Here is a 55154-nt window from a genome sequence, read left to right as displayed (position 1 = left end):
TCGGTGGATTCCACACCCGAACTACGTTGCAGTGGTCGTGGAGGGCTTCGCCCTGCCGCTGGTGCACACCGCGTGGGTCACTGCGCTGGTATTCACCGCGCTCAACGCGTGGCTGTTGCGCACGCGGCTACGGGTCGAGAACACCGCGCTGGCGAGCCTGAGGTGATCGACCTGCTGGTCGGTGGTGGTGGACCGGCGGGACTGGCCACCGCGCTGTACGGCGCAAGGGCGGGGCTCGAGGTGACCGTCATCGAACGTCGCGATGGCACGATCGACAAGGCCTGCGGTGAGGGCATGATGCCCCACACCCTCGAGCATCTGCACCTTCTCGGAATCACTCCAACGGGCATGGTGATCAAGGGAATTCGTTATCTCGACGGGCACCGGCAGGTGGAGGCGAGATTCCGCGCCGGACCGGGCCTCGGGGTGCGCAGGACGGTGCTGCACGCGACATTGCGGGCAGCGGCCGAGGAGGCCGGCGTGCAGTTCGTCCACGACGACGTCGGTACGGTGGTCCAGGACGCGACCTCGGTTGGCGCCGCCGGCCTGCGGGCGCGGTACTTGGCCGCGGCCGACGGCTTGCACTCGCCCATCCGTCGCGCACTGGGCCTGGAGCGGCCCAGCCCGGGTCCCCGCCGGTGGGGCATCCGTCGGCACGTTCAGATCGCCCCGTGGAGCGATTCGGTCGAGGTCCACTGGGCGCCGGGCGGTGAGGCCTATGTGACACCCGTGGCCGAGGACTGCGTGGGTGTTGCGATCCTGAGCTCGCGGCGCGGCGGATTCGGCGATCACCTCGACGACTTCCCGGCGCTGCGCGCGCGAGTGAGTGGCTTCGACCACGGCCCCGACCGGGCCGCCGGACCACTTCGGCAGACGGCGCACAGCCGAACCGCCGGGCGGGTCATGCTCGTCGGCGACGCCGCGGGGTACGTCGACGCGTTGACCGGTGAGGGCATGGGGCTGGCCTTCGGTGCGGCCCGGCACCTGGTCGAGTGCGTACGCGCCGACCGGCCCGGCGACTACGACCGCCGATGGCGTCGCTCCACCCGGCGGTACCGCATGCTGACCGCCGCCCTGGTGCGGGCCGGGGTGCACGCCGAGGTTCGCACGCGCATCGTGCCCGCGGCAGCGGCCCTGCCGGGGGTCTTCGCCGCGGCCGTCCACCAGCTGGCCTACTGATTGCTGCGTACCCCGAACCCACGCGCTTGCGGCGGGCTTGGCAGACTGGTCCGCATGGCACAGATAACGTTGCGCGGAAACCCCATCAACACCGTTGGCGAACTCCCCGCCGTCGGAGCCCCGGCTCCGGCATTCACCCTCACCGGCACCGACCTCGGCGCCGTCACCAGCGAGGACTTCCGCGGTAAGGCCCTGCTGCTCAACATCTTTCCGTCGGTGGACACACCGGTGTGCGCGACCAGCGTGCGGACGTTCAACGAGCGGGCCGCCGAGAAGGGCGTCACCGTGCTCTGCGTCTCGAACGACCTGCCGTTCGCCCAGAAGCGCTTCTGCGGCGCCGAGGACATCGAGAACGTGACGACTGCGTCGGCGTTCCGCGACACGTTCGGAGCGGACTACGGCATCACCATCACCGACGGCCCCATGGCCGGCCTGCTGGGACGCGCCGTCGTCGTGGTCGGCGCGGACGGCAATGTGACCTACTCCGAGCTGGTCCCCGAGATCGGCCAGGAGCCGGACTACGACGCCGCGCTGGCAGCACTGAGCTAGCCTGCGACGCCTCGCCGCGCGAGGTCAGGCCGACGCGCCGGCGAGGGCCCTGCGGTCCTCGTCGGCGAACGTGTCCTCCAACTGCAGCGGCGAGTAGTCGAGGTCGATCTCCGCGACCGGGCGTCCTCTGGCGCTGCTGATGGTGCCGAATCGCCGCATGCCCTTGTCGCTGGCGTATTGCATGAACTCGTCCATCTCGAGGCCGAACGGGATCTCGTCGTAGAGGGCGAACGCCTCCTGGGTATTGCTCAGGGCCAGCGGGATGAGCTCGTTCATCCGGGTCTCGAACACCGACCAGTTCGCGTCGTCGGCGGCCACGTGGCGCCGGCACGTGAACGTCCCCCATGCCATGTGGCGGCGCTCGTCGTCACCGATGCGCCGAACCAGCTCCTGCATGCCGGGCAGGATGTTGCGGCTCACGCAAATCTTGTGCCACGCATAGTATCCCGTCAACGCCATCATGCCCTCGATGACGTGGTTGTAGGTGACCGACGCCTTCACCTGAGCCGCGGGCGACGGGTCGGTGGTCAGCGTGTCGAGCGACTCCGGCAGCTCCTCGTAGAAGATCTTGCGGTACGCCGGCAGGTCGTCGAGGTAGTGGTGGAGGTCCTCGGTGAGTCCGACGGCGTCCAGCCATAGCCGGAACACCTGAGTGTGCTTGGCCTCTTCGAACGCGAACTGGGTCAGGTACATCTCGTCGCCGAGGCGTCCCTCGGCGCGCATCGCCGCCATGAACGGCTGGATGTCCTCGGTGACGGCCTCCTCCCCGGCGATGAACTCCGCGCACAATCGCGCGGCCCAGTCGCGTTCCAGGTCGGTCAGCGCCTGCCAGTCCTCCCGGTCGCGGGAGAAGTCGATGTCGGCGGGATCCCAGAACTTGGCATTCCCGCCGGCGAACAGCTTCATCGGAAGACTGTTCCAGTTCAGGCCGCCCTGTCGGAGCGACCCCAGTCCCGTGCGTGTCATCGAACGATCTCCTCGGCTCAGGTCGGTGCCGGCTGATGCACCTCTGCACATGGTGCTCCGCGTCACATCCCGCCCGGGCAGAAACCGCCGATCCGAGCTCACACGGGCCAGTCCTCCAGGCGGTACGCCGCGTCGAAGAACATCCACTCGTAGCGCGCCGTGGTGACGAAGTGTGCCCGCGCCACGGCCTCTTCGGCCGGGTCGAGGTTCAGCCCGACCCGATCGGTGAGCGCGATGACCTGGGCGACGGTCGCGGCGAAGTCGTCACCGCCATAGCTGTCGATCCACCTGCGGAATCGCGGATCCGGCGATCCGCGTTCCAGCAGCGCCGTTCCGACGCGGGCGTAGATCCAGTAGCAGGGCAGGATCGCGGCCAGTCCGTCGGCGAAGCTCCCGCCGTACGTCGTGGCGATCAGGTAGCTGGTGTAGGCCTGGGTGGTCGGTGCGACGCGCGCCCCACCCACGGTGGCGGCGTCGAGACCGAGCGCGGGCAGCAACTCGTCGTGCAGCGCCAGTTCGACGTCGTGCACCTCGGCGGCGTGCCTGGCGAACATCGCGGTGTCGGTCAGACTGGGTGCCTTGGCCGCCACGATCGCCAGTGCCCGCGCGTAGTCCCGCAGATAGTGCACGTCCTGGGCGACGTAGTGGGAGAACACGTCGGGGTCGAGGGTGCCGTCGGTCAGCCCCGTCACGAACGGATGAGCGAGGATCGCCTGGAACGTCGGTTCGACGTCGGCCCAGAGCCGTTCCGACCAGGTCGGTGATCGAGGTGTCATGGGTCGGCAACCTACCCGCAGAGGGTGGCCAGCGGGTCCGCTCGTCACCGTTGGGTCACGGTATGGCGGCTCATTGGCGTTGGGCCACTCGACAATTGGAAAGTCCAGGTCGCGGGGGAGTAGAAGTGATCTTGTCGAGTGGTGACGGCAGAGGAAGGCACGAGGACGTGCCCCCGAGAGCCGCAGAGAGATGGAAGTTCGATGAGACGCATTTACGCCCTGGTGATCAGCTTGGCGATGCTGGCGGTGACGCCGGGTCTGGCGAGCGCCGATCCCTACACGCGGCCAGCCCGCAACCAGCAGGCCGTGGACTTCGTCATCGCGCGGGCGCTCTCGCAGCGTGGCGTCGCGTTCTCCTACGGCGGTGGCGATGCGACCGGCCCCACGCTCGGCAGCGACTCGCGGACCGACGTCCTGGCCACCGAGCAGCGGGCCAACACTCCCGCCGCCTCGCCGACCACCGGCATCTACCGCGCGCTGCCCGGCTCCATCGACGACACCACCCCGGCGCCCAGCGTCGTGGGCTTCGACGCGTCGGGCATCATCGTCTACGCCTTTGCCGGCGCCGGGATCAAGCTGCCGCGTTCCTCGGGTGAGCAGTACAAGGTCGCCCAGAAGGTGGATCCGAGCCAGGCCCTGCCCGGCGATCTGATCTTCTATGGTCCCGACGGCACCCAGAGTGTGGCGCTGTTCCTCGGCAACGGTCAGATGCTGGAGGCCAGCGACCCGGTGGTCAAGGTGTCGCCGGTGCGCACCAACGGCATGACGCCGTATCTGGGCCGCATCATCGCCTGACCGTCCGCGGGCGGACCGGCCCGGATCGCCGATATCGCCCGAAGGGGCGGTGAGGTTCGGCTACCTTCACCATCGTGGCCGACCCGATGAATCGCCAGATCGTGTTGCGCCGGCGGCCAACGGGCCTCGTCGAGCCCGCCGACACCGAGCTCGTCGTCTCGCCTGCGCCGTGTCCCGCCGACGGTGAGGCGCTGGTCCGGATGACCTACGTCGGCATCGACGCCGCTGCGCGGACGTGGCTGGACGATCAGCCCGGATATCTCCCGCCGGTCGGGCTTGGTGAGGTCATCCGGGCCGCCGGCATCGGGGAGGTCGTCGAATCGCGGTGTCCTGCTTACGCGGTGGGCGACGTGGTCACCACGCTGTCCGGCTTCCAGGAGTACGTCATCGTTCGCGACGACCTGTTCTGTACGCCGGTGACCGGTATGGAGCACATCGATCAGCCCGCGGTGATGTCGATCTACGGACCGACGGGGGCCACGGCCTACTTCGGCATGAACGACATCGGCCGCCCCCGGGATGGTGACACGGTCGTGGTCTCCGCGGCCGCGGGCGCCACGGGTTCGGTGGCGGGGCAGATCGCGCGGATCGCCGGGGCGCGCGTAGTTGGCATCGCGGGCGGGCCGCAGAAGTGCCGCGCCGTGGTCGACGACTTCGGCTTCGACGCCTGCATCGACTACCGTGCCGGCGATCTGGCCGCCGCGCTCAAGCATCACTGCCCGCGCGGGGTCGACGTGTACTTCGACAACGTGGGCGGGCCCATCCTCGACGCGGTGCTCGGGCGCCTGGCACCCAAGGCCAGGGTCGTGCTGTGCGGGGTCATCTCCAGCTACCTGACCGGGGAGCATCCCGGGCCTGCGAACTACGTCAACATCCTGGCCAAGACCGCGACGATGCAGGGGTTCAACGCGCTCGACGAATGGGGCCGCTTCGACGAGGCGTTCGCCGCGCTCCGCGGCTGGGAGGCCCGTGGACTGCTGGTGCACCGCGAGACCATCTACGACGGCATCGAGTCGTGCGTCGATGCGCTCAACGGTCTGTTCACGGGGGCAAACATCGGCAAGATGCTCGTGAAGGTGGGCGAGCCCACCCGAGCCTGAGGTGGGCTCGCCCACCCGAGCCCGAGGTGGGCACCAAGGACGGAGCCGGCCCGCATTCCGTTGCGCCGCATAGACTGCCGGTATGACGGTCGGTTCCGGGCAAGGGTTCGTCGTCCCCACCGGGCTGCTGCGGATCGAGGATTGCCTCGACGCCGATGGTGGAGTGCGGTTGCCGCCGGGCGTCACGCTGTCCTCGCTGATCGACCGCAACGTCACGTTCGTGCCCGACGAGGTGGCCTACCGCTACCTCGACTTCACCCGCAACGACGCGGGCCACGCGGTCGAGATGACCTGGGCCCAGCTCGGCGTCCGGATCCGCGCCATCGGGGCGCAGGTGCAACGGCTGGCCGCTCGCGACGACCGGGTGGCGATCCTCGCGCCGCAGGGTCTGGACTACGTCGCCGGGTTCTTCGCGGCGATCAAGGCGGGCACCATTGCGGTGCCGCTCTTCGCACCGGAGCTCCCCGGGCACGCCGAACGGCTCGACACCGCGCTTCGCGACTCCCGACCCACCGTCGTCCTGGTCACCGACTCGGTGATCGACTCCGTCGAGGCGTTCCTCGCGACGCTGCCGCAGGCGCTGCGCCCGCGGGTCGCGGTCATCGACCGCATCCCCGACGCGATGGCCGGTGAGTTCACCCCCGTCGAGGTCGGCGTCGAGGACGTATCGCACCTGCAGTACACCTCGGGGTCGACGCGGCCGCCGGTCGGCGTGGAGGTCACCCACCTGGCCGTCGGCACCAATCTGATCCAGATGATCCTGTCGATCGACCTACTCGATCGAAACACCCACGGCGTCAGCTGGTTACCGCTCTACCACGACATGGGGTTGTCGATGATCGGCTTCCCCGCGGTGTACGGCGGGCACTCCACGCTGCTGTCGCCGACGGCGTTCGTCCGCCGGCCGCAGCGCTGGATCCAGGCTCTGTCCGACGGTTCGAGCCGCGGGCGGGTGGTGACGGCCGCCCCCAACTTCGCCTACGAGTGGACCGCGCAGCGGGGGCTGCCCGCCGAAGGTGACGACGTCGACCTGCGCAACGTCGTGATGATCATCGGCTCCGAGCCGGTCAGCATCGACGCGATCGAGGCGTTCAACGCGGCCTTCGCCCCCTTCGGGCTGCCGGCGACGGCGATCAAGCCTTCCTACGGCATCGCCGAGGCCACGTTGCTCGTCGCGACCACCGCGCCCACCGCGCAGGCGACGGTGGCGTACTTCGACCGTGATCAGCTCGCCGCGGGTCGCGCGGTGCGGGTCGAGGCGGATGCGCCGTACGCCGTGGCGCAGGTGTCGTCCGGTCAGGTCGCACGGAGTCTGTGGGCTGTCGTCGTCGACCCCGCCACCGGTGCCGAGTTGCCGGACGGTCAGGTCGGTGAAATGTGGTTGCACGGCGACAACGTGGGTCGCGGTTACTGGGGCCTGCCCGAGGAGACCCGGCACACGTTCGGGGCGAGGCTCGCGTCGCGGTTGGATACCGGCAGTCACGCCGCGGGGTTGCCGAGCTCGGCCAGGTGGCTGCGCACCGGTGATCTCGGGTTCCATTTCGACGGCGAGCTGTACGTCACCGGCCGGATCGCCGATCGCATCGTGATCGACGGGCTCGACTTCTATCCGCAGGACATCGAGGCCACCGTCGCCGACGCGTCCCCGACGGTGCGGCGCGGCTACGCGACGGCCTTCACGGTGCCGGGTGACGATGGCGAGCGCCTCGTCGTCGTCGCCGAACGTGCGCCGCGTACCAATCGGGCCGATCCGACCGCGGCGGTCGAGGCCATCGGTTCGCTGGTCGCGCACCGACACGGGCTGGTGGTGCACGACGTCCGGGTCCTGCCGGCCGGGTCGATCCCCCGCACCACCAGCGGCAAGCTGGCCCGGCGCGCCTGTCGGGCGCAATACCTCGAGGGCGCCTGGGGCTGAACGCGGTTGGAGCTAGGGGAGGCGGATCAGCTTCATCTCCGTCAGGCGCTGAGGGAGGGTGTCGACCTGTGCGGCCAGCGCGGCTGGATCATCGTCCAGACCCGCAACCAACGCAGCCAGCAGGGCATCCTGGTCGCGGGTGCCGTCCAGCAGGGGGACCAGCAGCGCGTCCGCAGGCGTCAGCTCGTGGGTCTCGTGCCAGGCGTTGAACGTGCGGGCGGTGCCGTCTGGCGTGCGGGTGATCTCGGCCATCCGCCTGGCGGCCGGATCCAGCCGAAGCAGCCTTGGATCACCTTCCTCCGGAACGATCGGGTCGAGCCGGAAGCTGGCCGCACCCTGCATGATCAGCACGCCCACCAGGTCGTCGAGGTGCTCGGCGAGCCGATCGCCGGGAGTCAGTCCCGCCGACACCAGCCGGGTGTGCACCGCGTCGTACAGCTCCGCCCGTGACGATGTCCACGGCCACCGCGCACTGAGCGCATCCATCGCGGCCTTGACGCCGGGGTCGTTGGTGAAGAGCGTGGCGTCCGACACCACGTACTCCTGGCGGGCGTGGTCGATCGAGGTCGGCTCCGCGGCGGGCGGCACCCAGGCGGCGACGTGCACACCACCGAAGCGGCCGCGGTCTGGCTGATGTCGAATGCGCGCCGCCGCCTCGGCGTGCACCAGCAGCGATTCGCGGAACATGCGGTTGAGCGCGAAGTCCAGGTACTGCTCCACGAGTACCTGGACACCCCCGCACTTCGCGTCGAGGTAGTCGGCGACCGTGGGACCGAAGTTGGCCGGGAACATCGTCTCGACATGCGCCTCCCCGAGGTACGAAAGACCATGTGCGCCAGCGTGACCCACCATCTCGTAGAAGTAGCAGGGAGCGTTGAAGGTGGCGAGCTCGTCGTGCAGCAGATAGGAGTCGGCGAAGCCGAGGGCGTGCTCCCTGGCCACGGACACCACCGCGGCCAGGACGCTGTCGGTCGGAGCGGCCGTGGCCAGGAAGTCGACCATCTCGCGGGCGTCGCGAGCCTTCTCCTGCGGGGTGGTGCTCGCGCCGCTGGCGAGCAGCATCGCGTCGCGCAGCGTCTCCTTGGCCTTCCAGCCCGGATAGGTGTTGTAGCTGACGTAGGCGATGCCGTCGGGTACCAGCACGGCGCGGATGGTTGCCAGCAGGGCGTCGCGAACCTCTGGCGGAACCCAGCTGTAGAGCCCATGGGCGATCACGAAGTCGAACTCGCCCAACGCTCGGAGATCCAGCTGGGCCAGGTCGGCTGCGATCAGCTCGAGGTTGTCCAGGCCGAGCTGGTGGACGTGCGCGCGTCCCTGATCGATCTGGACCTGGGAGAGGTCGACGCCGACGGCGCGAGCGGCCGGATGCGCGGCTGCGAAGGGGATGAGGTTCCCGCCGGCCGCGCAGCCGAGCTCCAGTACGCGGGCGCGCGAGACCTCCGGAGCCGACAGTCCGAACAGGTGCGCGATGGCCGCTAGTCGTCCCGGTGCCGACTGTGAGAATGAATTCGAGGTGTACGGCGTGTTGTCGTAGTCCGAACGCAAGGCATCCGTTGCCTCGCTACTGGTCCGGCTCGGGCCGTCCTGTTGAATCAACGTCCGTCCCTTGATCGTTCGCATCGTCCACGGTGGTCGTCATCATTCGACCACAGCCTGCGAAGGCCACCGCGGATGGGCGCTCAGATCTGTCCGTGGCGCGGCGGTGGGGTGCCCGACAGGATGTACCGGCCGATGTGCTGCAACTTCCAGCGGGTGGGATCGTGCAGCGTGTGGGTGCGCGCATCGCGCCAGAACCGCGACAGGTTGCCGCTGGCCGAGGCACTGCGGGTGCCGCCGAGGTCGAACAGCACGCTGGCGGCCTCGAGCGCGGCACGGACCGCGGCGACCTTGGCGACGGCGACGGCTATGGATGCCGCCGCAGCCGTGTCGGCGGTCAGGTCGGACCGTGCCGCGTCCAGCCGGCGGGCGGCCTCGACGAGCAGTGCCTGAGCGCCGCGCACCGTGACCACCAACTCGCCGGCGGCCTGGATCAGCGTGGAATCGTCGGCGGCGGAGACGACGCCGGCCTCGAAGTGCGGGCGTGCCCGGCCGGCCTGCCGGACGCCCTCCTCGAGTGCGCCGGTCGCGATGCCGACGTCGAGGGCGGTGTGCAGCAGCTGGGCGTGGGCGCCATAGACCGTCGGCCCGCTGAAGATGGGGGAGAACGGCACGACGTGTGCCGACGGCACGCGCACGCCATCGAGGGCAACGGTGCCCGACGCCGTCGTGCGCTGGCCCATGCCGTCCCAGTCGTCCACGATCTCCAGACCGTTGGCGTTCCGCGGGACGAAGGCCAGTGCCTTGGGGGTGGCCGAGGTGGGTGGGGAGCCCGACCCGTCCGCGAGGGAGGCGCGCACGATCACCCAGTCGGCGAACAGGGCTCCGGTGGAATAGAACTTGCGGCCGTCGAGCACGTAGTCGCCGGCGTCGGTCTCGGTGAGTGTGGTGCCGTCCACGTCGATCGGGTTGGGACCACGTTCGGACTGGGCGTTGGCGAACAGCGCCCCGCCGCGGACCAGACCATAGAAGAAGTCCTGCTGCTCGGGGGTTCCCGTCAGACGCAGCGCTTCCAGGAAGGTGAAGTGCGACTGGGGGATCTGGGCGAGCGACGGGTCGGCGTGCGCGAGCAGCCGGAACACCTCGGACACCACGGTCGCCGGCGCATCGGGGCCGCCATACGCGGCGGGCACCGACAGTGCCAGCAAGCCCGACTCCTTGAGCTCCCGCACCTGGTCACGGGGTAGTTCCCGGCCGACGTCCCTGGCACTGGCCTCCTGGGCGAATCGTGCCGAGAGACGCTGCGCCACACCGACGGCGTCGGCGGCGGACACGGCACCGTCGACCACCGCGGGTGCGTTCACCGCGCGGCGCCGACGAACGGGATCGACGCCGGTGCGACGTCCACCCGTCCGGCGTCGAAGAGACCGCGTTCGCGAAGGATCGGAACGACGCCCTCGCCGAACCAGAACAGTTCCTCGAGGTGTGGATAGCCCGAGAAGATGAACTCGTCGATTCCGATCGCGGCGTATTCGGCGATCCGATCGGCGACCTCGGTGTGGCTGCCGACCAGCGCCGTGCCCGCCCCTCCGCGGACCAGCCCGACGCCAGCCCACAGATTCGGGGCGATCTCCAGGCTGCGCGCGTCGTTCCAGGAACCGTTGGCGCGGCTGGCCTCGTGCAGCGCGAGCATGCGCTTCTGGCCCTCGGACTGGCTGCGGCTCAACCCGGCCTGCGCGTTGCGCACCGTCTCCTCGTCGAGGGCGTCGATGAACTTGCCTGCCTGCGCCCACGCCTCCTCGGAGGTGTCCCGGGAGATGGTGTGCAGCCGAATGCCGAAGCGCACGGCGCGGCCCTCTTCGGCGGCCTCCTTGCGGATCCACTCGATCTTGGTGCGAACCGCTTCCGGCGGCTCTCCCCACGTCAGGTAGACGTCGGCATGCTTGGCGGCCACCGGTCCCGCCGCCTTCGAACTGCCTCCAAAGTACAAGGGCGGCACCGGGTTCGGCGGTATCGCCAGCGCCGCTTCCTCGACCTGGATGTGCTTGCCGTCCAGCGTCACCGTCTCGCCTGCCCACAGTCGGCGCACGACGTCGAGGAACTCGTCGCACCGCTCATAGCGCGCGTCCTTGTCGAGGAAGTCCCCGAACGACCGCTGCTCGTGGGCTTCCCCGCCGACGACGACGTTGAGCAGCAACCGGCCGGGTGCGTGCCGGGCAAAGGTCGCAGCCATCTGAGCCGACAGGGTGGGGCTGACGAGGCCGGGGCGGAATGCGACGAGGAACGCCAGCGACGTCGTCTCACGAGCTAGCAGGGCGGCGGTGATGAAGGCGTCCTCGCACCACGCGCCCGTCGGGATGAGTGCACCGGTGAAGCCGAACGACTCGGCGGCGCGAACGATGGAGCCCAGATAGTCGATCGATGCGTCCCGATCGCTGTGGGCCGAACCGGCCGGGGTGCCGTGACCGCCGCCCACGATCAGGCGGCTGTCGCCGTAGGTGGGCAGGAACCAATGGAGCTTGACGGGCATGCGGTACTCCTAGCGGCTGGCCGTCGGCTGCGAGGCCGTCGACGACGATGACGATGGCAGGGTGGACGGACGCTCGATTATCGTCGAGGCCGGGCCTCCCACTCGATAGCTTGCCCCCCGATGCTCGGCCGGCAGTCTGTCACCGCGTCCGAACAGCTTGTGGCGCAACGTGCCCGGGGTGTACTCCGACTGGTAGGCGCCGCGCTCGGTGAGCACCGGCACGACGTGATCGATGAAGTCGGCGAACGATCCGGGGGTGATGGCGTACGCCAGGTTGAAACCGTCGACGTCGGTCTCGGCGACCCACTCCTGCAGAACGTCGGCGACGTGCGTCCCCGAGCCGACGACCAAGGGTCCGATGCCGCCGATCTTGCCCCAGTTGGCGATGTCCCGAACGGCCCACTCGCCACCGTCGGGGTCCGCGGACTGGAAGGCCTTGACCGCCGAGAGGATGGCGTTGGAGTCGACGTTGCCGATCGGTTCGTCGAGGCCGTAGCGCGCGAGATCGACGCCCATCCAGCCGGACATGAACACCAGCGCGCCCTCCGGGTCGCCGTAGGCGAGGTATTCGGCGTGCTTGGCCCGCGCCTGCTCGTCGGTATCGGCGGTGATGACGGTGGTGAGGTTGAAGATCTTGGCGCTGTAGGGATCTCGTCCGGCAAGCTCGAGTTCGCGCCGGATCGTGGTGACCGTCTCGCGCAGGATGGCCTTCGTCGGAGCCGCGGTGAAGATGGCCTCGGCGTTCTCGGCGGCGAACCGCACGCCGCGCGGTGAGGCGCCGGCCTGGAAGATCACCGGCGTTCGTTGCGGCGACGGTTCGGACAGATGGATGCCCGGCACTTCGAAGTGCGCACCGGAATGGCCGATGTGGTGCACCTTGTCGGGATCGGTGAAGACACCGCGCTCACGATCGCGGAGGACCGCGTCATCCTCCCAGGAACCCTCCCACAGCTTGTAGAGCACCTCGAGGTACTCGTCGGCGTGGTCGTAGCGGGCGTCATGGGCGGGCTGGTCGGTCTGACCCATGTTGCGGGCGGCCGCGGGGAGGTAGCCGGTGACGACGTTCCACCCGACCCGGCCCTTGGTCAGGTGGTCGAGGGTGGACACCCGCCGCGCGAACGGATAAGGGTGCTCGAAGCCGGTACCCGTGGTGATGCCGAAGCCGAGGTGTTCGGTCACCAGGGCCATCGCGGAGACCAGCAGCAGGGGGTCGTTGACCGGGACCTGCGCGGCCTGCCGAATGGCGGCCTCGTCGCTGGCGCCGTAGACGTCGTACGTACCGAGCACGTCGGCGATGAACAGCCCATCGAACCTGCCGCGCTCCAACAACTTCGCCAAATCAGCCCAGTAGGCCAGATCCTTGTAGCGGGCGGACTGGTCCTGGGGGTGACGCCAGAGGCCAGGGGATTGGTGGGCGACGCAGTTCATGTCGAACGCGTTGAAACGGATCGATCGAGTCACTGGACGGAGTATCGCGACGCCGGCGCTCGAGGTCACTGCTTTGCCTCAGCGCGATCTGAAGTGACGGGAGCGGTGGCTTCTCCTCGAGGCCACCGCTCCGGTGTCACGGACGCGTGGTTCAGCCGCCGGCAGGCGGCCTAGACACAGAAGGGTCCGAGGCAGAATCCGCCGGGCGGTTCCCAACCGCCGTTCCAGCCGCCGGGGATCGGGCCCTGGTTCCACGCCGGAGGAGGCGGTGGCGGAGGCGCCCAGCCGACCGGGCCGGGTCCGGGGCCACCCCAGCCCGGTCCACCCGGTCCACCCCAGCCCGGTCCGGGAGGAGGCGGCGGCGGGCCCCAGTCGGCGGGAATCGGTGCCATCCCTGGGGAGGCATTGGCGACTCCGGCGCCCATGCCGAACGCGGCGGCGGCCAGGCCGCTCGCAATCACCGTACCGACGATGATCTTCGCTGGCTTCATCTCGATCCTCTCTCGCGTATCGGACGGCAGGCCACCCGCCGTCGGAGATACCGCCGCCGGCCGACTCCTGGGCGAACCCGGTTCGGCGACATGTGGACCAGCTTGCTTAGCGAAGTTAAGTGTCAGCTGGGAGGGAAGTCAGCATGCGCTATGGAGTCCCGTCACGCCCCTACGGTTACCCGAACAGCGTGTTCGTCGTGCCGACGAGGTGCGTCCCGCCGCCTTCGGATCAGGCCGATCCGTAACCTGTGGGTCCGCTGACAACGCGCCTAGGGTCGATCGTCGGACCGTCGCGGCCGACACGTCGTGGTGTCCGCCGCCGGCCACGTCGCCATAATCCCGGCCTCCCAACGGCATTCGACGAAGCGAGCTCACATGATCGAGATCGAGAACCTCACCAAGCGGTTCGGCGATCGCACCGTCCTCGACGACGTCTCGTTGTCGGTTCCCAACGGGGAGATCCTCGCCGTCGTCGGTCCCAGCGGCGCCGGCAAGACGACACTGTCGCGGTGCGTCAGCTTCCTGGAGCGCCCCACCAGCGGCTCCGTCCGGGTCGACGGCAAGGACTTCAGCCGGCTCGAGGGCTCCGAGTTGGTGGCGGCCCGCCGCAGCGTCGGCGTCATCTTCCAGACCGCCCCGCTGCTGCGCCGCCGGACCGTCGCGCAGAACATCGCGCTGCCACTCCAATACCTGGGCGCCACCGACGCTTCCGTGGAGAAGCGGGTGAACTCACTTCTCGAGCGGGTTGGCCTCGCCGACCGTCGTGACTATCTGCCGGCCCAGCTCTCGGGAGGCCAGAAGCAACGGGTCGGCATTGCCCGAGCGCTGGCCCTCGGCCCGTCGTATCTGCTGTCGGACGAGGCGACCTCCGGCCTCGATCCGAGCACGACGAAGGCGATCTTGGGCCTGCTGAGTCATCTTCGCGACGACCTGGGGTTGGCGATCATCCTGATCACCCACGAGATGGAAGTCGTGCGAGAGATCGCGGACTCGGTCGCGCGCATCGATGGTGGCCGCATCATCGAGAGCGGCGCGGTCGGTGACGTGATCCTCGATCCGACGTCCACGCTCGCCCGTGAACTGCTGCCGGACCGGCCCAGCGTTCCGTTCGACGGTTCGGGCGAGGTTTGGGAGGTGTCCTACGCATCGCGCACGGTTCCGCTGGACTGGCTGACCTCGATCCACACCGTCCCCGGCATCGCCGACTCGCAGGTCAGCGTGCTCAGCGCGAGCGTGGAGGCCATCCGCGGAGTCGCGGTGGGGCGCGCAGTGCTGGCCGTATCGCCGTCGGCGCCTGCGGGGTTCGAGGGCTACCTTCGGGAACGCGGTCTGCACGTCGTCCAGGTCTCCGCCAAGGAAGGGGCGGCAGCGTGAACTACGCTGCGGGAGAGGACTTCAGCACGCCCTGGGCCAAGGTCCCTGATCTGCTCCTGCCTGCCTACGGGCAGACCTGGGTGATGGTCGGCGTCACGATGGTGCTGGTGCTGATCATCGGTACACCGGTCGGCATCACGCTGCACAACACCTCGGTCCTCGGGCTCCATCCCAACCCGAAGGTGTTCGGGGTGCTCAACACGATCGTGAACATCGGCCGCTCGCTGCCGTTCCTGATTCTCATGACGGCGATCATCCCGCTGACCCGCTTCCTGGTCGGGACGACCATCGGAATATCCGCGGCGATCGTGCCGATGGCGGTCGCCGGGGTGCCGTTCTTCGCGCGGCTGGTGCAGAACGCGCTACGTGACGTGCGTTCCGACGTCACCGACATGGGTTTGGTCTCCGGTGGTACCAGCCTGCAGTTGATTCGAACGGTTCAGCTCTCCGAGGCGCTGCCCGCTCTCGCCGGCGCGCTCACCGTCAACGTCATCGCGATGATCGAATACTCGGCAATCGCCGGTTCCATCGGTGCCGGCGGCGTCGGCAACCTCGCAATCACCTACGGCTACAACCGTTTCGACCACAACATCATGATCGCCACGGTCATCGCTCTGATCGCGACGGTGCAGGTGGTCCAATTCGCCGGCGACCGCCTCGTCAAAGCCCTCACCCGCTGACCCTCAGCTTCGACACGAAGGAACATCCATGACCAATCTCACCGATTCTCCCGCCGACGAGATCGAGATCAAGAAGAAGAGGCGGTGGCCCTGGATTGCCGCTGCCGTGGTGGTGGTCGTCGCGATCGCGGGGGGAGTGACGTACGCGAAATCGTCGAACGAGGACAAGCCCTTCGGCACCAACCTCAAGGTGGCGACCTGGAGCACCGACATCGCCGCGGAGAACCTGCTGAAGTACATCACCGACGAGGTGGCTCCGAGCCACGGCATCACCATCGAACCGGTCAAGATCGACAACCTGATCGAGATCAACCGCGCCGTCGACGCCGGCACCGTGGCGGGCAACTTCTTCGAGCATCAGCCGTTCCTCAACGATGCCATCGCCGCCAACGGGTTTCATCTGACGCTGGCCGCGCCGACGTTCACCTGGGATCAGGCCTCCTACTCCAACAAGTACAAGAGCTGGGAGCAGGTACCGGTTGGCGCCAAGATCGCGCTGCGCGACGACCCGGCCGGGCAGGCCATCGCCCTGCTGGACCTGGCGCATGACCAGCAGATCACCCTCAAACCGGGCAAGGACACCATCAAGGGCCTGCCGCAGCTGTCGGACATCGCCACCAACCCGAAGAACTACCGGTTCGTGCAGGTTCCGATCGGACAGCTGGCCCGCAGCCTCGATGACGTCGACGTCATCGTGGTGCACATCTCCGACGTCTACGCCGCCGGTCTGCGCGAGAACCAGATCATCGCCCGCGAGCCCGCGCCCAAGGGTAGTGAAGGTGGACTCGTCGTCTCCGACAAGCACCTCGACGACCCGAACGTCCAGAAGCTGATCGCCACCTTCGAGGATCCGAAGATCGCGCAGTTCCTGCAAACCACGGACGACGAACTGATCCGCAACACCCTCGGGCCGATCTCTTGACTTCCCGGCGAACCAAGAAGCCGCTCTTCTACTCGGCGTTCGTCATGAACACCGCTTCCCACGTGCTGCATGGGTTGTGGCGGTCACCGGAGGCGCACAACCACAGGTTCAATTCGCTGCGGCACTGGACGTCGGTGGCGGCGGAGGTCGACAGGGCTGGTTACGACCTGATCTTCTTCGCCGACGTGTTCGGACTGCGGGCGCCGTGGAATGGCAACTGGCGCAAGGCCGTCGAAGGCGGTATCCAGATTCCGGTCAACGATCCATCCGTGCTTGCGTCGGCGCTGGCGGCGGCCACCGAGAACCTGGGCATCGTCTTCACCAGCTCGATCGTCCAGGACCACCCATTCAACTTCGCCCGCCGGATGTCGTCGCTGGACCACTACACCGAGGGCAGGCTCGGCTGGAACATCGTCACCAGCTTCAACGCCAACGTGTTTCGCAGTTTTGGCCACGAGGGCACGCTCGATCACGACCAGCGTTACCAGTGGGCCTACGAGTACGTCGACGTGGCCTACAAGCTGTGGGAGGGCTCGTGGGATGACGACGGACTGGTCCAGGACAAGGAAGCCGGCATTCACGCCGACCCGTCGAAGATCCACAAGATCAACCACGTTGGCGAGCGCTACAGGGTCGAGGGACCACACTTCGTAGCGCCGTCGCCGCAGCGCACCCCGGTGCTGTTCCAGGCCGGCTCGTCGCCGGCCGGTCAGCTGTTCTCCGCGCGCAATGCCGAGGGCGTGTACATCAGCAGCCCGAGCCCGGCCGATGCGTTCGGGCTCACCGCGGAGACACGGGCGCTGGCAGCCGAGAACGGCCGCGACCCCGAGGACATCACCTTTGCCCAGGGCCTGTCCTTCGTGATCGGCGATACCCATGCGGAGGCGGTGCGCCGCAACGACGAGCTTAGGCGCTACCTCGACCTGGAAGGCATTGCGCTGCATGCTCTTGGTGACGCGGGAATCGACGCGGGCAGCCTGCCGCTGGACACCCCGATCAGCCAACTCGGCGAGTTCACCGGCGTCAAGAGCTTCATCCGGTGGGCGTCGGAGGTCTCTGGCAATACCGAGCCGACCATTCGGGACATGGCCTGGGTGATGGAGGGCGCCAATCGCGTCGTCGGGACGCCCGAGGAGATCGCCGATCGGTTGGAGGAATGGCGGGAAGCGGGCGTCGACGGCATCAACGTCTACCACGCGACGGTGCCAGGCTCGTTCCGTGAAGTCGCCGAACGGCTGTTCCCGACGCTGCGCGAGCGCGGCCTGATCGCGACCGACAAGTCGGGCACGTTGCGCCAGAAGCTGCTGGGGCGGGGTGACCGACTACCCGACACCCATCCCGCGGCCGCCTACCGGGGCGCGTTCGGTGACAACGACCTGCTCAACGGCGTCGAGGAACCCGTCGCCGCGACGAACTAAGCGGTCGGCCTAGCCCTGGCTCTGCTGAAGACCGATGCAAGTGCCGTAGTGCTCGGGCGTGCAGGGGATGCCGTTGACCGATCCCACGCCGTTGGGGTTGTAGACGACGTCCGCACCCGGCGCGCCCGCTTGGGGCGGCACGACGACACCGGGGGCACCGAAACCGCCCGCCTGGCCCTGCACGCACACGCCCTCGAACTTGGTGGGCACGGTGCCGTACGGGCAGTCCTTGGCGGCGGCCGGCGAGGCGGCGACCAACGGCGCCGCAGCGAACGCGGCGGCACAGCCGAAGACCAGAATCCCGCGCTTCACGTTGATCATTTCGCTCCAAACGACTCGTCCGACCCGGCTCAGCTTAACCCGTGACTCGCCGACCCGGTGCGTTCGCGCCCGGCCATCGGTTGACGGACCTGGTCACCGCTGTGGACGATGTGCCGATGCCCGACCGCCCCTACGCGCTAGTGCGGCGCCCAGCCGAGTCCCTGGCCGACGGAATCGTCACGTTCATCGAGCGTCGCCCGCTGGATCTCGAACTCGCCAAGCGCCAGTGGGACGGCTACGTCGCGGCCCTGCACCGCAACGGCTGGCCGACCGTCGAGATCGCCACCGACGACGCCATGCCCGACTGCGTCTTCGTCGAGGACGCGGTGGTGATGTTCGGTGACCTCGCCGTGCTCACCAACCCCCGCCAGCCGACCCGCAACCCCGAGGTCGTGGCGGTGCGGCGGATGATCGACGAGCTCGGGCTGGAGTCGACGGCGATCACCGAGGGCACGCTGGACGGCGGTGACGTCCTCAAGGTGGGGACACAGGTCTACGTGGGGCTCAGCGGCACCACGAATGCCGCCGCCATCGACCAACTTTCACAGATCCTGGCACCACGCGGCTACACCGTCACGCCGGTGCCACTCACCAAGGCGCTGCACTTGAAGAGCGCGGTCACCGCGCTGCCGGACGGCACGATCATCGGATACGAGCCGGTCGTCGACGACCCCGGTCTCTTCCCGTCGTTCCTGCCCGTTCCCGAGGAGCCGGGCGCCCATGTCGTCATCCTCGCCGACGATCTGTTGCTGATGAGTTCGGCCGCACCCGAGACGGCGGCTCTGTTGGCCGCGCTGGGCTACCGCATCGAACCCGTCGACGTGTCCGAATACGAGAAGCTCGAGGGCTGCGTGACGTGCCTGAGCGTGCGGGTGCGCTGAGTAGTCGACGAGCCGATGATCGATGCCGACTCGCGTCCCTGAGGCACAATCGGTGGGGTGACGACACCGCCGCAGGGTCCGAGACGACCAGGCCGTGGTGTGGAGCCGCCCCGGCCGGATGCCCCCACCCGACGGCTGCCCCGTCCGGAACCGCCCACTCAGCGGATTCCTCGCGCACCGCAGCCGCCGCCCGAGCCCGGACCCACCGAGCGCATCCGCGTCGTGCGACGACCAGGTGATCCGCCGCCGACGATCGGGCCCCCGTCCGATCCGGCACCGGAGAAGCCACCGCGCAAGCCGCGTGGGTCGTGGTTCCGCGATCCACTGTCGTTGTCGCTGCTGGCGATCATCGTGGTGGCCCTCGTCGTCGGCGGGCTCGCCGGGGCCGAACTGTATGCGCGCCACCGTGCCGACAACCTCCTGGTCGACGTCGCCGAATGCGTCGTCAAGGACGGTGCGACGGTCTCGTTCGGGGTCAACCCGCCGTTCCTGTGGCAGCACGTCACGGGGCACTACACCAACATCTCCGTGTCGACGTCGGGCAACCAGGTCCAGGACGCCAAGGGGATGACGGCAGACGTGTCGGTGGCCGACGTCCGATTGCACGGCACGCCGGATTCGAAGGGCACCATCGGTTCTCTGAACGCGACGTTGACGTGGACGTCGGCGGGCATCAAGGACACGGTGGCGGCCAACCTTCCCGGCGTGGGCAGCCTAGTCACCGCAGTGACCACGGACCCCGCCGCGGGGACGCTGAACCTGGAGGCGGGGGACATCACCGTCACGGCCAAGCCCGTGGTCACCAATGGCGACCTCGCCCTGCACGTCGTCGACGTGACCGGTCCGCTGGCCAGCGATACGGTGCAGACGGCGCTCGACGGGCTGACCGCGAAGCTGAATGCCCAGTATCCCTTGGGAATTCATGCCGACAGCGTGCAGGTCACGGCCACCGGCGTCGTCGGCAAGTTCTCGACGCAGAACGCCTCGATCCCCACCGCAGACGCCAACGCCTGCTTCGCGCGGCTCTGAGGGACTACCCGGCCCGCCTGGGTCGGCGTGCGTTCGAGTCGTCCGGTGGTCGCGCGCCATGCGCCAGTCCGTTGGCGGCGTGCACTCCCGCGGCGAACTCGACGAGGACTTGCATGATTCGCCCGTGCCTCAGCCTCTGCCCGCGGGATGGCCTTCGATACAACATGTTTCGATCCTCGCCGCCGCCACCCAGCGACACCAGTGGCCCTAGTGACACTCTTCGCTAAGATAGTGACATGCATTCGGTGGCCATCCTCGCCTACGACGGCATGTCGGGGTTCGAATCCGGGCTGGCCGCAGAGATCTTCGGCATCACCGAACTGCCGGACCGTTTCTCGGCCGGCATCCCCAGACCCTGGTACTCGATCAAGACGTGTGCGGAGCAACCGGAGGTCCGCATGCTGGGCGGGGCCACCGTCCGGACGCCGTATGGCTTGGCCGACCTGGCTGCCGCCGACACCCTCGTCATCCCAAGCGTCCGCGACATCACGGCACCCACCTCGCCTGCGCTGATCGAGGCCATCGTCGAGGCCCACCAGCGTGGGGCACGCCTGGTGTCGATCTGTTCGGGAGCGTTCGCCCTCGCTGCGGCGGGCGTTCTCGACGGGCGGTCGGCCACCACGCACTGGCTGTACGTCGAGGTGTTGCGGGAGCGCTTCCCGGCGGTTCGGGTCGATCCAGCGCCGCTCTACGTCGACGGGGGTGACGTCCTCACCAGTGCGGGGTGCGCGGCGGGCCTGGATCTGTGCCTGCACGTCGTGCGCTCCGATCACGGGTCTCGCGTGGCCAACGACGTCGCCCGGCGGTTGGTGATCTCCCCACATCGCTCCGGAGGACAGGCTCAGTACGTCTACTCGCCGGTGCCGGAGCCGGCGGCCGACGGGTCCGTCGCCGCAGGTATGGCGTGGGCGCTCGAGCATCTCGATTCTCCGATCACGCTGGACCAACTCGCCGAGCAGTCCGGCCTGTCCCGGCGCAGCTATCTGCGCCGGTTCGCCGCGGAGACCGGCACCACGCCAATCAAATGGCTTGTCGCGCAGCGTATTCAGGCCAGTCTGGCACTACTGGAGTCGTCGTCGCTGTCGATCGAGCAGATCGCGAGCCGCGTCGGGTTCGAGTCCGCGGTCACCTTCCGGCACCACTTCGGGCGCGCGCTCCAGACGACGCCAAGCGACTACCGCAGCTGCTTCGCGGGCGCCGGCGGCTAGTCGTGACGTCGCTGCTGGAGGCGACTACGTTCGACCCCGTGGAGTCGACCCGCGTTGACCGGTGGCTGTGGGCGGTGCGTTTGACCAAGACGCGCCCCGATGCCGCCACGGCCTGCCGCGGCGGGCACGTGCGCGTCAACGATCGACCCGCCAAACCGTCGACGACCGTGGTGCCGGGCGACCAGGTCCAGGCTCGACTGGGCGACCGGACGCGGGTCGTCGAGGTGGTGCGCGTGATCCAGAAGCGTGTCGGAGCCGCCGACGCGGTCACCTGCTTCTTGGACCGGACGCCGGCGCCACCGCCCGCCGTCGAGGTCGCGGTGGCGCTGCGGGACCGGGGCGCCGGTCGGCCAACCAAGCGGGACCGCCGCGCGCTGGACAGGTGGCGAGCCCGTCAAGGGTGACGCCAGGCCGATCGCGTTGTCGGGTCACACGACGTCGATGTATGGGACTATGGGCCCTGCGCTGCGGCCCCGTGACGGGGAGGTCGGACGTGGGCGCCAGCAGAGAGGACGACCGAATTTCATGACCGAACGACGACGGACGACAGCCGCGAGGCTCCTGTTCGCTGGTGTGATCGTCGCTGGTGGAACGCTGACGATGGCCGGACAGGCCGCCGCAGACCCCACGGACCCCATCGTCCCGCCGGTGCCCGGCGCACCTGGTGCGCCGGCTCAGCCACCGCCCCCTGGCCAGCCCGTGCCCGATGCGGCGGCTGCGCCGCTGGACGTGCCCGCGCCACCGCCCGTCGGCCCTCCGGTGGTGCCCGAGATCGCCAACCCGCAGTACGGCTCGGGAAGTGGTCCGCTGGGCTTCCTGCGCGACGCCTGGCACCAGGCGCAGAACCCGTTCGGTTCGCCCGACGAGATGCCGGCGGGCGCTCCGCCGCCCCCGGGAGCGGGACCGCCCCCGCCGCTGCCGCCGGGATTCAAGTCGCTGAACTACCCCGAGACCGACACCGTGGCACCGGCCCAGCCGGCCACCGGCGGGCCTGCGTTGCCGCCGGGCTACTACCCACTCAACGGACCGCCGCCCCCCGGGTACGACGCACCGCCGGCGGCGCCGGCGACGGTCGTCCCGGCCCCTCCCGGGTAGCGGCGGGGCTGATCAGCTCGTCGCGTCGAGGACCTTGATCGCGAACACCAGCGTGTCACCCGGCTGGATGCCCGCGCTCGGCTGACCGCTGGGGTAGCCGTCGGCCGAGGTGACCGCGACGGCGACCGTCGAACCCACCTTTTGGCCCGCGATGGCCTTCTGGAAGCCAGGCACGACGCCGGTGAGCGGGAACTCGACCGGGGCGCCTCGCTCGTAGCTGCTGTCGAAGACCGTTCCGTCGCGACCGTTGACGCCCATGTAGCAGACCGACACGGTCGCCGTCGGGGCCACCACCGGGCCAGCACCGGCCTGCAGCGTGTGCACTTGGGTCTCGGTCACGCTGAACGGCGGGGTCACGGTCACGCTCGGGGCGGCCGCGTCGGTCGACCCGATGACGGCGACGCTGCCCGTCGCGCCGGGCAGGGTCCACTCGGGCGTTCCACCGGCCTGCGGGGCCGCCGACGGGCAACCGGCCGATGCAGGGGTCTGGGACGACGTCGCCACGTCGGCGACCGACGGCGAGCTCGTCGACGGAGCCTTGGCGTCAGAGCCGCACGCGGACAGGGTCACGACGAGTGGGGCGGCGCAGGCGGCGAGTGCGATTCGGGATCCACGGGAGAAGTTCACGGTCGCCACGCTACAGCCGGGTATTCACGGTCGAGACCGCACCGCTGCCGCGACTGCCCGCGGCGCCTCGGACTGCGGGAAGTGCCCGATGCCGTCGAGTTCGGTGACCCTGGCGTTGGGCAGCCGGGCGAGCGCCGGTTCGAGGACGTGGCGGCCCGACACCGGGTCACTGGTGCCCCAGACCAGATGGACGGGACCATCCCATCGGGTCAGCGCCGACTCCCACCTCTGGTGGTGGATCGCGCGCTCGGCGTTGTAGTTGATCAGCAGATGGGCCAATCGGTGGCCGTTCTCGCGCGAGATGCCGAGCCACAGATTCTCGAATTCGGCGTCGGTGAGCCGGGGCCTCCGGATCGCATCGAGGCCGGCGCGCACGCGTTCAGCGGTGATTCGGCTGGTCAGCAGCCTGCCGAGGATGGGTAGCGCGAGCAGTCGCTGCAATCGGGTCGGCCGGTAGGCACTGTAGACGATGCCGCAGTTCAAGACGACGAGGTCGCCGATGGCGAAGCCCAGCCGCCCAGCCAGCGCGCGGTCGATCAGTTCCTGCCCCACGATGCCGCCGTAGTCGTGCACCACCAGGTTCACCGGCTCGAGGTGCAGGTGCGCCGCCAGTTCCTCGACCACGTCGGCCGAGCCATGCACCGAGTAGTCGTGCGGGTTGGGCTTGTCGGACGCTCCGTAGCCAAGGAAGTCCAGTGTCACCACGTCGTGGTCTCTCGCGAGGTCTTCGGCGACCTCGGCGTAGTCGTAGGACCAGGTCGGAAACCCGTGCAGCAGAAGCACGGTCGGACCGTCGCCGCGACGTCGGTAGGCGATGCGGTGCCCCCGGCGGGTGATGAACGATTCACCCTGAGCGATCCAGTCGGCCGCGGTGGGGGCGGCGCGGTCGTCGGCCGGGGATGGATCGTCGGTCGCCATCGTCAACCTCCAGGACGCTCAACAGGGCGTACGTCTTCGTATTCGGATGCATTCGTGTATGAGAATGCACTGGTGTCGAGGTAGTGTCAACGGACCGGTCGCACGTCGAGGGAGGTGGGTCTCAGTGGCTCGTCTGACGCGTGCCGAGCAGCGGGAGCTGACCCGCCAGCGGCTGGTCGACGCCGCCGGCAAGGTATTCGGGCGCCTGGGGTTCGAGGCGTCGCCGATCGACCTGATCGCCGAGGAGGCGGGCTTCTCCCGAGGTGCGTTCTACTCCAACTACCAGTCCAAGGACGAGCTCTTCCTCGAGCTCCTCGGTCGCCACCTCGACGCCGAGATCGCCACCCTCGGCCACGCGCTCGACCGCATCGCGTCAGCCCGCGAGCTGGCGCCCGCGATCGAGCGCCGCTATCGCGTGATCGGCCAGGACGCTAGCTGGTGCCTGCTGAGTACGGAGTTTCAGCTCTACGCCATGCGCGGTGGGGCCAAGGCCGACGAATTCGCCGACCTGTACGAGTCCTACCGCCGCCGCCTCGGCGAGTTGATTGCCTCTCACTTCACCCGGCTGGGAATCCAATCCGCGCTCAGCCCCTACGAATTCGGCGTCTCGCAGATCGCGCTGGCGCACGGCTTGGCGCTTCAGCGCGCTGCCGATGGAACGCTCGCCGACTCGCTGCCCGCCCGCGCCCTCGCCATGTTCACCCGCGGTGCCATCGACGGGAACCCGTCGCAGGACGGCGCGTGAGCCGGCGGGTCGCGAAGCTCGGTGCGGGCAGGGATCCTTCGGCTTGTCATGTCACCCGACCATGGTGATGCCGGCGGTCGAGATGACGAAGCCGCGTCCGGTTGCGGCAGTGCAGGTCATACCCGTCCTCTGGGAGAGACACTGAAACGGCCCCACTGAAACCGACTGACCGTATGCCAATGTCGGCGTGTCCTCGGCTGCGTTGCCAAGGCATGACACTCCCGTACAGGTGGTGACGGTGCCTCGGCCATCCATGGTCGCCGACTGAGCGGGTTCGACGGTCTTGCAATAGAGCGAATCGGGGCCGGTGCGCCCGCCGGTGTCGATCTCGCAGTCGATGCGATGCGACGGCGAATAGAACCCGCAAGAGGTACCGACCTGCGGGCAGATCGACGAATCGGCGGTGGCCACGGGCAATGTCACGGTCGCACCCGCGGCGATCATCGCCGTCGCAACCGCCATCCCTCGCAAAGTGTGGCGCAGCGAATCCCTGGTCGTTCTCACACCGACCACCATCGCAGACGTCATCGGTGCGCGCTTGGCATTTCGTCCTCCGGCCGACGGACTCGCCGCGTCAGCAGGCAACCGGACCTCTCGACGTCCGGCAACCACTGTTTGCTCGACGAGACTGGTACCGAACTTGAGGCTGCTCATGGATTGTCGAAGGCGTCAATAATAGGTTGCGGTGTTTGCTAGCCGACGAGGCGCGTCGATGTCTCGACCGAACGTGCCATTTCGTCGATGCCAGCCACCCGCCGCGGTCGGAGGGCCCGAGGTGGCTGGACGGGAGTGAATCCCTCTGAAACTCAGGCGGTTTGCTAGTACGATCCGATGCGCACATGACCAATCGATGTCAGGGGAACTTCATGGCGATGGCGATGCGCCGGCTGGTGATACTCGTCGCGGCGACATTGCTCGCGTTCGTATCGTGGCTGGGCCTCGGAGCGGGCATCGGGATGGCCGATCCCTACGACGACGGTGACGGTACCGTCGACGTGGCGCCCGACGTGGTCGCCGAGGAGCCGCAGCAGGAAGCCCCGGAGGCGGACCCGGGTCCCGCCGAGGAGCCGGCTCCGGCGGAGGCGCCTGCCGAACCGGCGGCGCCCGCCGAGGAACCCGGTGTTCAACCCCAGGAGCCCGTCCCGGGGGCCGAAACCGGCGGCGGGAGTCCAGCAGGCGAGCCCGACCAAGCACCGGCCTCCGCCGGTTCGGGTGCCGAGGACCCGTCCGCGCCAGGGACACAGGATGATTCGTCGTCCGAACCACAGTCACCCGCGAGCGGCGATGCCGCCGACGACCACGCCGACGAGATCACTCCCGACGTGCTATCCGCCGATGCCGACGACACCAAGCAGGCCCTGGACTCCAAGCCAGAGGTGGCCGAGGTCCGTCAGGCCGACGAGACCAAGATCACCGAGATGCGCAGCACCGTCGAGACCGCGCTCTCGTCGTCGTCGAGTTTGCAAGTGACGCAATGGTCCTCGTCATGGGTTCGCTACAGCCAGTACTACCAGCCGCTGATCGCCAATCCCTTCCCGGTGCCGATTCAGCTGGCCTACACCTATGCGAACCTGCCCTACATCCTGACCATCCCGCCGCTGGCGCAGTCACTGCTCAACGTTCCGCAACCAGGGATCTACAGCTTCACGGCGTTGGTGCCCAACGAGTCCGGCGGTGTAGCCAACGTCTCGGTCGGCAGCTTCTCTGGCGGCGGCTACGTGCCCAAGCCCGGCCAGCCGCCACCGCCGAAGCCGGCGGCGCTGGTGACCTATGACAACGTGCTGGTGCGCTTCAACCTGGCGGGGGTTCAGTACGAGCCGGTCGTGGTGAAGAAGGTGGTCGACCTCGGTGACGATGCCAAGACGGGTACCCGCAAGGTGCTCCTCGACGCGGAGACGCCCGCCTGGGGCACCTGGGGTCGAACGAGTTCGGGGCAGCGTGAATTCACCGTCACCTCGACGCAAAGCCTGCCAGGTCTGACGGCGCCGGCGTCGAGTGCGCCGCCGGGGTACAAGCTCACCGTCGCCTCCGCCTCGGCGCCGTCGAGCGCCACGTCGACGCTGACCTGGGTCGCCCTGGGCCTCGGAGTGCTCGCGGTCCTCGCGGTCGTTGCGGTCGTCGTCCTGGTCCGGCGGCGGCGAAGCCCCGGTGAGGCCTAGCCCAGTTCGCCGTTCACCCTTGCCCTGCCGCAGCGGCGGCGTCATGGAACCGGGCCAGCGGTTTGGTCAGAACGACGGGCACCTGCGACATGCCCGATCGGCAACTTCGCTGGCGGGGCCGCATGGGCGGGGGCCCAATGCGCAGGGTTGTTCCACGACGCACCCGAGCCCCAAACGCAGCACGCCTGACCAGCAAGTACGGCGCGAAGCCACGCGTAATGCGGGGCGGTCGTGGTGCCAATGCCCGTGAGGTCGCTCGGCACCTGCAGCTGGGCGTTTCACCGGTCGTACGGAGATTCCGCGCCGTTCCGGTGATGTCGCAGATGCAGTCGCGGGTGTCGAAAGTCGGCAGCGGGGAAAGCGCGCGAGATGAGCACTACTGCCATGCTGGTGATCGACATGCTGAACGCGTATCGGCACGATGACGCCGAGCCGTTGGCCAAGAGCGTGGCCGACATCATCGACCCGTTGACCGGTCTGATCGCTCAGGCCCGCAACCGCGACGACGTCGATCTCGTATACGTCAACGACAACTACGGTGACTTCACTGCCGCCCGGCCCGACATCATCCGGCAGGCCCTCGACGGCGAGCATCCAGAACTGGTCGAACCGATCGTCCCGGACGACGAGTGGCCGTTCCTGGAGAAGGTGCGCCACAGCGCGGTCGCTCATATCGATCCTGACCTCGGTGCCGCGGCGATGCAGATGATGAGGCGCAACATGCGTGCCTCGACCCCCAAGGCTGCCGTTTGCCTGGGATGAGCGTCCAGCGAGGCCGGCGACGGGCCAGCGCGTGGTGCCGAAGCTCGGGAACGACCAATCGGGAGGCGAGACATGCCGCCAGCCGCGAACCGGGGATGCTTCGCCAGAGAACCTGCAGCAGAGGACGCAATGGGTGCGGCACGGCCGCTTGGCTTCGTATCGCGGCCTGGCTACTGCTCTTGATGGTGCGCGTGCCATTCTGGGCGGGTGATCGACGTGCTCGTCGCAGAACCTGGCGAACTGAGCCAGCTACAGTTGGATACCGCGCAGGCGCTGGTCCGATCGGCCTTCGGTGACGCGTTCCGAACCCACGACTGGCTGCATGGCGTCCCCGGTACGCATGTGCTGATCATCGAGGACGGAGACCTGCTGGCGCACGCCTCGGTCGTTGCCCGCACACTGCGCTGCGCCGGTGACGCCTTCGACACCGGTTACGTCGAGGCGGTCGCCGTACGCCATGATCAGCAGGGCCGCGGCTTGGGTGGTGCGGTGATGGACCGTGCGGAATCCCTGATCCGCGAACGGCATTGCCTCGGCGCGCTCAACGCGGTGGAGAGTGCCGCTCCGTTCTACGTCAGGCGGGGGTGGCATCCATGGGAGGGGCCCACCCAGGCCGATGCGCCAGGGGGAGTGATCGATACCTCCGACCCCGCCGACAGGATCTTCCTGCTCGTGCCGAAGGACTCACCGCTGAGCGTGGTCGCCTCGACACCCCTGGTGTGCGATTGGCGCGTCGGCGACCTCTGGTAGCGCGCCTGGGTCGAGGCACTACGCAGCGGTGGCGGCAGTGACGCGGGCCGATCTGGAGATCACCGGGCAGGCCGTGCGTGCCGACCGCAAGACCGTCGACGAGACCGTCGACGAGATCGTCCACGGGCTGCGGCCGCACCGCTGAGACCTGCCGTGCGCCTGGGCCGTTCGAACCGGTCGTTCAGCGCCCCACCATTGCGTCGGTGAGGCCGGCGGCTCCGCCGCCGGTGCCCGACGGGTCCCGGCGCAGGATCAGCGCGGCGATGCCGAGCACGATGAGGGTCAGCACCAGCATCAGCGTGGACATCGCGGCGATCTCCGGGCGCAGTGACGCCTTCAGCGACGCGAAGATGTACACCGGCCATGGAGTGGAACCGGCGACCGCAACGAACGACGAGACCACCGTGTTGTCCAGGCTGAGGGTGAACGCCAGCAGTGCCCCCGAGATGACGGCCGGCCGGATCAGCGGCAGCGTGATGTCGGTGAACCGCCGCAGGGGCGGCGCATAGAGGTCGGCGGCGGCCTCTTCGAGGGTCTCGTTCATTCCCGTCATCCGGGCTCGCACGATGAATGTGACCACCGCACTGGCGAAGAGCGAGTTGGCAATGATGAGGCGTACCTGGCCGATGTTGAACCCGGTGAATCCCCAGTCCACCCCGAGCGTCACGAACCAGGGCAGCAGTGAGATCGCACTGACGATCTCCGGGGTCACCATCACCAGGCCCAGCAGGACGAGCAGTGCGGGCGCCCACCAGCCCGGGCGACGGGTGAGGGCGATTCCGGCGGACGTGCCGAGAAGCGTGGCGACGACGGCGGTGCCGGCGGCGGTGATCAACGAGACGGTGATCGAGTTGGTGATCGACGGATTGCTCAGCGCCGCGACGTACGGCTGGATGTCGAATCCCTCGAACGTCTGCAGCGTGCGCCCGGAGTTGAACGAGAACACCACGATGACGATGATCGGGAAGAAGAGGAACAGCAGGCCAAGCACTCCCCAGACGTTCAAGAATGCGTCGGCGGGACGTCGCCTGCGGCGTCGGCGCGGGCCTGCCACCCCTGTCGCACCGGTCATGACGGCTCCTTCGCCGGAAGGTCGAGTGACGTCACCGCGGTGGCGATGCGACCGGCCACCTTGAGCACGGCGCCAACTACGGCACTGGTTCCGAAGATGGCCAGCATGAGCAGCACCGCCATCGCCGCGCCGAGTGCCCAGTTCTGCGCACTCTGGAACTGGGCGGCCACCATCTGGCCGACCATGCTGCCGCTGGCGCCGCCGAGCACGGTTGGGGTGATGTAGTCACCCATCAACGGGACGAACACCAGAAGCAGCCCCGCGGTCACTCCGGGAGCGGCCAGCGGAACGGTGATGCGCCACAGTGTGTTCCAGGCCGTGGCACCTAGATCGCGGCTGGCTTCGAGCAGCTTGGGGTCGAGTCGCTCGAGCGCCACGTACAGAGGCAGGATCATCAGCGGCAGGTAGTTGTAGACCACGCCGAGCTGAACCGCACCCGAGGTGTAGAGCACGTGCAGGGGGCCATCGGTCACATGCGCCCACTGCAGGATCTTGGAGATGAAACCGCCGGGGCTCAGCGAGATCTGCCACCCGATCGTGCGCACCAAGAAGTTGGTCCAGTACGGGATGAGCACCAGGGCCAAGACCACGCCGCGCCATTTCGGGGCCAGCTTGACGGCCATCCAGTAGGCCATCGGGAACGCGATCACCAGGCAGAGCACGGTACCCGTCATGGCAATCTTCAAGGTGCGCACGAAGATCGCGAAGAACGCGGGTGAGGCGGCTTCGCCGTAGCGGTCCAGCGAGAGGACGTCGTTGGCGTGGGTGACGTAGAGACCGGGCTTGTAACCGAAGCTGTACCAGACGACCAGGCCGAAGGGCAGGATGAAGAACAGCAGCATCCACACACTGATCGGCAGGGCGCCCAGCCCGCCGGGCAGCCGCAGCCGTCGCCGTGGGCGGTGCGGCTCCGCCGCGGAGGGTGCCCCCACCGCCGATTCCGCCGGTCCGGTCACCGCGGTCACTTGCCTGCCGCCGCCTTGAGCTCGTCGTAGATGCCGATGATGGTGCCGTCAGCCGACGTCATCTGGCTGTACACCAGCTTCTTCATGATGTCGTCGTTGATGAAGACCAGATCGGGCCGCTTGATCCCGGCCTTCGTTGCGGCCGCCTCGATGCCCTCGATGCCGGTGTTGTAGCCGATGTAGGTGAGTTCCTTGAGCGACACCGTGGGGTCGAGCACGTAGTTGATGAACTCGTAGGCCGCGTCCTCGTGCGGTGCACCCTTGACGATGGCCCAGTTGTCCTGCCAGAGATTGGCGCCCTCGGACGGCCAGACCCACTTGTACCTTTCGGGCTCGGGGTTGGCGAGGATTCCGAGGCGGGCGTCGCCGTTCCAGCAGTGGATCAGCGTGCGTGCCGACGACGAGATGGAGGCATTGGTCGACGATTCGAAGGCCTGCACGTGCGGGGCGATCCTCTCGAGGATGAAGGAGCGGTAGGCAGCGATGTGAGCGGGATCGGTGGTATTGGGGTCGATTCCGTTGGCGTAGAAGTACGTGAATGCCACCTCGCCCTGATCCTCCAGCAGCGACAGGCTTCCCGATGCCTCCTTCTGCGCGGCGTCCAGGAAGTCGGCCCATGACGTCAGGTTGCGCTTGATGACGGTGGTGTCGTACACGTAGCCCGTGGAACCCCAGTCCTTGCAGACGCTGTACTTGTTGCCCGGGTCGAACGTGGTGTTGACGACCTTGGGGTTGAGGTTCTTCATGTTCGGCAGCTTGGCCAGATCGAGTTCGGTCAGCAACCCTCCGGTCGCCATCTGCTGAATCGACGAGTGGGTCGGCACGCAGATGTCGTAGCCCGTCGTACCCTTGGCCGCACTGAGTTTGGCGATCATCTCCGGGTTGGACCCGTAGGAGTCCAGGGTGATCTTGGGCCCCTTGGCCGCGGTGAAGTCCGTCAGCGTGGCGGGGTCGTCGTACTCGCCCCAGGTGTAGATGTTCAGTCCGCCGGACGCCGATCCGCCTCCACCGCCCGAGGACTTCGAACACGCCGCGAGGAAGGCGGCGGCACCCAGGGCCGCGGTTCCGCCGAGGAACGTTCGGCGGGATAGTGATTCGGGTACGAGTGCGCGAAGGTGCTGCGGCTGATTCATGGCGTGACTTTCGGGTCGAGGCGGACGGGATGGGCAGGGCAGCTGGCGGTTAAGAGGTGAAGATGCGCACGGTGTCCGCCGACCACGTGCAGGTCACGGGCGATCCGAGTTCGGTGGGCGGGTTGGCGGCACGGGGCAGACGGGCCAGGATTTGGGCGTCGCTGGGCGTCTGGACGACCAACTGCAGGCTGTGGCCCAATTCGGACACCCCGAGAAGGGTGCCGGTGACGGAGTTGACCGGAGTGTCCGACGCCGTGCCGCGGGCATCCGCCGGGGCCGCGGTGGTGACCTCGACCGACTCAGGTCGGATCGCTGCGGTCACCTCGGCCCCCGCGGCGGCTGGGAGGCTGCCCTTGGTCGGGCGTGCGGAATACAGCGAAAGGCCGGCTGTCCGTACACGAGTGCCCGCGCTGTCGAACGACGAGATGGTTCCGACGAAGGAGTTCTGCCGGCCGATGAAACCCGCGACGAACGCCGACTCGGGTGCATCGTAAACGCTTGAGGCCGTGCCGATCTGTTCGATGCGGCCGTCCTTCATCACGGCGACCCGGTCACTCATCGAGAGCGCTTCCTCCTGGTCGTGCGTGACGAAGATGAACGTGGTGCCGAGTTCTTGCTGCAGCAGCTTCAGCTCGACCTGCATCTCCTCGCGCAGCTTGCGATCCAGGGCGCTCATCGGCTCGTCCAGCAGCAGGACAGCCGGCCGGTTGACCAGAGCCCTGGCCAGGGCGATGCGCTGCTGCTGGCCACCGGAGAGCTGTGCCGGCTTGCGACTGGCGAACGCGGTCATCCGCACCATGTCCAGGGCCCGGCTCACGCGATCGGCGATCTCCGACTTCGGCACGCCCGAGAGCCGCAGCCCGTAGGCGACGTTGTCGGCGACCTTCATGTGGGGGAACAGCGCGTAGGCCTGGAAGACCGTGTTGACCGGACGCTTGTGCGGCGGCAGGTCCTCGACGTTGCGGCCCGAGATGCGGATGGAGCCGTCATCGGGGAACTCGAAGCCGCCGATCAGACGAAGCGTCGTGGTCTTGCCGCACCCACTCGGTCCAAGCAGGCTGAGGAACTCACCCGCCTGCACGGTGAGGGTGATGCCGTCCACGGCGACCGCGGACCCGTAGTTCTTGGTCAGCGAGCGCAGCTCCACTGAGCCGGCCGCGGTCGTCTGCGGCGCGGTGGCTTCGGCGGTGAGGTCCACGAGGCTCATGCCGATACCAGGGTCGAGGTCGAGTCGTACACCACTTCGCCACCGATGATCGTGTAAGCGACGCTGGCCGAACCGATTTCGGCAACCGGGGCGGCGAAGATGTCCCGGTCGAGGATCACGATGTCCCCGGCCTTGCCGATCTCGATGCTGCCCGAGCGGTGCTCGTCGTGGTTGAGGTAGGCCGTACCGAGGCTGTGCGCGATCAGTGCGTCGGCCAACGACAATGCCTGCTCACCGAGGAACGGCAGGGCCGACGGTCCGGTCGCACCTACGGGGGCTCGGTTGACGGTGGTGTGAATGATCTCGAGCGGATTGGCGGTACTCACCGGCCAGTCACTTCCAGAGGCCAGCAGAGATCCGGCCCGCTGCAGTGAACCGAACGGGTACTGCCAGGCGGCGCGGCGGGTGCCCAGGAACGGGATCGTCAGCAAGTCCATCTGGCCTTCGTGCCTGGCCCAGAGTGGCTGCATGTTCGCCACCACCTTCAGTTCGGCGAACCGGGGGACGTCGTCGGGGTGGATCACCTGGATGTGGGCCAGAGTATGGCGGCGATCGCTGTCTCCGTTGGCCTTTCGGGCGGCCTCGACGGCGTCGAGCGACTCGCGCACGGCTCGGTCTCCGAGCGCGTGATAGTGCAGCTGAAAGCCAAGGGCGTCGAGCTGAACCGAGATCTCCTTGAGGGAGGTCGGGTCGACGAAGCTCTTGCCCATGTTCTCCCCGGGGCAGCCGCAGGCGTCGAGATAGGGTTCGAGCATTCCAGCGGTGAAGTTCTCGGCGACACCGTCCTGCATGATCTTGACCGTGGTGGCCGCGAATCCGGCGGCGAGCGCGCGCTCACGCTTGGCGACGAGTTCGGGAATCTGTTCGAGCCCGCGGTTGCGATCCCACCACAGCGCGCCGACGACGTGCGCCTTGAGCACGCCGGATGCGGTGGCGCGCAGGTAGGAGTCCAGCGGGTCGGGGGTGTCGTTGGTGGCGCCGACGATGGCGTCCTGCCAGGCGGTCACACCCCACGCGAACAGTTGCCGCTGAGCGATCCGCAGCGCCTCGTCCATGTCGTCCTGCGTTGGCAGTGGCATGTGCCGCGCCACCAGGCCCATGGCCCCTTCCTGCAGGGTCCCGATCGCGTGGCCGTCGGCGTCGCGTTCGATCCGGCCGTCGAACGGGTCGGGCGTCGAATCGTCGATACCGCCGATCTCCAGTGCCTTCGAGTTGACCCAGGCGCCGTGCCCGTCGCGGTTGGGGAAGAACGCCGGTCGATCGGGAACGATGGCGTCCAGTGCCGCCGCCGTCGGCAGCCCGCCGGGGAAGGAGTCCATCGACCAACCGCCGCCGCTGATCCACTCCAGTTCGGGATGAGCCTGCGCATATTCGGCGATCCGGGTGAGGTAGCCGTCCGCGGTCGCGTACGGCGTCAGATCGCAGGCAATCATGTCGAGACCAGCGTGGTACGGGTGGATGTGGCTGTCCTGGAAGCCAGGGGAGACCAGGCCGCCGGCCGCGTCGATGACGACGGCATCGGTGGCGGTGAGCGCATTCGCGCCGATCGTGGTGATGATGCCGTTGTCGATCAGAACGGGTTCTTCGACGATGCCGGCAGGAGTGAAGACGTGGCCGCCGGTGATGAGCAGGCGATCGCGAGTGGTCATGGGTGTCAGTCCTTCATCTGGTGTGGGGGTTGCGCGTTCAGCGGATCCGGGTCGATCGGCGGGGTGAAGTGCGACGTGATCCACATGGCCTGGGCAGGGGTGGCTCCGATGTTGACCGCGCGATGGGGAACCGACGAGAGATACTCGACGCTGTCGCGGGGTCCGAGGATGAGGGTCTCGGAGGCTATCGAGATCTCGATGTGGCCGGTGAGCACGTAGAACAGTTCTTGCGCGTTGTCGTGGGCGTACGCTTCGGGTCCGGTCGAACCCCCCACCTCGAATGTGCCCTCGTACACCTCGAGTTGGTGGATCGGCGGGCGGGAGAGCAGAAGCTTCTGCAGTCCGCCGTCGCTGGAGAAGACGGGTCTCTCCGCGGCCCGCAGCACGGGCCGTGCGACGGGTGCTTCGTCGGCGAGCAGGTCGGCCACCGAGATGCCGACGGCCGCGGAGATGCGCTTGAGCACTCCGACGGAGACGCCACACTTGCCGTTCTCCAATTGGCTGATGAACCCTGCGCTCACCGCCGCGCGGGCGGCGACGTCGCGCGTGGACAGTCGGGCGCGCTCGCGGGCTGCTCGGAGACGAGTCCCGAGCATTGCTCGCGCCGCAACGTCGACGTCGGTGACGGCCACCGTCGGTTCAGAAAACACGTGCCTCGTTTCGCTAAGATGCACTTAACGGATCGCTTACTGCGGAACAGTAGATTCACAGGCAACGTGGCGCAACGGAATGCGCGCATTTCGCCGAACTCTTTACACGCACGAAATGCGATGGTCCGGCCGGGAATTGGCGCCGTGCTGGCCGAGCCGACGGTCAGGGCGCGAAAGTCGAACGGCTGCAACCCGATTCAGCGCTTCTTACGGTGCGCCTTTGGTCGGGGACGATGAGGTGCAGACGGTCAGTGCGTCGCAGTCCACGGTTCGCGGGCGAAGACCTGCTCGACGATCGGCCGGAAGAAGTCGAGCGGACGGTGCTCGAATCGAGCATCGAAGCAGTTCTGGTCGTACTTCTCGCAGAACTCCACGCAGTCGTCGAACCACTGGTGGCCGCGGTACCTCTCGCGTGCGTCGCGGACCCCACCCATGTGCGGTGCGTAGTAGTACTGCTGGAATTCGGGGTGCACCTTGACGATCCAGGCCACTCGTTCGGACACGTAGGGCGCGATGACGGCCGCGGCGAACGCCCCGTGGGCATGTGGGGCGTAGGTGTGGCCGATGTCGTGCAACAGTGCTGCGACGACGTACTCGTCGGGACGGTGGTCCTCGAATGCCCGGGTCGCCGACTGCAGGGAATGGTCCAGTCGGCTGATGGGGTAGGCCTGCTCCCCGTCGGCGAGGGCCTCGACCAGACCCAGGACGCGGGTCACCAACCCGGCCTCGTTGGCCTCCTCTGCGCGGCCGATCAAGGCGTAGTCCTGCGCCGTCCCCTCGGCCATCGTCCGGTAGGTGGCACGGGCTTGAATGGTCATGGCCTGCTCCTGTCGACGCGCTCGTGACGTCAAATCTAGAGGCGACGCGTCTCGCCCGCGTGTCGACCACTCCCACGAGGGGTCGCTACCCGGTGCCGCCGATTTCACGTGGGACCTGGCTGACAGGCAGGGCACCACCACGTCCGGCGCCGCTCCGGGTCGTTCGGAATCTCGTCGATGACGCGCACCGCCGTTCCGCATCGCAGGCACGGTCGACCCGCTCGGCCCGCCACCCAGTGGCGGTCGCCCTTGCGCCGGTGGCCCGTGGTCACCTGCATCGCACCCGCAACGGTGGCCGAGTGACGAAGCGCCCGGGCGCCGAGGTCGAGCAGCGCGACCACGTCGACGTCGCTTACGGGCGTCCACGGACTGTGGCCCCGCAGGAAGCACAGCTCGTTGGCCCACAGGTTGCCAAACCCTGCGACGCAACGCTGATCGAGGAGCGCAGCGACGAGTGGCCTGTCGGGATCGGCTCGCAGCCGGCTCGCGGCCTCGGCGGCGTCCCAGTCCTTGCGGAGGGGATCGGGGCCGAGATGGCCGATGACCTCGACTTCCCTGCTGGTGGGTACCAAGTCGACCACGGGCAGCGACACTCCGTAGGCCGCCGGGCCGTCGGTGCGAAGCACCACCCGCACGTCGGGCATCACGGTGCGCGGCAGCCAGCGTCCGGTGTTCGACACCGTCCACGAGCCCGACATGCGCAAGTGGGTGTGCAGCGTGAGATCGCCGGACAGTCGCGTGAGCAGGTGCTTGCCGTGGGTCGCGTGTGCCTGGATGGTTCGCCCGGTGAGGTCGTCGGTGGCGTGCGCAGGCACACGGAGCTCGCCTCGGGTCAGGACACGATCGCGCAGCGCTGCGTCGAGACGGCGAGCCAGCGCGTAGACGGTGTCACCCTCGGGCACGAATGCCACATGCCCCGTACGGCGTGTCGCCAAGCGCGTTCGGCGGACCGTCGTTCGCCGCAGGCTGCCGTCACGCTCACGCGGGCAGGAATGCCGGCGCACGAGTGCGTCGCCGCCGCACCCGACCTGTCCGGTGTTCCGGTGGTCGGTTGCTGGAGATCCCACGGCCGCCGGCTGGTCGGGACGGGTGAGATCAGAGCTCGAAGTTCGCTTCGGCCGATCGCGGAGCAGACAGCAGAGAACGCACCTGCGGCGAAACCGGGTCCTGCCGGTCCGGCTGTCGGCAGGTGCGGTTTCGTGATGCGCTCCCGCGCACCGGCGCCGCGAGTCGGCATCCGGCTCGCGAAGCTGTGCCAAAACACAGAAAAGTATGTGCGAACACGCAGTTCAAACGACCTTTGTTACGCAGAGGTCTGATTCCTAACATGCTATCTTCTCTCCCATGGTCGGCCCGTTCCAGGCAGTGCAGGTTCAGTCGTGACGCGTGCATCGACGACGGGCGCAGTGCGCGACGCCGCTCGTTGCCGGATCGACGCGTGTAACCCGGCGACCCGAGAGCCGCGGGATCGCGGTGGGTGGCCTGCGACTGCTGGGACGGGCGCCACCGTCCCTTTCGAGTACGGAAGTAGTCACTCCAGGGAGTTGCTACGGGCCGACGGTCAACCCATCGACGTGCTCGTCGTGGAAGGAGATCCGGTCCTTGGCGCGTCGCTGACCGAGGCGCTTCGGCAAGATGGCTGGCAGGTGCATACCGCGGCCACGGGCACCGACGCGGAAAGGCGTGCTCGTCACCAATCCCCCGACATAGTCATCGTGGACGTTGCGCTACCCGACAGCGATGGATTGACCGTGATGCACACCCTGCGGGCACTCGTCCCCGACCTGCCGGTGATCTTGCTTACCAACGGCGGCAGCCTCGAGGAACGCGTCGCAGGTCTGGCCCAAGGGGGCGACGATTGCATCACCAAGCCGTTCAGCCTCCAGGAGGTCGCGCTCAGGGTGCGCGGCCTGGTAAAACGCAGTGGACTTACTCGTGACCCCAACCGTGGGCGCCTCGTCGTCGGCGATCTGACGCTCGACGTCTACAGTCACGAGGTCCGTCGCGCGGACGTGCCGATCGAGCTCACGGTCACTGAGTTCAAGCTCCTGAGCTTGCTGATGCGCAATCCGGGCCGGATCGTCGCGAAGAGGTCGATCTTGCGCGAGATCTGGCAATGCGACTTCGATCGCAGTCCGAACATCGTCGAGCTCTTCATCGGCTACCTCCGCAAGAAGATCGACGGTGGAGGCAGCCCCATGATCCACACCGTCCGCGGACGCGGATACGTCCTGCGAGCCGGTTGATCGCCATCAGGACGAGGAGAGAACGAATGTCAGACGAGCTGACCGGCAGCGTGTTCGCGGACAGGTTGAATCGACTGTTCGATACGGTCCATCCGCCTGGCGGTCCACCGCATACGTCGGCAGAGGTCGTGACGGCACTGCAGAGCTACGGGGTGAAGGTATCGGCGCCGTACATGTCGCAGCTGCGGCTGGGCCGGCGGACCAATCCGTCCGCAACCACGATGGCGGCACTCGCCGAGTTCTTCCGCGTCGACGTCCGGTACTTCACCGACGATCAGTACTACGCAAAGCTGTCCAAGGAACTCGCGCTCCTGGCCAGCCTGCGCGACACGGGTGTCCGTCGGCTGGCATCGAGAGTGGTGGGTCTGTCCCACGAATCGCTGCACGACCTCATCTCGGCAGCCGAGGGCTTACGCCGCCGTGAAGGACTCGACCCGTAGCCGGTTTGGCGGCTCTAGCATGGAATGTGCGGTGCGCCGGTTCTTGGCCGCGCGCCCGATGTTGACGAACGTGAACGTGACAGCGCTGGTGGGGCCCGACGTTGTGAGTGACGAAAGGTAGCCGCTGTGGGTGCGCACGAGCTGGACGCCACCGGTGCGAAGATCCTTGACGCCGCGTCGCACGTTCTGGCCAAGGCCGGTCCCAAGCGGACCACCATGGACGCCGTCGGCAAGCGCGCGGGTGTCTCCCACATGACCGTCTATCGTCGCTGGGCCAGCCGCGGCGAGCTGCTGCAGGCCGTCGTGTTGCGCGAGTTGACGGACGTCCTAGATGCGGCCTTCTACGACGCCGTCCTCGGTGACACGCTCGAGGCAAGTGTGACGCGCGCGTTCGGCGACGTCGTGTGGTCGGTGCGCAATCATCCGTTGGTACTGACGGTTCTGGAAGCCGAACCCGAAGTGCTCCTCACCCTGAACGCGGACGGTCCCCAGTCTGTCATGCACACCGTCGTGCCGTTGGTCGCCGAGCGGCTTCGCCAGCTGGCAGGAGGTGCGCTACGCGACGACGAGATCGACGTGCTCGCAGACGTCTTCGTACGGATGGCGCACTCGATGGTGGTGGTGCTTCAACCCGGCCGTCGACTCGATACGCGTTCGGAGGTCCAGGCCTACGCCGCGCGCTGCCTCGGCGTCCTCAGCGAACTCACGATGGCTCGACCACTTCCGACGGTTGCCTCCAACACCGGAATCGAGGAGACCTCCGGCCTCGAGGTGGTCGGATCCGCGGAGACGAGTGATGCGGAGGCCGAGCAGTACGGGCGGCGTCGCCAACGGCCATATCTCGTCGCTGCGACCTGGGTGATCCTCGTCGCGGGTGGCATCAGCGCGAGCGCGGCCGCGGCCGTGCACATGCGCCTCCTGCCGGCCGACCCGGCGGAGATGAGCAGGATCGACGACGGGCCCGCATCGACGACGAGCTCCGTTGTCCCGCAACCGCCGTCGGTCCTGCCGTCCTCGACCGCGCCCATACCCGTCGCCAGCATCACCGTCACCCCCGGCCACCAGACGCCGGTGACGAGCACGCCGGAACCGGATTCGGCCGCCGCGCAAGCACCTTCGCTGCCGTCCACCACGGCACCGCAGCAGCGCGGCGGATCATCGACGTCGTCCGGACCGGCCGGCCCCGGAGTGAACCCGCCGCGGCGGATAGGTCCGCCGCCGCCGATGGTGTTCTCACCGCCAAATCCGGCGGCCGGTCCGGGACCGGGACGCCCCGGTCCCGGACCGGGACCCGGTGGAAGCCGTCCCGGTGGGCATCCGCCCAACGGCTGAGAAGCGTCCGGCCGGGATCGTTCCTCACACCACGGCCATTGTGTTGGACACGGCGTGGCTTTCGGGTATCCGCCCCACCGTACGGTCCCACCGACGCCCAGCATGCACGAAGGGAGATCCACGATGGCTGCCGAGCCGTTCGAGGTCAGCATCACCGAGGCCGAGATCGCGGATCTGCGTGAGCGGTTGCGCCGGACGCGGTGGCCCGAACCCGAACCGGTGGACGACTGGTCCCAGGGATTGCCCTTGGCCTATGCGCAGGAACTTTGCCGCAGCTGGGCAGAGGACTACGACTTCGGATTCGCCAAGCGGCTCAACGCCTTTCCGCAGTATCGAGAAACGGTCGACGGGCTTGGCATTCACTTCCTGCACGTCCGCTCACCGGAGCGCAACGCGTTCCCGCTGGTGCTCACGCACGGATGGCCCGGTTCGGTGCTCGAGTTCCTGGAGGTTCTCGGGCCGCTGACCGACCCCCGGGCGCACGGTGGCGACCCGGCGGACGCATTCCACGTCGTGGTGCCGTCGTTGCCCGGGTACGGCTGGAGCGACAAGCCGTCGACGCCGGGATGGGGCATCCATCGCATCGCGCGTGCCTGGGACTCGCTGATGGTGTCCCTCGGTTACTCGCGATACGGCGCGCAGGGCGGTGATTGGGGTTCGGCGGTGTCCGGTGCGCTGGGGGAGGTGGCGCCCGAGCGCGTTGCCGGTGTCCACCTGAACATGGGCTCGGTGGCGGTGGGTGCCTTCGACGACCCGACGCCAGCGGAGTTGGCGAACCTCGAGGCCGAGAGAGAATTTCAGCGCACCGGCCGGGGCTACTCGGGGCAACAGGCGACCCGGCCACAGACGCTCGGCTACGGCCTCACCGACTCCCCGGCGGGGCAGGCGGCGTGGATCGCCGAGAAATTCTGGGCCTGGACCGACAACGACGGGCAGCCCGAGGACGCGGTGTCTCGACAGAAGATCCTCGACGAGATCTCGGTGTACTGGTTCACCGCGTCGGCCGCCTCCTCGGCGCGTCTCTATTGGGAGAGCTTCGGCAGCTTCCGGGACCAGGTCACCGCACCGTCCGGGCTGTCGATCTACCCCCGCGACATCACCCGCCCGTCGCGACGAGAGGCAGAGCTGCGGTTCACCGACCTGCGGTGGTTCGAGGAGATGCCGCGCGGCGGTCACTTCGCGGCGCTGGAACAGCCGGAGTCACTCGTCGAGCAGGTACGGGGGTTCTTCCGGCTCGTCCGTTGACGAGTCCGGCTACGCCCGCAGGATGTCGGCGGGGTAGGCGGTCTTGACGAATGCACGTGCCGCAGAGGCGAGTTCGTCGTCGAAGGCAACCAGTGCGTCGGCTTGCAGTTGGGTCAGTGCGATGTACTCCGCTCGATGGATGTCCGGCCAGTTCAGCTTGGTGGCCAAGCGCCAAGCATGGTCCTCCAGCGATCGGTCGCCGAGGAACCGGATGCGCAGCCCGCGAACGTCGTCGAGGATCTTCCGGCCGGCCCGCTCGGAGAGTTCGCCGCTGTGCACTGATTCGTACACGAGGGCCAAAACTTGCGAGCGCAACAGCGTGGGAGCCGTCAGGCTGTGCCCGGCTGGAACGACTGCTCCGCTAGCGGCCAGGTCGACGGCCACCCGCGCATCGATGACGAACGTGCTCATCGCCGTAGCTTCGGGCTCGACGTCTCGTTGGCCGACCTGCAGCCGTATCCGCACGTCGTCGCCATCGTCGATACCCTCGGCACGGCGGAGCGCCGCCTTCAGCGGTATCAGGTACCCGCCGTCCTTCGGGATCAGCGACGTCGTCACCTCGGTGTCGCCGACGCGCACCACCGCGGGGATGACACCCCAGCCGTAGGTCAACTCGCCGTGATGAGCGTGCAGGAAGTCGTCGACGTGCGTGGGCGCCGTGACGAAGAAGTACGGGGCTGGGCCACGCCACTGGAACACCTCGGCCTCGAACTCCCAATCCATGGCCTTCACGCTAAGGCCGCGGGGTGGTCGCCACGAATGTTTGAGACACGCAGGCATGGGGATGTGTGATGCGATGAATCGACGACTGCCAACCATGATCGTGCTGAGCGCGTGACCGCACTTCCTCCGGATCCCGATCCCCGCGACACCACCGGCCTCACCAACGGTGGAGGCGTCCGACCGGGCGACACCCCGCCAAGTTCCGGATCGCTGTCAGCGTCGGCGAACCAGGACCCACCGCCGACACGACGATTCGGGCCGATGACGATCGGGGTGATGATCGCGGTCGGAACCTTGTTCGCGGTCTTCCTGACGGTGGCAGTTCTCTATGGCCTACAGGTGGCGGGGTTGATGGATCGCTGGTGACCGAAGCGCCAGACCGGACTCGGATGACGCCAGACATTCGCACTCGGTCGCCCCACGTCTAGAGCTACTCGAAGCATGTCGGGACATCGTTCAACGAACGGCGGGAGCTGGCTGCGGCAGTGGATGCGCGCCGTCAGAACGTAACCCATCGAAGATGATCGCCAGATATCGCTGCCAGAGCAACGGCGCTGGGGCCGTGAGGTTTCCGACGATGTGAATCGGCGCACACATCATCAGGAACACGTCGGCCTCGGTGATGTCGGTTCGGATGGCTCCCGACGCGCGCGCTCGATCGACCAACGTCTCGAGGTGCTCGTGCAGTGCCTCGCCAACCGCGGTGACGCTGGGGTGGCCAGTGCTGGCCGACTGCAGGAACGTCAGGTCGTGCCGTTGGCGTTGGTCAGCGGCGATGGTCAGGAATTCCAGCAGCGCTGCGCCGGCGTCCGTCGAGTCGGCGAGCCTTCGTGCGGCCTCTGCAAGCACCGTGATGTGTTCGCAGACGATCGAGGCGATCAGATCTTCCTTCGTCGGGAAGTGTCGAAACACCGTGCCCTTCGCTACCCCGGCTCGGCGAGCGATGTCGGCCACCGACGCCGAAAGGCCATGTTCGGCGAACTCGTCTTCGGCCGCGGCCAACAGCGCGGCGCGGTTGCGTGCCGCGTCCGCGCGAGCTGGTCGGGCGGTGGTGGACACGGCAGTGAGATTACCAAGTTGACCACTCGGTCATCTCGTGCCAGTCTCGATGGAGAAGGTGACCAATCGGTCATGTTGAGTTTAGTCACGAAAGGCCAAGGGTCAGATGAAGTTACATGGCGCCACCGCCCTGGTAACCGGATCGAATCGGGGGATCGGCCTTCACTTCGCCGAAGAACTGTTAAGACGCGGAGCCAAGGTCTATGCCACGGCGCGTCGTCCCGAGTCGGTGAGCGTTCCCGGCGCGGAGGTCATCCGTCTCGACATCACCGACCCATCGTCGGTCGACGCAGTCGCGGCATTGGCCACCGACGTGGACTTGCTGGTCAACAACGCCGCAGACACCGCGGGTGGCAACCTCGTGACCGGAGACATGGCCGGAATCCGGTCGACGATGGATTCGAACTACTACGGCACCCTTGCGATGATCCGGGCGTTCGCGCCGATCCTTGCACGCAACGGCGGGGGAGCCATCCTCAATGTGTTGTCTGCGGTGGCGTGGAACACCGTCGATGGGAATACGGCCTACGCGGCCGCGAAGTCGGCGCAGTGGGGTCTGACGAACGGCGTGCGAATCGAACTGGCTCCGCAGGGAACCCAGGTGGTCGCGCTCGTGCCCGGGCTGATCGGCACGCAGACGCTCTTCGACTTCGCGCAGAGTCGCGGCATCGAATTCCCAGACGGCGCCGTGATGGACCCCGCCGATCTCGTCCGGTTGGCGCTCGATGGAGTCGAAGCCGGCGAGATCGAGATACTGGACCCGATGGCCGTCACCGCCAAGGCGAGTCTCGCCGGGCCGCCCCGCGCCCTCGCGTTGTAGGCGAACCGAGGTCGTCACCTCGGCGATGTCGTCGTGTCAGCCGGTGCGGTGCAGGGGGCAGGGGTCGGTCGGGCCGGGCTTGGCGTGCGGACCTAGCCGATCCGATCGCCGGTGGCCTGGTCGAAGAGGTGGATGGCGTGGGGATCGGCGGTGACGTGCACGGTGTCACCCATGCGGATCCGGTCGCGGCCGCTGGTGCGGACGATGACGTCGTTGCCGACGGGACTGGCGGTGCCGTAGAGGTAGGCGTCCGCACCCAGCGTCTCGACCATCGCGACTGCCACGGGGATGCCGGCACCGGCCTGCGTCAGACGCCATCCTTCGGGCCGCACGCCGACGATGACCGGCCCGTTCATCGCCCCATTGCGGTCCACGGCCATGGTGTGCCCCGCCGCGGTGACTCCTGCGTCGCCGAGAACACCGTCGAGGAACTTCATCGCCGGTGATCCGATGAACCCGGCGACGAAGACGTTGGCCGGTTGGCCATAGAGCTCCATCGGGGCACCGACCTGTTGCAGTTCACCGTCTTTCATCACCGCGACGCGATCACCCATCGTCATGGCCTCGGTCTGGTCGTGGGTGACGTAGACGGTGGTGACACCGAGGTCACGCTGAAGCTTGGCGATGTCGGTACGGGTCTGCACGCGCATCTTGGCATCGAGGTTCGACAGCGGCTCATCCATGCAGAACACCTGTGGGTTGCGGACGATCGCGCGGCCCATCGCGACCCGCTGGCGCTGCCCACCCGACAGCGCCTTGGGTTTGCGATCGAGGTAGTCGGTGAGGCCAAGGGTCTTGGCGGCCTGCGTGATCCGACGTGCACGCTCGTGCTTGGGCAGGCCGGTGTTCTTGAGGCAGAACTCCATGTTTCCCGCGACGGTCATGTGTGGGTACAGCGCGTAGTTCTGGAACACCATCGCGATGTCCCGGTCCTTGGGGGCGACATTCGTGACATCGCGGCCGTCTAGGTGTATCGAACCGGCGGTCACCTCCTCCAGCCCGGCCAGCATTCGCAGAGTGGTGGACTTGCCGCAGCCCGAAGGTCCGACGAGCACCATGAATTCACCGTCGGCAATCTCCAGGTCGATGCCGGCCACGGCCGGCGCAGGAGACTTGGGGTACCAGCGCTGGGCCTTGTCGAATCGAATGATGGCCATGGGATGTACTCCTGTGATCGAGGGGGTGCGCGGACGGGGGCGGTATCAGCGGGACGAGATGCCACCGACCATTCCGTTGATGAATCGCTTCTGAAGTGCGAAGAACAGCACTGCGATCGGCAGCGCGACCATCACGCCGGCGGCGGCCAACAGCGAGTAGTCGGTGAGGTGTTGGCCTTGGAACAGCGCCAGGCCGAGGGGTGCGGTACGTCGGTTGTCGGAGACTACGAGGACCAGCGGCAGGAGGAATTCGTTCCACGTCCACATCGTGATGATGACGGCCATGGTCATCATGGGCGCCAGGCTCGGCGGGACGACGATGCGCCAAAGCAATTGAAAGTCACTCGATCCGTCCAGCCGGGCGGCCTCGATGATCTCACCAGGGAAGGCGCGAAACTGGTTGCGCATCCAGAACACCGCGAATCCCAGCGACTGAGCGGTCTGCGGCAGAATCAGGGCCCAGTAGGTGTCGGTGAGTCCGATGGTTCGCAGGTTGAAGTACAGCGGGATGATGAAGGCTTCGGCCGGCAACGTCAGGCCGAGGAGCAATGCGTAGAACAGTAGCGAGGAGCCAGGGAACCTCATCCGGGCGAACGCGTAGCCGGCCAACGTCGCCAGCGTCACGGTCAGTAGCACGACGGCGGTGGTCACCACGACGCTGGATAGCAGATAGCTACTGAAGTTCCCGCGGTTCCACGCCGCACCGTAGTTGTGCAGGTCGATGCTGGTCGGGATGTTGAATCCACCGGTGTTCTGCTTGGCCGGGGTGATCGAGGACAACACGACACCCAGCAACGGGACGATGGCGAACACGGCGAACACGGCGAGGATGATCTGATTGACCGTCTTCTCGGTTCGACTCAGGTTCATTCGGCTTCCCTCGGGGTGATCCGGCTGATCAGGAACGTCAGTGCGACGATCGACACGGTTAGCACCACCGCGATGGCGGAGGCCAGACCCACCTGCCCGGTATTGAAGGCCCGGTTGTAGGCCTCGAACGCCGGTACGGTGGTGGCGGTTCCTGGCCCGCCGCGGGTGGTTATGTAGACCAGGTCGAAGGTCTTCAACGCCGACACCACGGTCAGGGTCAGCGCCACCGCGATCTGACCGCGCAGGGACGGCAGCGTGATGGCGATGAATTCACGGACCCGCCCGGCGCCGTCGAGGCGGGCGGCCTCGAACAGCTCCGGTGCGATGTTTCCGATCCCGGACAGGAACAGCACCAGGCACAGTCCGATGTTGAGCCACGTGCCGATCAGTCCGATGGCGATCAGAGCAAAGGTGTGGTCGCCCAGCCACACTCGCGCCAGCGAGCCCAGTCCGACAGCGCGCAGTGTCTGGTTGAGCAAGCCGTCCTGGGAGTAGACGGAGATCCAAACCGTACCGATCACGACCGTGGTGATCACCTGCGGCAGGAAGAGCGCCGTGCGAAAGAACGACATCGACCGCATCGCGTGTGCCCGGGAGATGACTGCGCTGAGCAACAGGGCAATGGTCACGGGCACCACCGCGTAGAACAGCATCAGAACACCGGCGTGCAGGAATGACCCACGCAGCTGCTCGTCGTCGAACACGCTGAGGTAGTTGGAGATTCCGGCGACGGTCGCCGTGCCGATGCCATTCCAGTCGTAGAACGAGTACTGAACGGTCTGAACCAGCGGGGCGCCGAGGAACGCCGCGAAGACCAGGAATGCCGGCATCACGTAGAGATAGCCGCGTAACATTCCGCGAGCCCGATGACGGCGCGCCCGCGGTGGCGGACAGAGCCGGTCATCGGGGGCGGCGCCGGAACCGTCCGGCGCCGCCGTTCGTCGTGGTGGGCGCAGCGTCACGGTCATTTCTGGTTCTTGAGGAAGGCGGCGTAGTCGGTTTGCAGCGCCTCGACGAACTGCTGCGGATCAGACTGCCCGCCAAGCAGTTCCTGCATTCCCGCGGTGAGGGTGTCATAGAAGGTCGGCGTGGTGTAGTCGAGATAGGGGACTACGCCGTCGGCCGCCTGGACATCCCGGTACTGGGTGGCGATGTCACCGGCCAACGTGCCTGCCTTCGGCTCGTAGCCCGCCGGAAGCACCGTCGGCAGATTGCCGGAATCCACCAGCAACTGCGCGGCTTTCGCGTTGGTGATGAAGTCGATGTAGGCGGCGGCGACATCGGGATGGGCCGACTTCGACGTGATCGCCCAGGCCAGGCCCTGTCCGCCGGTGGTGGCCGGCTTGCCGTCCACGGACGTCAGTGTGGTGAAGCCGACGCCGTCACCCAGGGCGTCGTTCAGGGGTTGCTGCATCCAGGTTCCGGTGAGGGTGAACAGCGCGTCTCCCTTTCCGAATCCGGCGATGGCGTCGTCACGGGAGACGCCGTTGGTTCCCGGAGTCAGATAGCCCTTGGTGGACCATTCGGCGATCTGCTGGGCGGCCTTCAGCGAGGCCGGATCGGTCCACGCGCCGCCCTGGCCGCTGACGAGATTCTGGACCGCGGGTGCGCCTGCTAGTGCGGCTTGGACGACTCCGAACAAGTGGATGCCTGGCGACTTGTCGAGATTGCCGAATGCCATCGGCAGAATCCCCTTGGCCTTGGCGGCACCCATGGCCGATTCCAGTTCGCCCAGCGTGGTGGGCGCGGACAAGCCGAGCGACGCCAGCTTCTGGCGGTTGTAGTAGATGCCCACGACCTCGCCGGTCTGGGAGACGCCGAACAGCGTGTCGCCCTGCCAGGTCTTGCCGTCGTGGCTGAAGCTGTTCTGCTTGAGCAGGCCCTGGGGGTAGTAACCGTCCCAGCCGTAGAGCTTGGCGTAGTCATTCATCGGGCGCAACATTCCTGCCGAGACGAACGCGCCCATGTCGGGGTAGCCCTGGTTGGCTTGTACGACGTCTGGGGGAGTGTTGCTGGACAGCGCCAGCTTCAGGGTCGTCTTGAGGTCGCTGAACGATTCGACGGTGCGGTTGATCGTGACGTTGGGGTACTTCTGGTGGAACTGGGCGTTGAGATCTTCCTGCGCCTTGGCGATTCCGCCATCGGTGTTTTGGTCCCACACGTTCAACGTGACCGGCCCGGCCGACGAGATGTCCTTGGACACCGCGTTGGTGGGAGTTGCCGGGGCGCTGTCACCCGACGGACCCGGCGCGCACGCGCTCGCCGTCAGAAGGGTGATGGTTGCGGCCAACGCTCCGCCGAGTCGATGCAGTCGGGTTCTGGTCATGAGGTGAGAGCTCCTCTGGTTGCAGGGATGACGGACGTGCGGTGTCGTTCGGCCCACTGTCGGACGGACTCCCACTCCGGGTCACTTCGCTGCTCGGAGAGCAGGTCGGCGATGTCGGCGGGACGGGGTGCGCTGCGCGCACCACCGGCGCCGCGCACCGAACAGGTAGCGCTGATGCTCGCCAGCCGAAGGCGCTGGGAGATCTCCCAGTCCCATGCGGTGGCGGCCATGAACGCGGCGGTGAAGGCGTCTCCCGCTCCGGTCGGGTCGACCGCGCGTACGGCGATGGCGGGGACGCGCAGCCGGAGCGGTCCCTGCGCCGCCATCGCGCCGCCGGACCCCAGCGTGATGACCGCGAGGTCGACCCGTTCGGCGAGGACCTCCAGTGCGGCATCGACGTTCTCCGCACGGGTGTAGCCGAGCGCCTCGACATCGTTGACGATGAGGACGTCCACGTCGTCGAGCTGGTCGAGCACGGCCTCCGACCACTGGCCCGACGGGTCCCAGCCGACGCCGCTCACCAGGATGGTGCCCCGCGCACGCAGCCGCGCGGCCTCGGCGTGGACGGGACCGCGGCCCAGACCCACGTGGGCGACGCGGACCGGCGTCGACTCCGGCCAGGACGGGAGGTGCGGGGGCTGCTGTTCGTAGGTCACGAAGGATCGATCGTGCCCGTCGGTGATCGCCACCGAGATGGGGTTCTGATATCCCCTGTGCTGAACGGCGAAGCGCAGATCCATGTTCGCCTCCTCGCGCAGCATGTGCGCGACGATGCAGCCGATGGGGTCATCGCCCAACTCGGTGACGAGCGCGGTGTGCGCACCGAGTCGGGCGGCCGCGACCGCGCGGTTGGCGGCGCCGCCAGGCGAGATCGCGAAGCCGTGGGCGTAGACCTCGGCTCCTGGGGCGGGTGCCTGAACGCCGGTGAATACCAGGTCGCTGTACACCTGGCCCGCGATCAGCACGTCGATTTCACGATCGGTCACTCGTGGGCACCTCCACAGCTTTGACAGAGTTTGACGTGTTTGCACGGCTAGCGTGACTGTCTTGCGTGACGATTATGTTGCTTCGACGTCTCTCGCGGGTTATTTCGCCGAATTTTGTTAAAAGTCGTTCAACATCGCGCAAAGTCAGTCACCCGGTGGGTAACATTGCCCGCATGTTCCTTGCCCGACGTCACGAGCGCATCCTGGCTGCGCTGGCCGGTGGTGGGCAGTCGGTGGTGCAGCTCGCCGAGTCCCTGGGGGTCAGTGAGTCCACCATTCGTCGCGACCTGGACATCCTGGCCAAGGGAGGTCAGCTCGAGCGGCTCTACGGCGGAGCCATGCTGACGCAGGGAAGCCGGGCCACCATCACCGATTCGGGCGCGGTGGAGGACCCCTTCACCTCCGACGCCCGTGGCGATCTCGAGCTACGCCAGAGGATGGCGATCGAGGCAGCTCGCTTGGTGTCCGACGGTGACGTCGTGGTGCTCGACATCGGGTCGACGACTCCGCTGGTCGCTCGGGAGCTGCGGGGACGCCCGGTCACCATCATCACGTCGAACCTGGCGGTCCTCGACGAGGTTCGCGGCGACGACGCCGTCGAACTCGTGCTGCTGGGCGGGGTGTTACGACGGAATCAACAGTCGCTCGTCGGCCCGCTCGCCGAGCAGGTCATCGGCCAGCTCAGCGCCGACAGGATGTTCTTGAGCTGCACCGGAGTTCGCGGAGGCCGGGTGCTGGACAACATGGCCGTCGAGGCGCCGATCAAGCAGGCTCTCATCGCAGCCTCCCAGAGCATCGTGCTGCTGGCCAGTGAACTGAAATTCCCAGGCTCGGGCGCTCTGCGCCTGTGCTCGCTCGACGATGTCGACGTGCTCATCACGACGGCTGGCACGTCCGAAGACGAACTCGTTCATCGCCGGGAGGCCGGCAGAAAGGTCATCGTTGCATGAAGCTCACGATCCTCGGCGGGGGCGGATTCCGCACCCCGTATGTGTGGCAAGCGCTGATTCGCGACGAGGGGTCGCCAAGGGTGACCGAGGTAGCCCTCTACGACGTCGACGAGGGTCGGCTGGCCACGATCACCGCCATCCTCGAGCAACTCGCCGTCGGATTCACCGACGTGCCGACCGTGCGAATCCATACCGAGCTGGAGCCTGCGTTGGAGGGTGCGGACTTCGTCTTCGCCGCCGTGCGGGTGGGTGGCGTCGAACAACGGTGCTGTGATGAACACGTTGCGTTGGATCTCAACGTGATTGGGCAGGAGACGACGGGGCCCGGCGGTATCGCCTATGCGCTGCGAACCGTGCCGGTGATGCTCGACGTCGCCCACACGATTCGCAAGGTCGCCCCCGATGCCTACTTCCTGAACTTCACCAATCCCGCTGGCATCATCACCGAAGCCCTACAGAGCGTGCTGGGGGACCGGGCACTCGGAATCTGCGATACCCCATCCGGTTTGGGCCGAAGAGTGGCCGGAGCGCTCGGTTACGACCACACCCGGATACACATGGACTACGTCGGTCTCAATCACCTCGGCTGGATGCGCCGGGTGCTCGTCGACGGCCACGACGTACTCCCGGACCTTCTCGCCGACGAGCCGAGGCTCAAGCGGATGGAGGAGGCGCAGGTCTTCGGGGTCGACTGGATCCGCGCGCTGCAAGTCATTCCCAACGAGTACCTCTACTACTACTACTACAACCGTGACGCCGTCCGACGCATCCTCGAATCTCCGCAGACCCGTGGTGACTTCCTTCTGGAGACCCAGGGCCGGTTCTTCGGTGAGGCCGCCGCGCAACCCGAGCACGCGGCCAAGCTGTGGACCGCCGCGGTCGATGAGCGTGGTGCCAGCTACATGGCCGAGGCCAAGGGTGGGGTCCAGGGGGCCCCAGCCATCGAACGGGATCGCGAGACCGACCCGGCACATCTTGGCTACGCCGGCGTAGCCCTCGGGGTGATGGCGGCAATCAGCCGCAACGAGCGGCGCACGATGATCCTCAACGTACGCAACCGCGGCACGATCCAAGGATTGCCCGCCGATGCGGTGGTCGAGGTATCGACGATGGTCGATGCCAACGGTGTGCATCCGCTGACGTTGGAGACTCAGCCGGATCTGCATCAGCTCGGTTTGATGCAGCAGGTGAAGGCCGTTGAACGGCTGACGATCAGTGCGGCGATGACCGGATCGAGCACCGACGCCCTCAAGGCGTTCGCGTTGCACCCGCTGGTGGATTCGGTGAGTGTCGCGCGCGAACTGCTATCTCGCTACGTCGATTCCAATCCCGACATCGCCCGGGTGCTGGCCAAGCGGTCGAAGGCGGCGTGACGCTGGCCATCGAGATCTGCCCTAATGCCGAGATGGCGGGCCGACGAGTCGCGGCGCGGATCGCGGCGTTGATTCAGGGCAAACCCGATGCGGTGATCGGAGTGGCGACCGGGTCGTCGCCCGAGCCGGTGTACCGCGCGCTGGCACGATTCGTCGACGCCGGCCTCGACGCATCTGGGGCGAGGTGGTTCGCCCTCGATGAGTACGTCGGTCTACCACCTGGCCATCCGCAGTCGTATCGGGCGGTGCTCGAACGTGTCCTCATCGGACCGCTGGGCCTGCAGCCGGCGTCGCTGCAGGTTCCCGACGGTGCCGCAGCGGATCCTGATGGGGCCGCGGAGGCCTACGAAGCCGCCATTTCCGGCGCCGGGGTGGATCTGCAGATCTTGGGCATCGGAGGAAACGGACACATCGGCTTCAACGAGCCGGGAACGCCGTTCACGGCCACCACGCATCGCGCGACACTCACCGAGTCCACCCGCCGAGCCAACGCACGATTCTTTCCCTCCGCCGACGCAGTTCCCGTCGAATGCCTCACGCAGGGGCTCGCCACCATCATGCGCGCCGACCGGATCGAACTCGTCGCCTCAGGAAGCCACAAGGCCGACGCCGTGGCCGCCGCTCTATACGGTCCGGTCACCGAGCAATGCCCGGCCAGCATTCTTCGGCGCCATCCGGACGTGCGCGTCAACCTCGACACTGACGCGGCCGCAGCGGTTTACGAGACGTCGTAAGTCGCTCGCCGAGGGTGTGTCGGTTTGCGCCAAACGAATCAGGTTGGGCGTCTACGTGATCGCTAGCGGTGTTGGCGGATGTGGGTGCGGGCGTGCGCGACGGCTTCGTCGAGGGTATCCACGAGGTGGTTCTCGTGGCGCAGGGAATCGATGATGCCGACGTTGGTCAGCAGGTTTCGGTGCTCGGGTTGAACGCCCTTTATGATGACGGTGATGCCGCGGGACTCGAGTTCTTGGGCGATCTGGGTCAGGGTGTGCGCGCCGGTGGCGTCGAGCATCCCAAGTTGGGACAGCCGGATGATCACCACCGAGGTGTCGGGATGGCGTCCATCGACGATGACCGACGAGATGCGTTCGGCCGCACCGAAGAACATGGCTCCGTCCAGGCGCAGCAGTGCGATCTGATCGTCGCCAGGTAGAACCGGGCCGGGAAGGTCTTCTCGCGTGACGCTGCTGCGGCGGGCCAGCGTGTACAGCGCTACCACGGCGGTGACCGCGATACCGATTTCGACGGCCTCGATCAGATCGAAGCACACGGTGACCAATGCGGTCAGCGCGAAGATGAGGGCGTCGGTGCGGGTCGAGCGCACGATTCGGATCATGGTGCGCCAAGCGATCATCCGGCACGCGGTCACCATCAACACCGCCGCCAGCGCGGCCAACGGGATCGCTCCGATCGGTCCGCTGACCAAGTACACCACCGCAAGCAACAGCACCGAGTGGACGATCGCCGCGACCCGCGTCTGGGCCCCGGAACGCACGTTGACCGCCGTGCGTGCAATCGCCCCGGTTGCGGGCATGCCACCGAACGCTCCAGATGCGATCGACGCCAACCCCTGCCCGAGCAGCTCCCGGTTGGGGTCATAGGGCCCGGTTGCGGACATGGTGGCGGCGACTCGGGCCGATAGCAGTGATTCGATCGCCGCCAACGCGGCGACCGCCACCGCCGCCCCGGCCAGGCTGTGCATGGTGGCCAAGTCGGCGTGCGGCCACACGGGGTTGGGCAGCCGGGAGGGCAGTGCCCCGATCCGGGCGACCGGCAATCCTGCAATCACGACCACCGCGGTAACCGCGGCGATCGCGACCAGCGACGCTGGTATCGCTGCGTGCAACCGCGGCAGCACCACCATCAGGGCCACCACCAACGCCACCACGATCAGCGCCGGGCGTGCCGTGGCCGGGTCGACGTCGGCGACGACCGCGGCCGCGGCAGCCAAGGGCGCCTTCCCCTTTGGGAGCGGTTGCCCTATCGCGGCGGGGATCTGCTGCAGGAAGATGATGGTCGCGATGCCGAGGGTGAACCCCTCCACGACTGGCCACGGAATGAACGTCACCGCCCGCCCCAACCCGGTGATACCCGCGAGCGCGACGATGACTCCGGCCGCGACGGTGACCAGGGCAACACTGCCCAGTCCGTAGTGCACGACGATCGGAGCGAGGACGACGGCCATGGCTCCGGTGGGTCCGGAGACCTGCACATGGGAGCCGCCGAAGACCGCGGCCACCACCCCAGCGACGACGGCGGTGACCAGCCCGGCGGCCGCGCCGACCCCGGAGCTGATCCCGAACGCCAACGCCAGCAGCATCGCGACCACCCCGACGGTGACCCCGGCCAGCACATCCCGGCGCCACGAGCGGGCCAGTCCGGCGTAATCGTCGCGGTGCGGGAGCAGTCCGGCCACGGTGCTCTCACGCCAACCGGTCATCGGCGGGTGCCGATCGGTGGCAGTGAACTGACGGCGTCGAGCTGATCGCGTTGGACAGCCAGGGTGTCTGCCAGAAAGATCCGGGCGATGCGCAACAGTTCGGCGATCTTTGGGTGCGCCAGTTGGTAATAGACCGCATTGCCCACCCGGTGACCGCTGACGACGTGGTGGCGCTTCAGTACGGCCAGATGCTGTGAGAGCACGGTTGCTTCGATGTCGCAGCCGGCCAGGATTGCGCTCACCGGGGTTGGCTTGGTGGTGGTGGACAGGATCTCCAGGACGCGGATGCGGGCCGGATGGGCCAGAGCCTTGAACAGGTTGGCCTTGATTTCGTACAGCGGCCGCTCGGGACCCTCCAAGACATTGTCGGCCACCGTTGAGGCCACCCTTCTGATTGATGGATTGAGTAAATTCGCAATTCATCATGATGGGCGATAGCCTGACCCAATGTCCAGTGGTCCCGCGGCGGCGACGAAACCAGGTCCGATCGAGTACCTCACGTACTGCTACGGCCGCCGGCTGCCTGACTGCATGCGTGACTGGGTAGCCCATGATCTGGCCGGGCCGGGGGCAGCGGCGCGGATGATGATCAGGGTCGCCATCCCGGCGGTGTTGATCCTCGCGCCGATCTGGTTGATCCCGATGTCGCTCTATCTGCACGCGAGCATGACCCTGCCGATCTTCCTGCCGTTCGTGTACTTCTCGCACGCCCTCAACAAGATCTGGCGCCGCCACATGCTTGCCAAGCACGGCCTTGATCCCAGCCTCGTCGACGCGATCTCACGCAAGAAGAACGCGCACGTCCACGAGGCCTACGAGCGGCGGTACGGTTCCCGCACGGGCCCTGCCAGCAGTCGCGACGTATGACGACATCACGGCGAAATCCGTTGCGGCAGTGGCCGTGGGCAAGCCCTCTCAGCCCAGGATTGCCCGCGCGGCGCGCTCTGCGATCAGCATGACCGGTGCGTTGGTGTTCCCCGACGTGATGGTGGGCATGGCCGAGGCATCGACCACTCGAAGGCCTGCGACGCGGTACACGCGACAGTCGGTGTCGAGCACCGTGGCGGCCGACCGCGGCGCCCCGTGTGCGTCGAAGGCTCCCATCGCGCACGTGCCCACTGGATGGAAGATGGTGGTACCGAGTTCACCGGCTGCCTGCTGCAGGTCATCGTCGCTCACCAGATGCGGGCCGGGAAGCAATTCTTCCGGGCAGTAGCGGGCCAGGGACGGTGCGGCCATGATCTGCCGGGTCATCCTCAAGCCGCGCACGGCAGCTTCGCGATCGGCGTCGGTGGACAGGTAATTGCAGACGATCTTGGGGTAGGTCAGCGGATCTGCACTGGCTATCCGTACGTGACCTCGAGAGCTGGGTCGCAGATTGCACACCGACGGTGTGATGGCTGCAAAGGGATGCAGAGGTTCGCCAAACTTGGCCAGCGACAAGGGTTGTACGTGCCACTCCAGATCGGGACTGGCCAGCGTGGGGTCACTCCTGGCGAAAGCGCCAAGGGTGGACGGCGGCATCGTCATGGGTCCTGA

Annotated in this window: 58 protein-coding genes (2 of these 58 cut by a window edge); 29 read left to right on the top strand and 29 right to left on the bottom strand. The window is 67.5% G+C overall.

The features are described from left to right. The 3 genes in view from SBI80_RS19470 to tpx are tightly spaced (at most 54 nt apart) and all read left to right on the top strand, a layout consistent with a single transcriptional unit that may run on beyond the window. On the top strand, positions 1–166 hold the end of the coding sequence (locus SBI80_RS19470) for an isoprenylcysteine carboxyl methyltransferase family protein (RefSeq protein WP_318976444.1). Its footprint begins 344 nt before the window's first position; only the last 166 of its 510 coding nucleotides appear in the window; its start codon lies beyond the left edge, outside the window; its stop codon occupies positions 164–166. After that, positions 163–1179: an NAD(P)/FAD-dependent oxidoreductase gene (locus tag SBI80_RS19465; protein ID WP_318976443.1), complete on the top strand. Its 1017-nt coding sequence runs from the start codon at positions 163–165 to the stop codon at positions 1177–1179. The genes SBI80_RS19470 and SBI80_RS19465 overlap by 4 nt, the downstream gene beginning before the upstream one ends. A gap of 54 nt (positions 1180–1233) precedes the next feature. Beyond that, on the top strand, positions 1234–1728 hold the full coding sequence (tpx, locus tag SBI80_RS19460) for a thiol peroxidase (protein ID WP_318976442.1): 495 nt from the start codon (positions 1234–1236) through the stop codon (positions 1726–1728). Between the two features lie 24 nt (positions 1729–1752). On the opposite strand, the gene SBI80_RS19455 is transcribed toward tpx, so the two are convergent. Both SBI80_RS19455 and tenA read right to left on the bottom strand, forming a co-directional pair. After that, positions 1753–2694, bottom strand: a complete 942-nt coding sequence (locus SBI80_RS19455) for a R2-like ligand-binding oxidase (protein WP_318976441.1) — start codon at positions 2692–2694, stop codon at positions 1753–1755. Between the two features lie 98 nt (positions 2695–2792). Next, positions 2793–3470 (bottom strand): thiaminase II, encoded by a 678-nt coding sequence (gene tenA, locus SBI80_RS19450; protein WP_318976440.1) that lies wholly within the window; start codon positions 3468–3470, stop codon positions 2793–2795. Between the two features lie 201 nt (positions 3471–3671). Between tenA and ripD the strand changes: the two genes are divergently transcribed. From ripD to SBI80_RS19435, 3 genes are all read left to right on the top strand, one after another. After that, positions 3672–4265, top strand: coding sequence for an NlpC/P60 family peptidoglycan-binding protein RipD (gene ripD / locus SBI80_RS19445; RefSeq protein WP_318976439.1), 594 nt, complete (start codon positions 3672–3674; stop codon positions 4263–4265). 86 nt (positions 4266–4351) lie between these two features. Next, a complete protein-coding gene (locus SBI80_RS19440; RefSeq protein WP_318976690.1) occupies positions 4352–5365 on the top strand; it encodes an NADP-dependent oxidoreductase in 1014 nt (337 codons plus the stop codon). A gap of 82 nt (positions 5366–5447) precedes the next feature. Beyond that, positions 5448–7280, top strand: a complete 1833-nt coding sequence (locus SBI80_RS19435) for a fatty acyl-AMP ligase (protein WP_318976438.1) — start codon at positions 5448–5450, stop codon at positions 7278–7280. A 12-nt stretch (positions 7281–7292) separates the two neighbouring features. Here SBI80_RS19435 and SBI80_RS19430 read toward each other — a convergent pair whose 3' ends face one another. From SBI80_RS19430 to SBI80_RS19410, 5 genes are all read right to left on the bottom strand, one after another. Next, positions 7293–8900, bottom strand: a complete 1608-nt coding sequence (locus SBI80_RS19430; RefSeq protein ID WP_318976437.1) for a methyltransferase regulatory domain-containing protein — start codon at positions 8898–8900, stop codon at positions 7293–7295. Between the two features lie 59 nt (positions 8901–8959). Then, the gene (locus tag SBI80_RS19425) at positions 8960–10180 is read right to left on the bottom strand and encodes an SfnB family sulfur acquisition oxidoreductase (RefSeq protein ID WP_318976436.1); all 1221 of its coding nucleotides are present in this window, start codon (positions 10178–10180) and stop codon (positions 8960–8962) included. Continuing rightward, entirely contained in the window at positions 10177–11346 is a 1170-nt protein-coding gene (locus SBI80_RS19420; protein WP_318976435.1) for an LLM class flavin-dependent oxidoreductase, read from the bottom strand. Before SBI80_RS19420 ends, SBI80_RS19425 begins: the two co-directional genes overlap by 4 nt. Positions 11347–11355: 9 nt before the next feature. Continuing rightward, positions 11356–12807 (bottom strand): LLM class flavin-dependent oxidoreductase, encoded by a 1452-nt coding sequence (locus tag SBI80_RS19415; RefSeq protein ID WP_318976434.1) that lies wholly within the window; start codon positions 12805–12807, stop codon positions 11356–11358. A gap of 137 nt (positions 12808–12944) precedes the next feature. Further along, the gene (locus SBI80_RS19410) at positions 12945–13265 is read right to left on the bottom strand and encodes a hypothetical protein (protein ID WP_318976433.1); all 321 of its coding nucleotides are present in this window, start codon (positions 13263–13265) and stop codon (positions 12945–12947) included. 375 nt (positions 13266–13640) lie between these two features. Here SBI80_RS19410 and SBI80_RS19405 point away from each other — a divergent pair, with 375 nt between their 5' ends. Genes SBI80_RS19405 through SBI80_RS19390 form a run of 4 tightly spaced genes read left to right on the top strand, consistent with a single transcriptional unit; the run spans position 13641 to position 17659 of the window. Next, complete coding sequence (locus SBI80_RS19405; protein ID WP_318976432.1) at positions 13641–14639, top strand: methionine ABC transporter ATP-binding protein; 999 nt, start codon at positions 13641–13643, stop codon at positions 14637–14639. Further along, a complete protein-coding gene (locus SBI80_RS19400) occupies positions 14636–15319 on the top strand; it encodes a methionine ABC transporter permease (protein ID WP_318976431.1) in 684 nt (227 codons plus the stop codon). Before SBI80_RS19405 ends, SBI80_RS19400 begins: the two co-directional genes overlap by 4 nt. Positions 15320–15347: 28 nt before the next feature. Then, a complete protein-coding gene (locus tag SBI80_RS19395; RefSeq protein ID WP_318976430.1) occupies positions 15348–16241 on the top strand; it encodes a MetQ/NlpA family ABC transporter substrate-binding protein in 894 nt (297 codons plus the stop codon). A gap of 44 nt (positions 16242–16285) precedes the next feature. Continuing rightward, positions 16286–17659 (top strand): NtaA/DmoA family FMN-dependent monooxygenase, encoded by a 1374-nt coding sequence (locus SBI80_RS19390; RefSeq protein ID WP_318976429.1) that lies wholly within the window; start codon positions 16286–16288, stop codon positions 17657–17659. A 9-nt stretch (positions 17660–17668) separates the two neighbouring features. Here SBI80_RS19390 and SBI80_RS19385 read toward each other — a convergent pair whose 3' ends face one another. Then, positions 17669–17980 carry a hypothetical protein gene (locus SBI80_RS19385; RefSeq protein ID WP_318976428.1) on the bottom strand — a complete coding sequence of 104 codons (312 nt, stop codon included), beginning with the start codon at positions 17978–17980 and terminating at the stop codon, positions 17669–17671. A 116-nt stretch (positions 17981–18096) separates the two neighbouring features. Here SBI80_RS19385 and ddaH point away from each other — a divergent pair, with 116 nt between their 5' ends. The 5 genes from ddaH (at position 18097) to SBI80_RS19360 (ending at position 22193) form a co-directional block, all read left to right on the top strand. Then, entirely contained in the window at positions 18097–18861 is a 765-nt protein-coding gene (gene ddaH, locus SBI80_RS19380) for a dimethylargininase (protein WP_318976427.1), read from the top strand. A gap of 57 nt (positions 18862–18918) precedes the next feature. After that, the gene (locus SBI80_RS19375) at positions 18919–19890 is read left to right on the top strand and encodes an LmeA family phospholipid-binding protein (protein WP_318976426.1); all 972 of its coding nucleotides are present in this window, start codon (positions 18919–18921) and stop codon (positions 19888–19890) included. Between the two features lie 236 nt (positions 19891–20126). Then, on the top strand, positions 20127–21098 hold the full coding sequence (locus tag SBI80_RS19370) for a helix-turn-helix domain-containing protein (protein ID WP_318976425.1): 972 nt from the start codon (positions 20127–20129) through the stop codon (positions 21096–21098). Positions 21099–21136: 38 nt separating this feature from the next. Then, on the top strand, positions 21137–21502 hold the full coding sequence (locus SBI80_RS19365) for an Hsp15 family ribosome-associated heat shock protein (protein ID WP_318976424.1): 366 nt from the start codon (positions 21137–21139) through the stop codon (positions 21500–21502). 121 nt (positions 21503–21623) lie between these two features. Continuing rightward, a complete protein-coding gene (locus tag SBI80_RS19360) occupies positions 21624–22193 on the top strand; it encodes a hypothetical protein (protein WP_318976423.1) in 570 nt (189 codons plus the stop codon). 12 nt (positions 22194–22205) lie between these two features. Here SBI80_RS19360 and SBI80_RS19355 read toward each other — a convergent pair whose 3' ends face one another. After that, positions 22206–22763, bottom strand: coding sequence for an FKBP-type peptidyl-prolyl cis-trans isomerase (locus SBI80_RS19355; protein WP_318976689.1), 558 nt, complete (start codon positions 22761–22763; stop codon positions 22206–22208). 81 nt (positions 22764–22844) lie between these two features. Beyond that, positions 22845–23738 carry an alpha/beta fold hydrolase gene (locus SBI80_RS19350; RefSeq protein WP_318976422.1) on the bottom strand — a complete coding sequence of 298 codons (894 nt, stop codon included), beginning with the start codon at positions 23736–23738 and terminating at the stop codon, positions 22845–22847. Between the two features lie 124 nt (positions 23739–23862). Between SBI80_RS19350 and SBI80_RS19345 the strand changes: the two genes are divergently transcribed. Further along, positions 23863–24483 (top strand): TetR/AcrR family transcriptional regulator, encoded by a 621-nt coding sequence (locus SBI80_RS19345; RefSeq protein ID WP_318976421.1) that lies wholly within the window; start codon positions 23863–23865, stop codon positions 24481–24483. A gap of 51 nt (positions 24484–24534) precedes the next feature. On the opposite strand, the gene SBI80_RS19340 is transcribed toward SBI80_RS19345, so the two are convergent. Continuing rightward, entirely contained in the window at positions 24535–24945 is a 411-nt protein-coding gene (locus SBI80_RS19340; protein ID WP_318976420.1) for a DUF6636 domain-containing protein, read from the bottom strand. A 377-nt stretch (positions 24946–25322) separates the two neighbouring features. On the opposite strand from SBI80_RS19340, the gene SBI80_RS19335 reads away from it, so the two are divergent. From SBI80_RS19335 to SBI80_RS19325, 3 genes are all read left to right on the top strand, one after another. Next, entirely contained in the window at positions 25323–26642 is a 1320-nt protein-coding gene (locus SBI80_RS19335; RefSeq protein ID WP_318976419.1) for a hypothetical protein, read from the top strand. 369 nt (positions 26643–27011) lie between these two features. Then, positions 27012–27404, top strand: a complete 393-nt coding sequence (locus tag SBI80_RS19330) for a cysteine hydrolase family protein (protein WP_318976418.1) — start codon at positions 27012–27014, stop codon at positions 27402–27404. Positions 27405–27611: 207 nt separating this feature from the next. Next, positions 27612–28154 (top strand): GNAT family N-acetyltransferase, encoded by a 543-nt coding sequence (locus SBI80_RS19325; RefSeq protein WP_318976417.1) that lies wholly within the window; start codon positions 27612–27614, stop codon positions 28152–28154. A gap of 181 nt (positions 28155–28335) precedes the next feature. Here the strand turns inward: SBI80_RS19325 and SBI80_RS19320 are convergent, their stop codons facing one another. From SBI80_RS19320 to SBI80_RS19285, 8 genes are all read right to left on the bottom strand, one after another. Next, positions 28336–29226: an ABC transporter permease gene (locus SBI80_RS19320; protein ID WP_318976416.1), complete on the bottom strand. Its 891-nt coding sequence runs from the start codon at positions 29224–29226 to the stop codon at positions 28336–28338. After that, positions 29223–30182 carry an ABC transporter permease gene (locus tag SBI80_RS19315; RefSeq protein WP_318976415.1) on the bottom strand — a complete coding sequence of 320 codons (960 nt, stop codon included), beginning with the start codon at positions 30180–30182 and terminating at the stop codon, positions 29223–29225. The genes SBI80_RS19320 and SBI80_RS19315 overlap by 4 nt, the downstream gene beginning before the upstream one ends. A 5-nt stretch (positions 30183–30187) precedes the next feature. Beyond that, the gene (locus SBI80_RS19310) at positions 30188–31324 is read right to left on the bottom strand and encodes an ABC transporter substrate-binding protein (protein ID WP_318976414.1); all 1137 of its coding nucleotides are present in this window, start codon (positions 31322–31324) and stop codon (positions 30188–30190) included. Between the two features lie 49 nt (positions 31325–31373). After that, positions 31374–32531, bottom strand: coding sequence for an ABC transporter ATP-binding protein (locus tag SBI80_RS19305; RefSeq protein ID WP_318976413.1), 1158 nt, complete (start codon positions 32529–32531; stop codon positions 31374–31376). Continuing rightward, a complete protein-coding gene (locus tag SBI80_RS19300) occupies positions 32528–34180 on the bottom strand; it encodes an amidohydrolase (RefSeq protein WP_318976412.1) in 1653 nt (550 codons plus the stop codon). Before SBI80_RS19300 ends, SBI80_RS19305 begins: the two co-directional genes overlap by 4 nt. A 5-nt stretch (positions 34181–34185) precedes the next feature. Further along, positions 34186–34830 carry a helix-turn-helix domain-containing protein gene (locus SBI80_RS19295; protein ID WP_318976411.1) on the bottom strand — a complete coding sequence of 215 codons (645 nt, stop codon included), beginning with the start codon at positions 34828–34830 and terminating at the stop codon, positions 34186–34188. A 248-nt stretch (positions 34831–35078) separates the two neighbouring features. Beyond that, positions 35079–35648: an HD domain-containing protein gene (locus SBI80_RS19290; protein WP_318976410.1), complete on the bottom strand. Its 570-nt coding sequence runs from the start codon at positions 35646–35648 to the stop codon at positions 35079–35081. Between the two features lie 104 nt (positions 35649–35752). Further along, entirely contained in the window at positions 35753–36550 is a 798-nt protein-coding gene (locus SBI80_RS19285; RefSeq protein ID WP_318976409.1) for a DNA-formamidopyrimidine glycosylase family protein, read from the bottom strand. 642 nt (positions 36551–37192) lie between these two features. Here SBI80_RS19285 and SBI80_RS19280 point away from each other — a divergent pair. The 4 genes from SBI80_RS19280 (at position 37193) to SBI80_RS19265 (ending at position 40911) form a co-directional block, all read left to right on the top strand. Then, the gene (locus tag SBI80_RS19280; RefSeq protein WP_318976408.1) at positions 37193–37894 is read left to right on the top strand and encodes a response regulator transcription factor; all 702 of its coding nucleotides are present in this window, start codon (positions 37193–37195) and stop codon (positions 37892–37894) included. A gap of 26 nt (positions 37895–37920) precedes the next feature. Continuing rightward, positions 37921–38334, top strand: a complete 414-nt coding sequence (locus SBI80_RS19275; RefSeq protein WP_318976407.1) for a helix-turn-helix domain-containing protein — start codon at positions 37921–37923, stop codon at positions 38332–38334. Between the two features lie 126 nt (positions 38335–38460). Continuing rightward, the gene (locus tag SBI80_RS19270) at positions 38461–39666 is read left to right on the top strand and encodes a TetR/AcrR family transcriptional regulator (protein ID WP_318976406.1); all 1206 of its coding nucleotides are present in this window, start codon (positions 38461–38463) and stop codon (positions 39664–39666) included. A gap of 123 nt (positions 39667–39789) precedes the next feature. Next, positions 39790–40911 carry an epoxide hydrolase family protein gene (locus tag SBI80_RS19265; RefSeq protein ID WP_318976405.1) on the top strand — a complete coding sequence of 374 codons (1122 nt, stop codon included), beginning with the start codon at positions 39790–39792 and terminating at the stop codon, positions 40909–40911. A 9-nt stretch (positions 40912–40920) separates the two neighbouring features. Here the strand turns inward: SBI80_RS19265 and SBI80_RS19260 are convergent, their stop codons facing one another. Next, positions 40921–41634, bottom strand: a complete 714-nt coding sequence (locus SBI80_RS19260) for a type II toxin-antitoxin system VapC family toxin (RefSeq protein ID WP_318976404.1) — start codon at positions 41632–41634, stop codon at positions 40921–40923. Positions 41635–41745: 111 nt separating this feature from the next. On the opposite strand from SBI80_RS19260, the gene SBI80_RS19255 reads away from it, so the two are divergent. Beyond that, a complete protein-coding gene (locus SBI80_RS19255; RefSeq protein WP_318976403.1) occupies positions 41746–42000 on the top strand; it encodes a DUF6480 family protein in 255 nt (84 codons plus the stop codon). Between the two features lie 90 nt (positions 42001–42090). On the opposite strand, the gene SBI80_RS19250 is transcribed toward SBI80_RS19255, so the two are convergent. Further along, positions 42091–42693: a TetR/AcrR family transcriptional regulator gene (locus SBI80_RS19250; RefSeq protein ID WP_318976402.1), complete on the bottom strand. Its 603-nt coding sequence runs from the start codon at positions 42691–42693 to the stop codon at positions 42091–42093. Between the two features lie 106 nt (positions 42694–42799). Between SBI80_RS19250 and SBI80_RS19245 the strand changes: the two genes are divergently transcribed. Next, positions 42800–43513 (top strand): SDR family NAD(P)-dependent oxidoreductase, encoded by a 714-nt coding sequence (locus tag SBI80_RS19245; RefSeq protein ID WP_318976401.1) that lies wholly within the window; start codon positions 42800–42802, stop codon positions 43511–43513. 92 nt (positions 43514–43605) lie between these two features. Here the strand turns inward: SBI80_RS19245 and SBI80_RS19240 are convergent, their stop codons facing one another. From SBI80_RS19240 to SBI80_RS19220, 5 genes are read right to left on the bottom strand one after another with little or no spacing between them, the layout of a single operon-like run. Continuing rightward, positions 43606–44670: an ABC transporter ATP-binding protein gene (locus SBI80_RS19240; protein ID WP_318976400.1), complete on the bottom strand. Its 1065-nt coding sequence runs from the start codon at positions 44668–44670 to the stop codon at positions 43606–43608. A 45-nt stretch (positions 44671–44715) separates the two neighbouring features. Further along, positions 44716–45540 carry a carbohydrate ABC transporter permease gene (locus tag SBI80_RS19235; RefSeq protein ID WP_318976399.1) on the bottom strand — a complete coding sequence of 275 codons (825 nt, stop codon included), beginning with the start codon at positions 45538–45540 and terminating at the stop codon, positions 44716–44718. Continuing rightward, positions 45537–46508: a carbohydrate ABC transporter permease gene (locus tag SBI80_RS19230; protein WP_318976398.1), complete on the bottom strand. Its 972-nt coding sequence runs from the start codon at positions 46506–46508 to the stop codon at positions 45537–45539. Before SBI80_RS19230 ends, SBI80_RS19235 begins: the two co-directional genes overlap by 4 nt. Then, positions 46505–47866: an extracellular solute-binding protein gene (locus SBI80_RS19225; RefSeq protein WP_318976397.1), complete on the bottom strand. Its 1362-nt coding sequence runs from the start codon at positions 47864–47866 to the stop codon at positions 46505–46507. Before SBI80_RS19225 ends, SBI80_RS19230 begins: the two co-directional genes overlap by 4 nt. Then, the gene (locus SBI80_RS19220) at positions 47863–48852 is read right to left on the bottom strand and encodes a carbohydrate kinase family protein (protein ID WP_318976396.1); all 990 of its coding nucleotides are present in this window, start codon (positions 48850–48852) and stop codon (positions 47863–47865) included. The genes SBI80_RS19225 and SBI80_RS19220 overlap by 4 nt, the downstream gene beginning before the upstream one ends. Positions 48853–48926: 74 nt before the next feature. On the opposite strand from SBI80_RS19220, the gene SBI80_RS19215 reads away from it, so the two are divergent. From SBI80_RS19215 to SBI80_RS19205, 3 genes are read left to right on the top strand one after another with little or no spacing between them, the layout of a single operon-like run. Then, a complete protein-coding gene (locus SBI80_RS19215; RefSeq protein WP_318976688.1) occupies positions 48927–49802 on the top strand; it encodes a DeoR/GlpR family DNA-binding transcription regulator in 876 nt (291 codons plus the stop codon). Further along, positions 49799–51175, top strand: coding sequence for a 6-phospho-beta-glucosidase (locus SBI80_RS19210; protein ID WP_318976395.1), 1377 nt, complete (start codon positions 49799–49801; stop codon positions 51173–51175). Before SBI80_RS19215 ends, SBI80_RS19210 begins: the two co-directional genes overlap by 4 nt. After that, positions 51172–51909 carry a glucosamine-6-phosphate deaminase gene (locus SBI80_RS19205; protein WP_318976394.1) on the top strand — a complete coding sequence of 246 codons (738 nt, stop codon included), beginning with the start codon at positions 51172–51174 and terminating at the stop codon, positions 51907–51909. Before SBI80_RS19210 ends, SBI80_RS19205 begins: the two co-directional genes overlap by 4 nt. Positions 51910–51971: 62 nt before the next feature. On the opposite strand, the gene SBI80_RS19200 is transcribed toward SBI80_RS19205, so the two are convergent. Beyond that, complete coding sequence (locus tag SBI80_RS19200) at positions 51972–53615, bottom strand: SulP family inorganic anion transporter (RefSeq protein WP_318976393.1); 1644 nt, start codon at positions 53613–53615, stop codon at positions 51972–51974. Continuing rightward, complete coding sequence (locus SBI80_RS19195; RefSeq protein ID WP_318976392.1) at positions 53612–53989, bottom strand: ArsR/SmtB family transcription factor; 378 nt, start codon at positions 53987–53989, stop codon at positions 53612–53614. Before SBI80_RS19195 ends, SBI80_RS19200 begins: the two co-directional genes overlap by 4 nt. 73 nt (positions 53990–54062) lie before the next feature. Between SBI80_RS19195 and SBI80_RS19190 the strand changes: the two genes are divergently transcribed. Next, a complete protein-coding gene (locus tag SBI80_RS19190; RefSeq protein ID WP_318976391.1) occupies positions 54063–54482 on the top strand; it encodes a DUF5313 domain-containing protein in 420 nt (139 codons plus the stop codon). Positions 54483–54530: 48 nt separating this feature from the next. Here the strand turns inward: SBI80_RS19190 and SBI80_RS19185 are convergent, their stop codons facing one another. Continuing rightward, positions 54531–55154 carry the 3' portion of a GMC family oxidoreductase gene (locus SBI80_RS19185; RefSeq protein WP_318976390.1) on the bottom strand. It continues 1062 nt past the right edge of the window, so only the last 624 of its 1686 coding nucleotides appear in the window; its start codon lies off the right edge, out of view; it ends in the stop codon at positions 54531–54533.

The sequence above is a fragment of the Mycolicibacterium sichuanense genome (genome assembly GCF_033741125.1).
Lineage (GTDB): Bacteria > Actinomycetota > Actinomycetes > Mycobacteriales > Mycobacteriaceae > Mycobacterium.
The sequence above is the reverse complement of the archived record's forward strand: the minus strand, read 5'-3'. Positions and strand labels throughout refer to the sequence as shown.

Excerpts from the sequence above, each read along its gene's own strand:
- SBI80_RS19265 (WP_318976405.1), top strand. The coding sequence starts at position 39,790 with ATGGCTGCCGAGCCGTTCGAGGTCAGCATCACCGAGGCCGAGATCGCG.
- SBI80_RS19370 (WP_318976425.1), top strand. The coding sequence starts at position 20,127 with ATGCATTCGGTGGCCATCCTCGCCTACGACGGCATGTCGGGGTTCGAA.
- SBI80_RS19230 (WP_318976398.1), bottom strand. The coding sequence starts at position 46,508 with ATGACCGTGACGCTGCGCCCACCACGACGAACGGCGGCGCCGGACGGT.
- SBI80_RS19410 (WP_318976433.1), bottom strand. The coding sequence starts at position 13,265 with ATGAAGCCAGCGAAGATCATCGTCGGTACGGTGATTGCGAGCGGCCTG.
- SBI80_RS19300 (WP_318976412.1), bottom strand. The coding sequence starts at position 34,180 with ATGACCACTCGCGATCGCCTGCTCATCACCGGCGGCCACGTCTTCACT.
- SBI80_RS19390 (WP_318976429.1), top strand. The coding sequence starts at position 16,286 with ATGAACACCGCTTCCCACGTGCTGCATGGGTTGTGGCGGTCACCGGAG.
- SBI80_RS19435 (WP_318976438.1), top strand. The coding sequence starts at position 5,448 with ATGACGGTCGGTTCCGGGCAAGGGTTCGTCGTCCCCACCGGGCTGCTG.
- SBI80_RS19225 (WP_318976397.1), bottom strand. The coding sequence starts at position 47,866 with ATGACCAGAACCCGACTGCATCGACTCGGCGGAGCGTTGGCCGCAACC.
- SBI80_RS19360 (WP_318976423.1), top strand. The coding sequence starts at position 21,624 with ATGACCGAACGACGACGGACGACAGCCGCGAGGCTCCTGTTCGCTGGT.
- SBI80_RS19245 (WP_318976401.1), top strand. The coding sequence starts at position 42,800 with ATGAAGTTACATGGCGCCACCGCCCTGGTAACCGGATCGAATCGGGGG.
- SBI80_RS19290 (WP_318976410.1), bottom strand. The coding sequence starts at position 35,648 with ATGACCATTCAAGCCCGTGCCACCTACCGGACGATGGCCGAGGGGACG.
- SBI80_RS19190 (WP_318976391.1), top strand. The coding sequence starts at position 54,063 with ATGTCCAGTGGTCCCGCGGCGGCGACGAAACCAGGTCCGATCGAGTAC.
- SBI80_RS19210 (WP_318976395.1), top strand. The coding sequence starts at position 49,799 with ATGAAGCTCACGATCCTCGGCGGGGGCGGATTCCGCACCCCGTATGTG.
- tpx (WP_318976442.1), top strand. The coding sequence starts at position 1,234 with ATGGCACAGATAACGTTGCGCGGAAACCCCATCAACACCGTTGGCGAA.
- SBI80_RS19275 (WP_318976407.1), top strand. The coding sequence starts at position 37,921 with ATGTCAGACGAGCTGACCGGCAGCGTGTTCGCGGACAGGTTGAATCGA.
- SBI80_RS19395 (WP_318976430.1), top strand. The coding sequence starts at position 15,348 with ATGACCAATCTCACCGATTCTCCCGCCGACGAGATCGAGATCAAGAAG.
- ripD (WP_318976439.1), top strand. The coding sequence starts at position 3,672 with ATGAGACGCATTTACGCCCTGGTGATCAGCTTGGCGATGCTGGCGGTG.
- SBI80_RS19215 (WP_318976688.1), top strand. The coding sequence starts at position 48,927 with ATGTTGCTTCGACGTCTCTCGCGGGTTATTTCGCCGAATTTTGTTAAA.
- SBI80_RS19405 (WP_318976432.1), top strand. The coding sequence starts at position 13,641 with ATGATCGAGATCGAGAACCTCACCAAGCGGTTCGGCGATCGCACCGTC.
- SBI80_RS19305 (WP_318976413.1), bottom strand. The coding sequence starts at position 32,531 with ATGAGCCTCGTGGACCTCACCGCCGAAGCCACCGCGCCGCAGACGACC.
- SBI80_RS19350 (WP_318976422.1), bottom strand. The coding sequence starts at position 23,738 with ATGGCGACCGACGATCCATCCCCGGCCGACGACCGCGCCGCCCCCACC.
- tenA (WP_318976440.1), bottom strand. The coding sequence starts at position 3,470 with ATGACACCTCGATCACCGACCTGGTCGGAACGGCTCTGGGCCGACGTC.
- SBI80_RS19385 (WP_318976428.1), bottom strand. The coding sequence starts at position 17,980 with ATGATCAACGTGAAGCGCGGGATTCTGGTCTTCGGCTGTGCCGCCGCG.
- SBI80_RS19440 (WP_318976690.1), top strand. The coding sequence starts at position 4,352 with ATGAATCGCCAGATCGTGTTGCGCCGGCGGCCAACGGGCCTCGTCGAG.
- SBI80_RS19310 (WP_318976414.1), bottom strand. The coding sequence starts at position 31,324 with ATGAATCAGCCGCAGCACCTTCGCGCACTCGTACCCGAATCACTATCC.
- SBI80_RS19200 (WP_318976393.1), bottom strand. The coding sequence starts at position 53,615 with ATGACCGGTTGGCGTGAGAGCACCGTGGCCGGACTGCTCCCGCACCGC.
- SBI80_RS19235 (WP_318976399.1), bottom strand. The coding sequence starts at position 45,540 with ATGAACCTGAGTCGAACCGAGAAGACGGTCAATCAGATCATCCTCGCC.
- SBI80_RS19340 (WP_318976420.1), bottom strand. The coding sequence starts at position 24,945 with ATGGCGGTTGCGACGGCGATGATCGCCGCGGGTGCGACCGTGACATTG.
- SBI80_RS19320 (WP_318976416.1), bottom strand. The coding sequence starts at position 29,226 with ATGACCGGTGCGACAGGGGTGGCAGGCCCGCGCCGACGCCGCAGGCGA.
- SBI80_RS19420 (WP_318976435.1), bottom strand. The coding sequence starts at position 11,346 with ATGCCCGTCAAGCTCCATTGGTTCCTGCCCACCTACGGCGACAGCCGC.
- SBI80_RS19455 (WP_318976441.1), bottom strand. The coding sequence starts at position 2,694 with ATGACACGCACGGGACTGGGGTCGCTCCGACAGGGCGGCCTGAACTGG.
- SBI80_RS19240 (WP_318976400.1), bottom strand. The coding sequence starts at position 44,670 with ATGGCCATCATTCGATTCGACAAGGCCCAGCGCTGGTACCCCAAGTCT.
- SBI80_RS19335 (WP_318976419.1), top strand. The coding sequence starts at position 25,323 with ATGACCAATCGATGTCAGGGGAACTTCATGGCGATGGCGATGCGCCGG.
- SBI80_RS19430 (WP_318976437.1), bottom strand. The coding sequence starts at position 8,900 with ATGCGAACGATCAAGGGACGGACGTTGATTCAACAGGACGGCCCGAGC.
- SBI80_RS19260 (WP_318976404.1), bottom strand. The coding sequence starts at position 41,634 with ATGGATTGGGAGTTCGAGGCCGAGGTGTTCCAGTGGCGTGGCCCAGCC.
- ddaH (WP_318976427.1), top strand. The coding sequence starts at position 18,097 with ATGCCCGACCGCCCCTACGCGCTAGTGCGGCGCCCAGCCGAGTCCCTG.
- SBI80_RS19330 (WP_318976418.1), top strand. The coding sequence starts at position 27,012 with ATGAGCACTACTGCCATGCTGGTGATCGACATGCTGAACGCGTATCGG.